The following is a 54922-nucleotide window of genomic DNA, read 5'->3' as shown; positions in this document are numbered from 1 at the left end:
TTACAAAACGACGCCGAGCGTTACGGCTTAGTGATGGACCAAAACCGCAACCACATCCTGCAAGCCCAGCTGTTTTGGCAGCGTGAAGAACGCCAGAGTGCGCTCGATCATCTGCACAAGGCGCTGACCTTGGCCAGCAGTACCGGCGCCGTGGGCAGTTTCTTGCGTACCGGCAAGCCGCTGATTGTGATGCTCAAGGCCGTACAGCACGAGCGCACGCTGGAAGACTTGGAAAACCAACGCGCCGAGAGGCTGATTCAGCTGGCTCAGCAGCAGCGCGACTTCAGCCGGGCGATTCGCATTACCCTCGATGAAGCAGTGATCCAAGACATCATCAACCGCCCCGATGTGCCGGAGCTGATCCGTCATTCACCGCTCACACGGCGCGAATGGCAGGTGCTGAGCTTGATTCACGCCGGTATCTCTAACGAGCAGATTGCCGAGCAGCTCAACGTGGCGCCCACCACCATCAAGACGCATATCCGCAGCCTGTATCAAAAACTCAACATCACCCACCGTAGCGAAGCGGTGCAGTTGGCGAAAAATCTGCTGAGTAAAATTCAGGGCGATTGATAGACAGGGCACCAAAACGCCGTGCTTACCGCCGCTAACCGGGGCGTAAGCACGGCGTTTTTACATTTATGCGACAAGCCAAGGGTAGGGCGTACTACGCCTAATTTGTACGCCCAGCAAAAGGGCGTAGGGGATGAGGTTGGCGTAGGCAGGCCCCCGTAAAGTGGCCAACGTGTAAACAGAACAACAAGGAACTTGCGCACATGCCTGCCCCTCGTAATGACTGGTGGCGCGGAGGCGTCATCTATCAGGTTTATCCGCGCAGCTTTTTCGATAGCAATGGCGACGGCGTCGGCGATTTGCCTGGCGTGCTGGCCAAGCTCGATTACATTGCCAGCCTCAACGTCGACGCTATTTGGTTGTCGCCGTTTTTCACCTCGCCGATGAAAGACTTCGGCTATGACGTGGCCGATTACCGCGATGTCGACCCGCTGTTCGGCACGCTGGCCGATTTCGAAGCCTTGATTGCCGCTGCCCATGAGCGCGGCCTGAAAATCATCATCGACCAAGTGCTCAATCACTCGTCCGACCAACACCCGTGGTTTGCCGAAAGTCGCGCCAGTCGGCATAACGACAAGGCCGATTGGTACGTGTGGGCTGATCCTAAGGCCGACGGCAGCGTGCCGAATAACTGGCTGTCGGTGTTCGGTGGCCCCGCGTGGACGTGGGATAGCCGCCGCAAGCAGTACTACTTGCACAATTTTTTAAGCAGCCAGCCGGATTTGAACTTCCACTGCGAAGCGGTGCAGCAACAACTGCTCGATGACATGGAGTTCTGGCTTAAGCGCGGCGTGGATGGTTTCCGTTTAGATGCGGCGAACTTCTACTTTCACGATGCCAAGCTGCGCGATAACCCGCCGAATCTGGATATCAAAGAAGGCGGCATCGGCGTGCGTGCCGATAACCCTTACGCCTATCAGCGCCATGTGTACGACAAAACCCAGCCGGAAAACCTCGCGTTTCTGCGCAAGGTGCGCGGGCTGCTCAACCGTTACCCGGGCAGCACCACCGTGGCGGAAATTGGCTGCGATAACAGCCTGCGCACCATGGCGGCTTATACCGCGGGCGGCAATACGCTGCACATGGCGTACTCCTTCGACCTGCTTACCGAGCAGTGCAGCCCGGAATTTATTCATCACACGGTGCAGAGCATCGAAGGTGAACTGGCTGATGGTTGGCCGTGCTGGTCGGTGGGTAACCACGACGTGGTGCGCGTGCTCAGTCGCTGGAAACAAGCCGGCAAGCCAGTGCCGGACGCCGAGCGCGGTCGCCTGCTGATGGCCTTGTTGCTTTCGCTGCGGGGCAGCGTGTGTCTGTATCAAGGTGAAGAGCTGGGCCTGCCGGAAGCGCAAGTAGCGTTTGAAGATTTAGTCGACCCCTACGGCATCGCCTTCTGGCCGGAATTTAAAGGCCGCGACGGTTGCCGCACGCCCATGCCGTGGCAGCACGATATCGAACAAGCCGGTTTTAGCAGCAGCAAACCCTGGCTGCCGGTATCGCCCGCCCAGCAAGCGCTGGCGGTGGATGTGCAAGAAGCCGACGAGCATTCGCTGCTCAATACCTATCGCGCCTTCTTGGCCTGGCGTCGCACACAGCCGGTGCTCATCGACGGCAGCATTCGCCTCTGGCATGCCGATGACAGCCTGCTGGTGTTTGAGCGCCGCGTGGGTGATGAGGGTTGGTTGTGCCTGTTCAACATGGGCAGCGACGATAAGTTTTACAGCCTGCCGGTGATGGTTGAGCCGCTGGAAGGCGTACCCGCCGCCCGTGCGGACTTCCAAGGTGGCCGCGTACACTTGGCGGCCAACAGTTTTGGTTACGCCCGCCTGTTGGGTTGAGTGAAGGAGTAGTCCATGGCTAGCGTTACCCTGCGCAATATTTGTAAGAGTTACGACGGCACGCCGATCACCCGCAGCATTAACTTGGATATCGAAGACGGCGAGTTCGTCGTCTTCGTCGGCCCATCCGGCTGCGGTAAATCCACCTTGCTGCGCTTGATTGCTGGGCTTGAGGACATCACCTCCGGCGATCTGTACATCGGCAACCAGCGCGTTAACGACCTGCCGCCGATGGAGCGCTCGGTCGGCATGGTGTTCCAAAGCTATGCCCTCTACCCGCACATGAGCGTGGCGGAAAACATGGGTTTTGGCCTGAAGCTGGCCAAAGAGAAAAAGCCAGAAATCGCCCGCCGAGTGGACGAAGCCGCGCGCATCTTGCAGCTCGATCAGCTGCTGGAGCGTAAGCCCAAAGACCTCTCCGGTGGTCAGCGTCAGCGTGTGGCCATCGGCCGCACTATGGTGCGCGAGCCTAAGGTGTTCCTCTTCGACGAGCCGCTGTCCAACCTCGATGCCTTCTTGCGCGTGCAAATGCGTATCGAGATTTCCCGTCTGCACCAGCGTTTGCAGTCGACGATGATTTACGTCACCCACGACCAAGTGGAAGCCATGACCATGGCTGACAAGATTGTCGTGCTTAACGCTGGGCAAATTGCCCAAGTTGGTCAGCCGCTGGAGCTGTATCACTATCCGCAAAACAAGTTTGTCGCCGGTTTTATTGGTTCACCGCAAATGAACTTCTTAGCGGTGCGCGCGGTAGAGGCCAGCAGCGATCACGTCACGGTCGAACTGCCTAACGGTTTCAAGCTCAGCGTGAATGTCGATGGCACTGGCGTGCAAGCCGGTGAGCCGCTGACGTTGGGAGTGCGTCCCGAGCACTTTGCCGATCCTGAGCAAGCCGATTTTATCTTCAACGGTGAAATCACCGTTGCCGAGCGTTTGGGCGATCAGAACTTGCTGTACCTGACCGTCGAAGGCGTGCCAGACATCATCACCCTACGCTGCGATGGCAACCGCAAGGTGGCGGTAGGGCAGACTTTTGCCGCTGGCCTTGATGTGAACAAGTGCCATCTGTTCCGCGCCGACGGCCAAGCTTGCGCACGGCATTACCGCGAGCCGGCGATTTACGGTTGAGTCAGTGAAAATGCGCGAGGCTAGGCATAGATTTTCGCGCATAAGCTCTGGTTGAGCTCCTCATCCAGCCAGAGCTGGCCCTGTGTGGTGGTGCACGGGGCAATGTGATTCTGGCGCGGCATCGCCAGAGTCAGTGCCTGCGTTGTGTGGTGCAACGCAGGTGGCAAATACGCTGCGGGGCTGAATAGAGTAGGCAACATCACTCTAGGTTGGGGAAATAAGGGTCTTCAACTCAGCCCCGTAGCGCGGCTGCCATTGGTCGCCGGTGCGCCCACTCGCCTGCAAATCAACTAGCCTGCGTGCATGCGGCGGAGCAAGCGCGTATCATGCGCGACCGCTTAAAACGCAGTGGCGCGGTGCCGCTGCTAGTCACGCCGGGAGGTGCCCAGATGAGCGAAGAATTTACCCACGACCAATACGACGATCAGCCCGAAGACCTAACCCCACCCAGCGGCGAGAAGCTGCAAAAGGTGCTGGCGCGCGCAGGCCTAGCTTCGCGTCGCGAAATTGAAGGCTGGATCAGTGCTGGTCGTGTGCGTGTGGATGGCGAAGTCGCCAACCTTGGCGCACGTATCGAAGGCCACGAGAAAATCGAACTCGACGGCCGCCCGCTGCGGCAAGAAACTCTGCCGCAAGTGCAGCGCCGCGTGCTGATCTACAACAAGCGCGAAGGCGAAGTGTGCACCCGCGACGACCCCGAAGGCCGCCCCACCATTTTTGATCGCCTGCCGCGTGTACGTGGCGGCCGCTGGATCAATATCGGCCGTTTGGACATCAACACCACCGGCTTGTTGATGTTCACCACCGATGGCGAGTTGGCCAACCGCTTAATGCACCCGTCTTACGAGATGGACCGCGAATACGCCGTGCGCGTGCGTGGTGAAGTCACCGACGAGATGATCGACCAGCTTAAAGCTGGCGTGATGCTCGAAGACGGCCCGGCGAAATTTACCGACTTGAAAAAAGCCCCCGGCGGCGATGGTTTTAACCATTGGTTCCACTGCGTGGTGATGGAAGGCCGTAACCGCGAAGTACGCCGCCTGTGGGAAGCCGTTGGCTGCGTGGTGAGCCGCTTGAAGCGCGTGCGCTTTGGCCCGGTGTTCTTAACCGCCGACATGAGCGTAGGCCGCTGGCGCGAAATGGCCCAGCAAGAAGTGGATATCTTAAGCGCTGAAGTGGGCTTAGCGCCGATTCCCATGGTGGAAGAGAAGGCCAAGTTCCGCGAGCGAATCGAGCGCCTGCAGCGCAAATCGGCCACCCCCAGCGCACCGCGTCGTGGGCCGAAGAACAAGCGCAGCGATGCCGGTCGTCACGAAGAAGCCGCGCGCCGTCGTGAGCGTGGTGCCGATATCGCCGAGCGCCCGAGCGATTTCGATAATCGTGGCAAGCCCGCTGGCCCGCGCCGCCCGCGTACCGGTGGCAGCGGTAGCCGCCCAGGCTTCAAGCGCTAAGCGTTAACGACCGTAGTGAAAATAAACCCCGCATGGCTCGCCCTGCGGGGTTTATTTTTGCCAGTGCATAGCGATCAGCGATTTGTGCTGCTGATAACGCGTGAGGCGCTCTTGTAAATCTGCCGGCAAGTCTTGGCAGGGAAGAAAGCCGCAGCGTTGGTACAGGGCGCTAAGTTCTGGCGCGCAAAATAACCACAATGGCTGCTCGGCCTGTGTTTGCACGCGGCTAATTAGCTCGCGGCTGAAACCTTTGCCACGCAACGTCGGCGGCACAAACACACCACCGAGAAAGGCGCCAGCAGAGCAGGGCGCTAAATTCAGCACGGCTAACCAGTGCTCGTTCGCCATCAGCACCCAGGCCTGGCTGTGCTTATTGGCGCGCAGCTTGGTGTGGTGGGTTTTATAAAATTTGTTTAACAGTGGCCAGCGCTGCTCATCAAGGCAACGCAGCTGATAGTCGCTCGACATACTGGGCAGGCAAGTCTGTGATGGTTAACAGTTTTTTACACTTAAGCGGCCGTTAAAGGGCAGTCTAAGGGCGGGTGTGCGTGGCGATTGGGGGGCTAGCTGACTATACTTGCCGCCACTTATGCCGTGTACGCATCATCTCATGGAGGAATAATTCCTATGCGCCGTGTTCACCTCACTCTTTCTGCGCTGCTGCTGAGCTTATCAGCCGGCGTGCTTTCTGTTGGCGCCCATGCTGACGAGCATGTTGATCCATGGGAGAGCTTTAACCGTCCGGTTTTCACCTTTAACGACACCTTAGATACTTACGCTTTGCGCCCCATCGCCAAGGGTTACAACTATGTCACCCCGCAGATTCTCGACGATGGCATCAGCAATGTCTTTGATAACGTGGGCGAGGTGAATAACCTGGCTAACAACCTGCTGCAAGGCAAGCTGCACAACGCCGGTGTAGACACCGCCCGTTTGCTGATTAACACCACCGTTGGCTTGCTGGGTTTCTTTGACGTAGCCACGCATGCCGGCTTAACTCGCAGCAATGAAGACTTTGGCCAAACCTTGGCCGTTTGGGGCTTAGGTAGTGGCCCATACGTAATGGTGCCGTTCTTAGGCCCCAGCACCCCGCGTGACTTCACCGGCACACTGGCCGACACCACGCGCATCATGGTCGGCAATATTGGTCACGTGCCAACCCGTAACAGCATTACCGCTACCAACGTAATCGACACGCGTGCCGATCTGCTGGAGTCGGAAAAACTCATCACCGGCGACAAGTACACCTTCATTCGTAATGCCTACCTGCAGCGCCGTGATTACCTGATCAACGACGGCGTGGTCGAAGACGATTTCTAAGGTTTCTTCACGCAGCTGTTAGCCACAAAAATAGGTACAAAAAAGGCGGCTCCGAAAGGTAGCCGCCTTTTTTATGGCTGTTGAGTGCCTACGCGTGTCAGCGCATGGCAGTGATATGGATGCCGATCAGGCTATTGCCATTGTCTAACTCTTCCACGCGTTTGATTTCCCCCGTGACTTCCAAGCCGCGTAATGAAGGGTGGTCTGACTCAATCGCGACTTCCACATGCTCACCCACGCTGGGTACGCAAGCGGCCTCAAGCTGCATGCCTGTGCTGGATAGGTCTCGGCAAGTGGCACTCACGCTTTGCCCCGCATATTTCAGGGTGGCGGCTGCTTCGACCTGCATGCGGATGAAATCGCGTTTTTCGCTGTAAGCTCGATCCGTCATACTCATGGACGCTGTCCTCGTTGTTGTGCTCCTACTTTCAATTAAACCCCATATATGGTGGCTGTAAAGGTTAGAGCCGACGACTGGCCATGCAGCCGTCATGAAGATCGGCTATGTCACACCCTCACAGCGACTATGATTGCCTTGAACCATGCTTGGCATGGGAGTAGTGTCGCAACGCGATAGCCACTGGACAGGGTAGGGCTGGATTTGCCGATAACCGAAGCACCGCACGCACGCTTGCTGTTGGTGGACGATGAAGAGGTGGTACGCCACAGTTTGGCGGCCTACCTCGAAGACTCCGGCCATCAGGTTGCACAAGCTGCCGATGGCCTCCAAGCCTTGGCCGTGCTCAAGCAGCAAACGTTTGATTTGCTCTTGTGCGACTTGCGAATGCCCAAGATGGATGGCCTAAGCCTGATTCGACAGGTCAAGGAGCATTACCCACAGTTGCCGGTCATTGTCATCTCTGGCGCCGGTGTGATGGGCGACGTTGTGCAGGCGCTTCGCTTAGGTGCCAGCGACTACCTGATCAAACCGGTACATGATTTGAGCATGCTCGAGCACGCGGTAAATAAAGCGTTAGAGCATGCACGGCTAGAGGCTGAAAATGCCCGCTACCGGCATGAGCTAGAAGCTGCCAATCGCGAATTGAAAGCCAGCTTGCGTGTTTTGGAAGACGATCAGGCCGCAGGCCGTCAGCTGCAGATGAACATTCTGCCGCCCACCCCTTGGCAGGCCAGCGGCTTTACCTTCAGTCACCAGATCACCCCGTCGTTGTATTTGTCTGGCGATTTTATTGACTACTTTCAGGTCAATGATCACTTGCTGGCGTTTTATCTGGCCGATGTCTCTGGGCACGGTGCCTCATCGGCGTTCGCGACGGTGCTGCTGAAGTTTATGACCACGCGTTTGCTGTATGAGTTTCGCCGTAACGATCGCGAAACCTTTGCGCCTTCCGAGGTGCTCGATAGCATCAACCGCGGCCTGATCAACTGCAAATTGGGCAAGCACGTGACTATGCTCGGCGGGGTTATCGATTTGCGTAGCAATACGCTGCACTACAGCGTTGGTGGTCATTTGCCGCTGCCCGTGCTGTTGCAGCAGGGCAAGGCCGAATTTTTGCCGGGTCGTGGCTTGCCGGTTGGCTTGTTCGCCAAGGCCAAATACGACGATCACAGCGTTAGCTTGCCGGCGGAATTCGCCTTGGTGATGATGTCTGACGGCATTCTTGAGCTGATTCCCGGCGATACCTTAAAAGCCAAAGAGGCCAGTCTGCCGGGCTTGATTGAACGTTCTGGGGGCACATTGGATGGCCTGCGCAGTGAATTGGGGCTGGCCAAATTGAAAGATATCCCAGATGATATTGCCTTGCTGGTGTTGAGCAGGAACCTGCAATGAGTACCGGGCAAATCCAGTTTGCCGAGCAGGACGGCATGTTCGTCCTCAAGTTTCTAGGTGATGTGCGCCTGACGCTGTGCGCGACGCTGGATTACACCATCGAGAAGATTTTCTCGGCGTTGAAATTTCGCGCCATCATTATCGATCTCACCGAAACGTCGTGCATCGACAGTACCTCGCTGGGCCTATTGGCCAAGCTGTCTATTTTGTCGCGCGAGAAAATTGGCTTGCTGCCAACCATCGTCAGCGACAGTGAAGATATCAGCCGCTTGTTGTTGTCGATGGGCTTTGATCAAGTGTTTAACCTGATCAATGGCCCGGCGCCTTGTATCGATTGTGCCGACTTGCCTGAGCAAGACGTGTCTGAAGCCGAGGTCAAAGCCAAAGTACTGGAAGCACACAAGATTTTGATGGGCCTGAATGCCAACAACCGCGCCGCCTTTAGTGATTTAGTGCACGCGCTAGAGCATTAAGCGCAGCCAACACGCTGCAAAAAGCCCGCTATCAACAGACTGTGTGAAAACTACTGCGCTTGGCTATGCGGCGTTAAAAACAGGCTCAAAATGCTCATTTACCACACGTAAACTGCGCTTTTTCGCCTGTTTTTGCCTTGCCTAGCCTACGCTCGCGACGTTTTGACACAGCCTGATCAAGCGGGCTTTTTTATGCCGGTTATCAGGCCAGCAGCGCCTCTAGTTTTAGCTGGTCGGCGGCGAATAAGCGAATGCCTTCGGCAAGCTTCTCGGTAGCCATGGCATCTTCATTCAGTGCCCAGCGGAAGGCGTTTTCATCCAGCACTTGGCGCGCCTCGCCAGCTTGCCCGGCCTGCAGTTGCTGAGTCAGCGAGCCTTGATCAGCAGCCAAAGACTCTAACAATGCTGGGCTAATGGTCAGGCGGTCGCAACCGGCTAGCGCCTCGATCTGCCCGGTGTTACGGAAGCTCGCGCCCATCACCACGGTGTTGTAGCCGTTTTGCTTGTAGTAGCGATAAATACGGCTGACCGACTGCACACCGGGGTCTTCACTGCCTTGATAGTCAATGCCGGTTTGCTGTTTATACCAATCGTAAATGCGCCCCACGAACGGTGAAATTAACGTCACCCCGGCATCGGCACAGGCGCTGGCTTGGGCAAAGGCAAACAGCAGGGTGAGGTTGCACTGCACGCCGGCTTTTTCTAAGCGCTCGGCGGCTTTGATGCCTTCCCACGTGGAGGCGATCTTGATCAGTAGGCGCTCGGTACCAATGCCGCGCTGGTTATACAGCTCAACCAAGTTCATCGCTTTGGCGTAGGTTGCTTCGCTAGCAAACGACAGGCGCGCATCCACTTCGGTCGATACGCGGCCGGGAATCAGACGCAGAATCTCTTCACCCACGCGCACCGCAAATAGATCGCACGCTTTGGCGACATCGCCGCCAGCTTGGCTGCGTGCCTCGGCTAAGGCTTGCGCATAGCGCGGCAGCTGCGCGGCCTTGAGCAATAACGACGGATTGGTGGTGGCATCGACAGGGGTGAGTTTGGCAATGGCGTCGAGGTCGCCGGTATCGGCCACAACCGTGGTCATGGCACGTAATTGGTCGAGCTTGCTGGTCATACAACGGCCTTGTTGTTGGTCTTTGCTCGACCATAACGGATGCGCCATGAACAAGACAATCGTGACGCAGAAAAACCTGATAAATCGTGGTGTTAGCGCCGCTTTTTAGGCCAGATTCAGGGTTTAGCGGCCTTCCAGCAAGGCACAGGCTTGATCGAACAGGCCCAGTGGGTCGGCAGCTTTATGCACGTTTGTCGACAACAGTTGGCGGAATTGCCGCGCACCGGGAAAACCTTGCGCCAGCCCAAGCACATGCCGCGTGACGTGGTGCAGCGCGCCACCTTCGGCCAAATGCTGCTCAAGATACGGGCGCAGGGCGCGCAAGGCTTGCTCGCGCGTCGGCGCAGGGTGCTGGGCGTCAAACAGTGCGGCGTCCACTTCGGCCAGCAGGTAGGCGTTATGGTAGGCCTCGCGGCCGAGCATCACCCCGTCGCAGTGCTGCAGGTGCGCTTGGCACTCGGCGAGGGTTTTAATGCCGCCATTAATGATGATCTCAAGGGCCGGGAAATCGCGCTTGAGTTGATACACCAAGTCGTATTTCAGCGGCGGAATTTCGCGGTTCTCTTTTGGCGATAGGCCCTCAAGAATGGCGATGCGGGCATGGGCGATAAAGGTTTCGCAGCCGGCGTCAGCAATGCTGCCGACAAAATCGCACAGCTCGGCATAGCTCTCGCGGCCATTGATGCCAATGCGGTGCTTAACTGTGACCGGCGTTTGCACCGCATCGCGCATGGCTTTCACACAGTCGGCAACCAGCTGCGGGTGTGCCATCAAGCATGCGCCGATCATGTTGTTCTGCACCCGATCGCTAGGGCAGCCGACGTTTAAGTTCACTTCGGCATAACCGGCAGCCTCAGCCAGCTTGGCACAGGCGGCTAAGTCAGCAGGGTTGCTACCGCCCAGCTGAATGGCTAGCGGGTGCTCATCGGCGTGATAACGCAGAAAACGCTCGGTATCGCCATGCAACAAGGCCCCGGTGGTGACCATCTCGGTATACAGCAAGGCATGCTGCGAGAGCTGGCGCAAAAAATAGCGGCAATGACGGTCGGTCAAATCCATCATCGGCGCCACGCAGAAGCGGCGCGATAGTGTGGGGGTGGTGGCGGTGTTTTCTAACGACATGCAGACGATCTTTGTGCGGTGCGGGTTAAGCAGGGCGGCCAGTTTATCAGCAAGTGTCGAGCGCTGGGCTGCAAAGCGATTAGCGCGGGGTGGCGGAGGCGGGTATCAGTTTCCGCACATCAAGATGATAGAAGCGGCGCTGGCTGGCGTAGTCGAGCCACAGGCTCGGTGAGCTCTGCTTGTGCTTGCGTGGGCGCGGGGTGCGTTAGGCGGCCGCGTTGTGGGTTTAGGTAGCCGGGGATGAATGCGCCTTCGCGGTATTGGAAGTCGTGGATTTTGCCGCTGGGGATGTCCGGGGTGCGCGGGTTGTAGCTGAGTTCCCAAACTTCATTGATGGCGCTGATCAGCACCACAAAACTTGTACGGTTGCTGAAGTGCCAATGGCCATTTATGTAGCGTGTGCTTTGGCTGGCGTCGCGGTTTTGCAGTGGGTGTTCGCGGGTTGTTTGTCCATCGCAGAGCACTAAGTAGCCGGGTTTACTTTGTAGGTACACGGCGCCGGCGTGCTCTAACACGGGCAGGGCGGGATTGGGGCAGGCGGCGCTAGCACTCGTTGCGGCCAGCAGCAGGACGGCGCCGAGCAGCGCGGCCCTGTGCTGGCTTAGCTTAGTGCGAGGTGCCTTCGGCATAGTTGATTTTGTTGAACACGTTGTACTTGCCGGAGGGTTTGTTCATCGGCAGGCGTTTGATTTCTTCCAGCGTGTCGGCGTTGTAGATGATCAGCGCGCCGTCTTTGTCCCACACACTCAGCAGCACGTGTTTGCCGTAGCGGTCGAACTCGACGTGCGCGGCGTTTTTGCCCGGCATGGGGCGCAGGGTTTTCGCCACGCTTAGGTTGGCTTTGTCGATCACCTGCACCACTTCTTGGTTGGGGCCGAAGAAAACATCGGTCCATGCGTAGGGGCTATTGGCGTGACTGCGCAGGAAGAAGCCCGGGCCCTCGGTGGGGATTTCTTTGATGATCTGCCAGTTATCCAACGCGATGACCGACAGCTGGCCTTGCTGGATATTCGGGGTGGCCATCACGGGGCGGCCTTGCCACTGCCACGTGATGCCCGAGCCCAAGTGTGGCATGCCTTTGAGGGGGATCTTTTTGATCACTTTGCCGGCGTCGAGGTCGATCACTTGACCGCCATGGCTGTCGCGCGAGGTGGCCAGCAGATGGCGATAGTCGGGGTCGAACGAGAAGTCGTCTAAGTAATCGCCGGCGCGGATGCGTCGCAGCGGCATATCGGTTTGGTCGTAGGGGATTTCCCAGATTTCTTCGACGTCTTTTAGCGCGGCAATAAAGCTATTGCGCGGCGGGGCGGTGTACACAGCGCTAACCCGCGACGGGGTGCCTTGTTGGTCTTTGACCTCGATGATGCGATTTAGGCTTAAGTCTTCGGCGTTGAGCACCACCAGCGAGTTGGGCAGGTAGTTGGCCACCATCAGGTAGCGGCCATCTTGGCTGCTGGCGATATTGCGGGTGTTAATGCCCGCGCGAATTTGTGCCACGGGTTTTAAGTTCCACAGGTCGTATTGCGTCACCCAGCCATCGCGCGAAGCCCAGAACACAAAGCGCCCATCGGGGGAGAATTTTGGCCCGCCATGCAGGGCGTAGTGAGTGGGGAAGCGGGTGATCACCTCGAAGCGGTCACCATCGAGGATATTGATATGGTGATTACCGCTTTCCACCACCACGAACAGGTTCAGCGGGTCGGCTTTAAACACTGGCTTAGCGGGTAGCTCGGCACGCGGGGTGAAGACGGTATGACTGGCGCGGATGGCGGCTTTGTCCCAGTGCGGCGGCTCGGCGGGCGGTTGATATAAGTAAGCGGCCAGCTGGTCGATTTGCGTGCTGGAAAGCTGCTCGGCAAAGGCCGGCATTTGCGTGGCTGGACGGCCATCGCGAATCACCTGCACGGCAGCTTTTTGCGGTAAGCGCGCGAGGCTTTCTGGCAGCAAGGCAGGGCCTTGCGCACCTAAGCGGCCTGGGGCGTGACAGCTTTGGCAGTGCTGCTGATACAGCGCCTCGGCGTCTACCTTTGGGCTTTCGGCATGGGCTACCAGAGGCAGTAAAACCGCGGCCAGTAGGCTTAAGCGCTGCATGAGCTGGCTCCTACGGCAATAAATTCAGGTTCTGCGGCGCGAATGCGCCCGGGGTGCTGTACGTCGGCCTGTTCAAACAGACCGACCACGGCACCAATCACAATCAAGGTGGGCGGTTTTAACTGCGCATCGGCAGCCAGCTGCGGCAAGGTGTCGAGGGTGGCGCGCAGCACTTGTTGGCGTTCGCTACAGCCGTGGCTGATCAGCGCTGCGGGGGTGGTGGCGCTCAGGCCGTGCTCGACCAGCTGGCGACGAATAATCGGCAGGCTGCCTAAGCCCATATAGAAGACTAAGGTTTGCTCCGGTGCGGCCAGTTGCGCCCAAGGCAGCAGTAGTTCGCCATCGGCTTGAAGATGGCCGGTAATAAATTGGCAGCTGCGCGCCAGTTTGCGATGGGTGAGCGGAATGCCCGCCAATGTGGTGCAACCGCTGGCGGCAGTAACGCCGGGCACCAGCACGCAGGGCACGCCATTGGCCAGCAGGTGTTCGAGCTCTTCGCCCCCGCGACCAAATACAAACGGGTCGCCGCCTTTTAGGCGCACCACACGCTTTTGCTCGTGGGCTAAATCGACCAGCAGTTGATTGATCTCTTCTTGCGGCAGGCTGTGTGCGCCACAGGCTTTGCCTACGTAGCGGCGCACGCAGCGGTTGGGCAGCATGGCCATGATTTCGGCGCTCACCAAGCGGTCATAGACCACCACGTCGGCTTGTTGCATCAGTTGCCAAGCACGCAGGGTGAGTAAGCCGGGGTCGCCGGGGCCGGCGCCAATCAGGGCGACTTCGCCATAGCGCAGCGCATCTTGGGTAAAGCTCGGGGGCACAGCGTTCATCGGGGGCTCCTTGTCGGCGCGTCACGGTGCTGGCTTATGATCCGCATGTCAGCCCGCGCGCGGCCTTGTGTTAAATCAAGTGCGGCTCAGGTGGCGCTTTGCACGGCGGCGATGCGCTTGTCGGTTAAACCGATTTCCGCATCGGTTAAGTAGCAGCCGGGGTCTTCGGCCCACAGCTCGCCACTGGTCGCCCAAGCGCGGGTGCGGGTGTTGCCGCCGCACACCTCCAACCATTGGCAACTGCCGCAACGGCCACCGAGCGGGCGTGGGCGGCGGCGCAGTTCGGTGAGTAGCACGTCGGGCTGGTCGAACCAGATGTCTTTGAACGAGCGCTTGCGCACATTGCCCACGCTGTAGTGCCACCAGTAGGTGTCGGGGTGTACTTCGCCCACGTTGTCGATGTTGGCGATGCTCGAGCCCGTGGCATTGCCGCCCCAGCGGGTGAGCATGGCGTGCAGGCGTTGGTAGTCGTCGGGGCGATGCTGGCTGGCCCAGTCGAGCAGGCGCACGGCGTCGGCGTCGTTATTGCCGGTAACGTATTCGGTATTCAGGCCGTGGCAGATATCCGACCAAGCGCGCTGAATCAGTAAATCCACCGCTTCGCGGGTCATGCGCAGGTGGGCGTCTTGTTTGCGGTGGTGTTTGCCGCGCCCGCTGTAGTTGAGGTGCGAGAGGTAAAACTTCTGCACATCCAGCTCGTGCATTAAATCCAGCACCGCCGGTAGTTCGCTGGCGTTGTGCTGATTGAGCGTGGTGCGCAGGCCTACTTTTATGCCTGCGCTGCGGCACAGGCGCACGGCCTCAAGGCTCTTGTCGTAGGCGGTCGGGTCGCGGCGCATGTAGGTGTGGGTGTCGCGCAGACCATCCAAGCTGATGCCGACATAGTCGAACTGCGCAGCGGCGATGCGCGGCAAGATGGCCTCGTCGATCAGTGTGCCGTTGGTAGACAACGCCACGTAAAAACCCAGTTCGCGGGCGTGATCGGCCAGCTCGAACACATCCGGACGAAGCAGTGGCTCGCCGCCGGATAAAATCAGCACCCGCACGCCGGCCTCGTTGAGCTGGTCGATCACCGCATGGGCTTCGGCGGTCGATAGCTCGCCGGCGAAGTCGGTATCGGTGGAGGTTGAATAACAGTGGCGGCAGGTCAGATTGCAGCGGCGGATGAGGTTCCAGATCACCACGGGGCTGTCGCGGTTAATCAGCGGCGGTTTGCGCGCACTTTGCGGGTTGGGAGCACTGTGCAGCTGGCGCAGGTAATGGCTAAGACGCAGCATGGGAGTCTCCTTCAGATGTGGCGGGACGGCGGGTGCGCAGGCCGGTTTTCTTTAAGATGCGGCTGCTGACCAGCATGTCGCTGCGCTGGCAGGCGGGGCCGAGCAAGGCAGCCAGTTCGGCGCGTTGGTTATCTAGCTCGGCACGGCTTTTGGCGTGCAGCATGGCGAAGAGGTTGTAGGGCCACTGCGGCAGGTGCCGTGGGCGCAAATAGCAGTGACTAACATTAGGCAGCTGGGCCAGTTGCTCGCCCAGCGCATGGGCGTGCTCATCGGCGACATCCCACACCGTCATGCCGTTAAACAGATACCCCAAGCGGTAATGGTTGGGCACCGCCGCCACGCGGCGTAGCGCGCCTTGTTGTTGCATGGCTTGCAGCAGGGCGATGACCTGCTCTTCGCTGACCTTGAGTTGCTCGGCCAGCCACGCCCACGGATTAGCGACCAGTGGCAGACCGCCTTCGCTGAGGGCTACCAGCCGCTCGGCCAGCGCGGCGTCATACGGGCAAGTAGAGCTGGACATGGAACTCTCGCAATTTGGGGAAGTTAAACACCGCAAGGCCGGTGATTTGCTCGATGTGCTTAAGGCTTGGGGCGATCTGCTCGGCGTCGGTGCAGGCCAGCACAAACCACATGTTTAAGGCGTGCTCGCGGCGGTAGTTGTGCGCCACTTCGGGTAGCGTGAGTAGTTGCTGGTGTACCGCTTCGAAGCGCTCTTCGGGCACGGCCATGGCGGCTAAGGTGAAGGCGCCGTCCATGCGTGCCACATCAAACAGGGGGCCAAAGCGGGTGAGGGTGCCATCGGCCAGCCAGTCGGCGACGTGCTGGCGCATGGCCTCGGGTTCCTGCCCTAGCTCGCTAGCCAGCGCGCCCCATGGATCTGCCACCAACGGCAGGCCCAGTTGCAAACGGTTGAGCAAAGCGCGGGCGGCGTTATCCATGGCCGTGGCCTTGTGTCGGTGACGCGGCAAAGTGGCCGCCGCGTTGCTTATAGGCACGGGTGGAGAACAGCCAGTCGTGGCGATAGCTGTGCAGTTGGTGGCGGGCCAGCAAGGCGGCGATTTCGCCTTCGACCTCGTCACGGGCCCGGCCATGAATCATGCAGAACAAGTTATACGGCCAGTCGGGTAAACGGCGCGGGCGGCGGTAGCACAGGGTTACGCGGGGCTCTTCGGCCAGCTGCGTGCCCACGGCGGTCACGGCGTCGTCGGGAATATCCAGCACCAGCATGGCGTTGGCCTTGTAGCCCAGTTGGTGGTGGCGCACCACTAAACCAAAGCGGCGAAACAAGCCTTCGTCTTGCCACTGCTGCACGGCGGCCAACACGCTGTGGCTGTCGCTGTGAATGTGTTCGGCCAGCTGCGCATAGGGCTCGCTGGTTAGCGGCAGGCCCTGTTCGAGCAAGCTGCGCAGGTGCAGTTGCTGTGCGGTACTTAAGGCAGGCATGCGCGTACCTCCGCACGGTGGCTGGGTTGGCTTAAGGCGATGGCAGCGTGGTCGAGGGCAAAGGCGAGGTCGATGTGGAAGGACTCCAGCATCGGTAAATCCAGCGGCGTTTGCCCAGCCAACGTGGCGATATCGGCCAAGGCACTGTCGATGGCCGCGCGGTCGCAGCCGGTGACCACAAACCATAAGTTGTAGCGATGCTCGCGGGCGTAGTTGTGATTGACCGCCGGATGCGCCGAGACCAGCGCGGCAACCTGGTCGAGCTCAGCCGGGGCGATGGCCAACGCGGCTAAGGTGCTGGCGCCGGCGCGGCGGTGCTCAAACACCGGGCCAATACGCGACAGCACGCCGCTGTCGGCAAGCCCAGCTAGGCAGGACAGTACCTCGGCTTCGCTAACGCCTAGTTCGTCGGCCATTGCCGCATAGGGTTTGGCGCACAGCGGCAGGCCTTTCTGGAAGCGATCCAGCAGTTGGCACATCAGGCTATGGCGGTCCATCTCAGAGGCCCAGCTGTTGTGCGCGATGGCTGAAGAAGATGCCGCTGGGGCTGTGTGCCGGCAGGCTGGCAAGCTTTTTCAGGGTGTAGGGGTCCCACACTTGCACTTCGTGCCCGTCGCGCAGCGATAGCCAAACGCGATGGCCGCGTGCGGCAAATTCCATATGCAGCACGGCAGGGCCGGGCTCTAAGGTGGCGATAACTTTTAGGCTTTCGCTGTCGATCACCTGCACCTTGCTGTTATCGGGGTACGCGAAGTTGACCCAGATTTGCCGGTGATCGGGGCGCGTCATAACAAACACCGGCTGACCGAGCACGTCGATGGCGCCTTTTTGCTGCCAGCTTTGGCTGTCCAGCACCAGCACTTGGTGATGGCCCACGGCGGGCACAAAGGTTTTGTCGCCAGCCACCGTCCAGCCTTCTAAGTGCGGCATCTTGTATACCGGCAGCTTTTGCTCGCCGCGCCCGTAGTGATCGAGCACGCGTTCGATACCGCGTTCGGGGTGCCATAAATCCAGCTTGGCCATGCCGTCTTCACCAAACAGGCCGGCGATGTAATAGCGGCCGTCGGGGGTCAGCAGGGCGTCGTAGGGCTGCTTGCCAATGCCGGTAAAACGCTGCAGTTGCGGCTGATAGTCGTTGCTGGCGCTGGCTTGGCTGAAGTCCGCCAGCCAGGTTTCATCCGAGTCAAACAGGCTAAACACAAAGCGTTGGCCGGGGGCATCGACTAAGCCCACGGTGCGCGCATTGCGGTTTTGCCCCGGCAGGGCGGTGGCGGGAATGTCGGCCACCAGCTCTAGGGTGTCGCTGTTAAACACCTTCACGCCGCCGGGCTCGTAGTTGCTTACGGCAATCAGGCGGCCGTCTTGGCTAATCGCGCCGCCGATGCTGTTGCCGCCTTGTATGATGCGTTTGACCAAGCGCTGCTCGATTAAATCAAGCTTGCTTAAACCGCCATCGCGGGCAAACACATAGGCGTAGCGCTGGTCGGGCGAATAGACCAACGAGGCATGCGACAAATCGCCCAAGCCTTCGATACGCGCCAAGCTGCGCATTTGTGCTTGGCTAACCAGCAACACGCTGGAGTGGTCACGCTCAATCACCACACCAAAGTCGCCACTACCGAGCGAGTGCGTCGGCGTTGGCGTGTTGACGCAGGCGGTTAAGCCGATGGCACTGGCTAGGGTAACGAGGCGCAACAGACGCTGAGTAATGCTCGGGGTGTTCATGGTAGGGCTGTTCCTTGCTGCAGTTGCTCGACCAGCCAGGCGGCTTCGTCTTCGCTGAGCAAGCCTTGCCACGGGGGCATGGCGCTGCCGGGACGGCCGTGCAGAATGGTCGCGATAAGCCCTTCGGCAGGCTTATTAGCCAGCGCCTCGGGGGTGAGCGGGGTGCCTAGGCCGCCGGTTAAGCGGGTGCCGTGGCAAGAGCCGCAGTCTTGTTTAAGCAGGTGCTTTAAGTCGGCCTGCCGAGGTGCATCCGGCACCTCGGCGTGGCCGTAACTGCCGATGGTCACCGCCCCGAGCAAGGCGACCATCAACAGTGCGTGGGGATGCCGTTTAACGTGCATGCCCATGCTCCGTTACTGCTGCTGCAGTACCCAGTTGGCGAGGACCTTGGCTTGCTCCTCACTGACATTGTTTGGCGGCATGGGGATCGGGCCCCACTTACCGTTCACGCCGTTTTTAATGCTGGCGGCCAGCACATCGGTGGCATCGGCTTGGCCGGCGTATTTGGCCGCCACTTCTTTAAACGCAGGGCCGACCAGCTTCATTTCGACGTTATGGCAGGCCACACAATTTTTTGCTTTAAACAGCGCGGCGCCGTCTTCGGCTTGTGCCGGCTGGGCAATCAGCACACCGACAGCGATCAGGGGCAGTAGTAGTTTTTTCATCGTTCCATCCTCAAGGCTTGGCTCGGGGGTTAACGCAGCGTGTGCTGCAACATGCCGGTACAGAATGCCGAGGCCGAACTGCGGCTTCCTTGATTGGGGTCAACCGAAAACCATGTCACAGCTAGGGTTATGCGGATAAAAAGCAAGCCGAGGTGCAGGCACGTCGGCTTGAAATGGGAGGGTGTGCTCGTGCACACAACCGAGGGGCTGCGAGGGTGAGCCGCAGCCCCTCAAAGCGCTGCAGGGAGACCACAGCGCTTATTCGGGAGTTAGTTAACCGGCATTACTGCGCTTTGGCGTTGATATCCGCCTCGGCATCAATGCCTAAGGTCAGGCCCAGTGATACATGGTGGTAACGGCCATCGCTGCTGTCGTCGTGGATGGCAAAGCCGAAGTTGTACACCTTGCCTGCCGCAAGGCTGACATCGCCTTCGCCGCCTGCGAACTTACGGGTGAACACCACGCTCCAGTTGCCGTTGTCATTCTTGCCTTCGGCGCCCTGCAGTGCGGTGCCGCCTTCCATCACGCGCTGCTCGGCCACATAGCCGTCGTAGGCTTTGTTTTCGCCGCTGCGCCATTGATTAAGGTCGAAGAACACGCCATCGGCCAACGAGCCGCCTTTCACGTACTTGGTTTTCTGCGCGTCGCCCTCGGGCATAGTGCGCACGCCCATGTGGCAGCTACCCCAGCAGCCGCCTTGCTCGGCCAGCTCAACCTTGTTGCCGTCTTCGAGCATGTAGGCGATTTTGACTGGGTTGGTTTCATCCATCTTGGCGCCGCCAGAGGCTGCTGGCTGCTGCCAAGTAAAGCGCAGGTAAAGGTTCTCGCCATCGTGGGTGGCTTGTACCTTGGCGTTAATCGCTGGCGCTTTGCCGGCCGGCGGATTGGGTTCGTTTTTCTCACCGCTGACAATCAGCTGGCCAATATCGGCGGCTTCTTCGCTGTGACAATCGGCGCAGCGTTCGCCTTTTTTCAACGCGCGGGCACCACCGTGCTCGACGCCTTTAGTGACCCATTCCACCGGCGATACGCCAGGGTAGAACAAGGTGACGTCCATCGCGCTGATTTGGCTCCAATCAGCAGGGGCGGCCGCCAGACAGGCGCCGGAGCTTACACTCAGGGCGGCGCCAATGGCGGTAGCAATTAGGCTTTTGTTCATCGTGCTAATCCTCATGCTGGGTTAAACGCTCACTAAGCGTTATTCCTCGTCTTCTTCGGTCATGCCTTCGGGTTTGTGGTGAGCAATCCCCTTGTGGCAATCGATACAGGTCATGCCGTCTTCGCGGGCCATTTCGTGTTGCTTGCGCGCGCGTTGTTTTTGCTTGGCGGTGTCCATGTAGGCCAAGCCGTGGCAGTTGCGGCATTCGCGTGAGTCGGCGGCTTTCATGCGCGCCCATTCGCGGCGGGCCAGTTCTAGGCGCTTGGCTTCGAATTTTTCCGGGGTGTCGATGCTGCCGGTGATCTTGCCCCACAGCTCACGCGAGGCTTGCACCTTGCGGATCATCTTGTAGGTCCAGTCACGCGGTACGTGGCAGTCGGCACACACAGCACGCACGCCGGTGCGGTTGTTGTAGTGGATGGTTTCCTTGTATTCGGGATACACGTTGTCGCGCATCTCGTGACAAGACAGGCAGAACTGTTCGGTGTTGGTCATTTCGACCACCGTATTGAAACCGCCCCAAAAGATGATCCCGATGGCGATACCGATGGTCAGCAAGCTGCCCAGCGAGTAGCGCGCGGAGGGTTTCTTTAACAGGGCCCAGAGGCGTTGCAGTTTCATCGTTGCGTCCTTAGCCGTGGGTAACGGCTATTGCAGGCTAGAAGGGAGGCGGGCCGGTTAGGCCCGCCGCCTGGGCATCAGTAGATGTCCTGCATGGTGTTGAACACGTTGAACTTGCCAGTGGGGGTCACGATCGCTGGATCAGTGATCACCTTCTTCAGCTTCAGGGTCTTGTCGTCGTAGATCACGATGGCCGACTGATCGGTCTTGCCGCCCCACAGGGAGATCCACACTTCGTCACCGGCTTCGTTGTATTCCGGGTGAGTAGCGCGACGGATCGCCTTGCTTTCTGGCAGGCCCGAGTCTTTGGCAACGTCGAGGCGACGCGGCTCTTTGCTCAAGTCATTGAGGTCGTAGACATAGACAGATTCAGCGATTTCCCGCTCGGGGTTCATCGGCGCATCGGCCCAGAGGTTTTTCGACTTCGGATGGGTCTTCACAAACAGGTTGCCGGCGCCGGGCATTTTCAGCTCTTGCACGACTTTCCAGTTGTGTTCCTTGTGCTTGGCGTACTTGGCTTCATCCGAGGCTGTGGAGATCAACGACACCACGGCATCGCCCAAGTGACCGGTGGTCCACACGGGGCCAAACTGCGGGTGAATGAAGTTGGCGCCGCGCCCTGGGTGGGGGATCTTCGCGGTGTCAATCAAGGCCGCTAACTTGCCGTCTTTGGTATCCACCGCGGCCACTTTGTTGGAGGCGTTCGCCGCCACCATGAAGTAGCGCTTGGAGTAATCCCAGCCGCCGTCATGGAGGAACTTGGCCGACTCAATGGTGGTGGTCTTGAGGTTCTTCAGGTCGGTGTAGTCCACCAGAATGATCTGTCCGGTTTCCTTCACGTTAACCACCCACTCGGGCTTGATGTGCGAGGCCACAATCGAGGCTACGCGCGGCTCTGGGTGGTAGTCGCCATCCACGGTTTGCCCGCGTGTGGACACCACTTTGATCGGCTCAAGGGTTTCGCCGTCCATGATCGAGTACTGTGGCGGCCAGTAGGTGCCACCGATCAGGTACTTGTCTTCGTAACCTTTGAACTTGGAGGTATCCACTGAACGGGCGTCGGAGCCCAAGCGCACGGTCGCGACGGTTTTGGGCTCTTCAAACCACAGGTCGATGATGGTGGTTAAACCATCGCGGCCCACGGTGTACACGTAGCGGCCCGAAGCCGACAGACGCGAGATATGTACCGCATAGCCGGTGTCGAGAATCTTCCAGATCTTGTGGTTGTCGCCGTCGACCAAGGCCAGTTTGCCGGCGTCACGCAGGGTGATGGCGAAGACGTTCTTCAGGTTGACCTTGTTCAGCTGCTTCTTCGGCCGCTGATCTTTAGGCACCAGCAGTTTCCAGCTGTCTTTCATGTCATTCAGCGAGAACTCTGGCGGAATCGCCGGGGTTTGCTGGATGTAGCGCGCCATCAGGTTGATTTCATCCTTGGTGAGGATGTCGTCGTAGTTCACCATGCCGCCTTCGGTACCGTAGGCGATGATGCTTTCTAGGCGCTTAGTGCCCAGCTTTAAGGTACCGCCTTCGGTGACCTTGCCGTCGGCATCGGTTTTCTTCCAATGCGGCTCAAGGTTTTTACCGGTGGCACCTTTACGCAGCACACCGTGGCAACCGGCGCAGCGTTCGAAGTAGATTTTTTTACCTTGCTCGAACTCGGCCTCGGTTATCGCCGGGGCAGTGTTGGCCATGGCAATGCCGCTGGCGGCCGACAGGGCGGCAGCGACAGACCATGCCAAGGTCTTGAGTTGAAGGGCTTTCATGTAATGCGCTCCTTAGCGGGTCAGGCGGCCCGGCTGTTGTGTGCAAATCACCAACGGCGTCGCTCGAGGGCGGGAGCGTCCTTTGCTGGCGTCCTTGCCAACCAGGCGGTGCAACAAGCACTCCCTGACACCTTTGCGATGGCTGAGCGGGGGAAACATTCAGCAACATCTGCAATGGCTCACACCCTAAACCGCCAGCCCCTCAAGCGCGTTTGATCTGAATCAAGCCCTTGTTAGATCGGGGTTTCACCGTCTACAGCAGTGCCTTAGCCTCTGCTCTACGCCCCGTGCAGAGAGAGGATTTGCTAATGAATGCGCACGCAAAAACACCCAGCGAGCTGCCGTTTTATGCCAGCCAAGCCAACGAAGTGGCGCTGTTTGAACAGGCTTGGCAGCACGGCTTGCCGGTGTTGATCAAAGGCCCGACAGGCTGCGGCAAGACGCGCTTTATTCAGCACATGGCGGCGCGCTTAAACCTGCCGCTGTTTACCGTGGCCTGTCACGACGACTTAACCGCCGCTGATTTAGTCGGCCGTCATTTGGTCGGCAGTGAAGGCACCTGGTGGCAAGACGGCCCGCTAACCCGCGCGGTGCGCGAAGGCGGTATTTGCTATCTGGATGAGGTGGTCGAAGCGCGCAAAGACACCACCGTGGTATTGCACCCGCTGGCCGATGATCGCCGCGAATTACCGCTCGAGCGCACCGGCGAACTGCTTAAGGCGCCGCCGGGTTTTATGTTGGTGGTGTCGTACAACCCCGGCTATCAAAACCTGCTCAAGGGCATGAAACCCAGCACCCGCCAGCGCTTTGTGGCGCTGCGTTTTGATTACCCCAACAGCGCCGTAGAACAGCAGATTATTCAGGCTGAAACTGGCGCCGACCCACGCTTGGCCGCCAAGCTGGTGCAACTGGCCACGGCGCTGAGGCGTTTGGAGCAACACGACTTAGAAGAGGTGGCCTCTACGCGTTTGCTGATTTACTGCGCGCGCTTGATTCAAGCCGGTTTGCCTGCGCGCGAAGCCGCCTTGGCGTGTTTGGGTGAGGCGCTGTCGGATGACCTGCAAACCGTTGCCGCGTTGATGGATGTGGTGGATGTTCACCTCGCCGATTAACCCTGCCAACACCACCCAGGCCCAGCGCCTGCCCGGTGATGTGGCGCTGTGGTTTTTTGTGCTGGCCGAGCTTTCGGTGTTTGCCTTGCTGATCGCCGGCTTTGCCGTGGCGCGCTTTCTTGATCCGGCAGGTTTTAGTGCCGGGCCAGAGGCGTTGGGGCTAACCGATGGGGTGACGCTAACACTGTGCTTGCTCGGTGCTGGCAGTTGCGTAGCGGCCGCCGTGGAGCAAGTCAGAGGTAAGCGGCCGAGTAGGGCAGCGCTGTGGTTGCTGGCCGCGCAAGGCCTCGGTTGGGGCTATATCGTGCTTAAAGCGCAGGAATACCAGCACTTGGCCAGCCAAGGTTTAAGCATCGACAGTGGCGGTTTTTTTACCCAGTACTGGCTGATCAGCGGCTTTCACTTTGTGCATGTGCTGCTGGGCTTGCTGGTGTTGTTGCTGTTAAGCGTGCACTTGGCATGGCGCAAACCCTTAGCCCTGAGCACGCTAGAAAGCGCCGGCATCTACTGGCACATGCTCGATCTGGTGTGGGTAATGCTGTTCGCGCTGTTTTATCTGCTGCTGTAGGCCCGTCATGCCTTCGCGTGCGCTGTGTGTAGCGACCCTGTGTTTAGTGCTGCTGAGTGTGCTGGTGCTGCCGGCCTCGGGGTTGGGCGCGGTTGGCTGGGCGGCTTGGGTGTTGCTCATGGTGCTGGGTAAAAGCTGGCTGATCAGCGAGCAGTTTATGGAGCTGCGCCACGCGCCTAAGCTGTGGCGTATGGCCCTGCTGCTGTGGCCGCTGCTGTTGGGGCTTTTACTCGTGGGCTTATGGAGCGCCGCACAATGACGCTAACCGATACCGAACAAACCCTCGCCAAGCAGGCGTGGGCCGCCTACTTAGTGAATTTATTACTGCTGCCAGGGGCTGGTTTTTTTGCCTTGCTGTGGCTGTATTGGCGCGCGCCCGAACACGGCGCGCCGTATGCGCTAAGCCACCTAAGCGTGGCAATTAAGCTCAGTTTGGCCGCCGGTTTGGGCTTGCTGCTGGTGCCGGCGCTGCTGTGGCTCAGCCTGCGCGATGCACAAAGCGCCGTGGTGGTGATTCTGCTCTGGTGGGTTAGCTGTCACGCCGGCTTGGTGCTGTTCGGCGCGCTGAATTTATCGCGCAGCATGAGTGAGCGTTGGCCGTTATGGCGCTAAAGGTAATACCAAGGTAAAGGTGGTGAGCCCGTCTTGAGAGTGGCAGCGAATGCTACCGCCGTGGGCTCGCAGGATGGACTGAGTGATGGCTAACCCTAAGCCAGCGTTTAACGTGCTGCCTTCGCGGCGCGCAGGGTCGGCGCGGTAAAAGCGATCAAACAGCTTGTTGATGTGCTCGGGGTTGATGGTTGGGCCCTGATTACTAATGCTGAGCTGAATCTCGGTGGCACGCTGCGAGATCTCGACATTAATGCACTGCTGGGCGGTGGAATAGCGCACCGCGTTGGTCAGCACGTTAGCAATGGCACGCTCGAGCATTAACTGGTCGCCGTAAGTCGTGCCGCTGCCATTGAGCTTGAGTTGAATGTTGCGTTCTTCGGCAATCAGAGAGAAGTATTCAAAGAGCTTGCGCACGGTCTTATCCAACGCGACCGGTTTGTGTTCAGGAGTGATCAGCCCGTTATCGGCTTTAGCGAGAAATAGCATGTCGTCGATAATGCGCGACATGCGTTTTAAATCTTCAAGATTACTGAGCAAGTTGTCTTGGTAGGTGGCATTGTCACGCGGCTTGCTGAGGGTAACTTCTGTTTGGGTTAATAAGTTATTGATTGGTGTTCTTAATTCATGGGCAATATCGGAAGAAAAATTCGAAAGACGGCCAAAGGCGTCTTCTAAGCGTTCTAGCATCGCATTGAAGGCTAAGGCTAAACGCTGTAATTCAAACGGGATGGGTTCTAATGGGATGCGCTCTTGCAGCGAGCTAACGGAGATAGTTGTCGCCGTGATGGCGATTTGGCGCAGTGGCAGTAAGCCGCGATGCGCAACCCACCAGCCGATGGCGGCGCTGAGCAACGCGCAGATAATTAAACCTACCCATAACCAGCGCTGTAAGGTGGCAAAAAAATCGCTGTGGTGGGTGATGTCTAAGGTCAACTGTACCGTGAGCGATTGTTGCGTGGGCGTGTTTATCAGGCTCGCTAGGGTGCGATAGCTTTTGTTGTTGTGCTGCCAATCAAACAGTAACGATGGGGCGTTGTTGTTAGCGGTGCGGGGTGGCTCAAGTGCATGGGCGGCGGAAAAGATTATTTCACCGTGTTGGTTGCGAATAATGGCGGCTAAATCTTGGTGGCCACCCAGCAGTGCGGTTAAGCGCAGGCGTAACGTATCAATGTGTTGTGACGTGCTGGGGTGGTTAAGCATGTTTTCAATGGCGTCGAGTTTCTCATTGAGTGTTTGTTGGTCGAGCTGCTTGAAATGATGCTGGCTTAATACGCTGAAACTGAGCCCCGCGAGCAGCAAAACGACCAACACCGCGCTGGTAAACATCAGCGTCATGCGGGTGGTGAGCGATACACGTTTGCCGCTCATTCCGGGGCGTCCATGACATAGCCCATGCCCCGTGCGGTATGGATGAGCTTGAGTTCGAAGTCGTCATCAATTTTGGCGCGCAAGCGGCGCACGGCCACCTCAATCACATTGGTATCGCTGTCGAAGTTCATGTCCCATACCTGCGAGGCAATCAGCGACTTGGGCAAAATTTCGCCGCGCCGGCGCAGTAGTAACTCAAGCAGGGAAAATTCCTTAGCGGTTAAGTCAATGCGCTTATTGCCCCGCTTGGCGCGGCGTTTTAGCAGGTCGACTTCTAAGTCAGCCAAGGTCATTAGCGGTGAGCTGGGGGCTGTATTGGTGCGGCGTAATAGGGTGCGCACGCGAGCCAGTAGTTCGGAGAAGGCGAAGGGCTTGATGAGGTAGTCATCGGCGCCTAGCTCAAGGCCTTTGACGCGGTCGTCGACACCGTCGCGAGCGGTGAGAAACAACACGGGGATTGGGTTGTGCGCGGTGCGTAGCACGCGCAGCACTTCCCAGCCGTCTAGCCCCGGCATCATCACGTCCAAAATCAGCAAGTCATATCTGTCGTCGAGCGCCAGTTGCAGTGCCTCGGTGCCTGTGCTGGCCCAATCAACGGTAAAGCCTGCCTCGCTTAAACCTTGCTGGAGATACGCGCCCGTTTTAGGTTCGTCTTCGGCGACCAGTAGTTTCATCGTTCGCGTGACCTATTGAATTCATTGGCTGAGCTGAATGCTGACGAGTGTGCCGAGAACAACAGGGTGAGGCCAGCACCTGACATAAATGTAATGTTCGCTTCAGCTCGCCAACAGGGTGTGCAGCTTAAGGTGAAGCTGCAAGTACGAGATGGGCATGGCCTTCATAACGAAGGCGGCCTGAGATGACCTGATGGAGATTATCGCTATGAAATCGCTACAAACGCTGGTGCTGATGGGTTCGCTACTGCTGTCTTCATTAACCTGGGCAGAGGGCGGTAGTGATCGCGCCTTGGAGCGTATCGAAAAGTTGCGTGATAAGGCCGAGAGCGTGTTGCTGCAAGCCGAGAAAGCGCCAGCCGCTGAACGCCATGTGCACATGCGTGAACACATGCAAATGCTCGAAGGCATCATGCAAGAACTACACAGTGAACATCCGCCAGCGGATATGACCCCTGAAGAACACTTGGCGTGGATGGAAAAGCATGACCGCCTCGTGGATGACGTGTTGGGGCAGATGCTGCGTGAGCACAAGTTGATGATGCAGGCGAACGAGTGCCATCACTGACGGGTGATGTGCGCAGGGTAACGTCGGCGGTTACCCATCCCCACTAGAGACCAGCGTTGGTTGCTCCTTGAGTCTCACGGCGCCTGTTGGCGCCGTCATTTTTTGCAGGGTGCGCGATAAGGCATTGCTACAGGTCAAGCGCTAACCGTCGCCCCTGACTAGGCTGAAAGGTAGCAGCAGAGGAGAACATCGTTATGCGTGACAGCAAGCCCGAAGAGCAATCCAGCGCCGTGGGCTGGCGTAGTAAAAAAGCCATTGCGCTGGGTATGTTGGTGCTTATCGCGCTGTTTTATGTGTGGCGCGAACACTATGAACATCTGGCGCAAATCTGGCCGTATGCGCTGTTGTTGCTGTGCCCGCTGATGCACCTCTTTGGCCATCAGCATGGTGGTCATGGTCACGCTCATCGCCATGAAGAGCGAGCCCCGAAAGACGACCAAGGAGCGTAGCGCGATGCCCCATTCCTCTTGTCACCATCACCACGACGGCGCTGCGCAGAAAGCCTCAACACAGCAGCATGACCCTGTGTGCGGCATGCCGGTGAAAGACGATAGCCCGCATAGCGCAGACTATGTTGGGGTGCATTACCGCTTTTGCAGTGCAAGGTGCTTAACCAAGTTTCAGGCCGCGCCGCTGCAGTATGTTGCGGCGTCTGAACCGTCTCGCTCGGCAGCGCCTGCTGAGGCGCCGCTGGGCGCGCTGTATACCTGCCCCATGCACCCAGAAATTCGCCAAGCCAGCCCAGGCAATTGCCCTATCTGCGGTATGTCATTGGAGCCTGTGCTGCCGGAGCTGGAAGAGGAAGACAACCCCGAGTTAATCGACTTATCACGCCGGTTTTGGTGGACCTTGCCGCTCACCGTGGTGGTTACGGTACTAGCCATGGCGGGGCATGCCATGCCGCTGTTACATGGCAGCACGCAAAACTGGGTTGAGTTGGTGCTGGCTACACCTGTGACTATCTGGGGCGGTTGGGTGTTTTTTGTCCGTGGCGTTCAGTCAATACGCCATCGTAGCCCCAATATGTGGACGCTAATCGGCTTAGGCACTGCCGCCGCTTATCTGTATAGCGTTGCCGCCACTTTAGTGCCGCAGTGGTTTCCTGCTGCCTTTATTCAAGATGGCCGGATTGGGGTGTATTTCGAGGCCGCGGCGGTGATTATTTCCCTGACCTTGTTGGGGCAAATGTTAGAGCTTAAAGCGCGCTCGCAAACCTCGGCGGCGATTAAGGCCTTGCTTGGGCTTGCCCCAAAAACAGCGCGGCGCATTGGCGCTGATGGCCAAGAAGAAGACATTCCGCTAACTCACGTGCATGTGGGTGATCGTCTGCGCGTACGCCCTGGTGAGAAAGTGCCGGTTGACGGCGTGGTGCTCGAAGGCGAGAGCGCGGTAGATGAATCGATGCTGACCGGCGAGCCGGTGCCCGTCACCAAGCGCGCTGAAGATGCCTTGATTGGCGCAACCATGAACACGCACGGTAGCTTAGTGATGGAGGCGCGCAAAATTGGCGGCGAAACCATGCTCGCGCAGATCGTGCAAATGGTGGCCAATGCGCAGCGTTCTAAAGCACCGATGCAGCGGATGGCGGATGCCGTGGCGGGGTATTTCGTCATCGGCGTGATTGGCATCGCGCTGCTGACCTTCTTCGGCTGGGGGCTATTGGGGCCAGAAGCTGGCTGGGTGTTTGGCCTGATCAATGCGGTAGCGGTGCTTATTATTGCCTGCCCCTGTGCGCTGGGCTTGGCGACACCCATGTCGGTGATGGTGTCCACGGGTAAAGCGGCTGGGGTAGGGGTGTTGTTTCGCGATGCCAGCGCGATTGAAAACCTGTGCAAGATCAACACCTTGATTGTGGATAAAACCGGCACCTTAACCGAAGGCCGACCGGCTTTTCATAGCGCGGTGGGTGCCGGTGACTTTGCCGATAGCGCGGTGTTACGCCTTGCCGCAAGCCTTGATCAAGGCAGTGAGCACCCGCTGGCGCATGCCATTGTTGCCGAGGCGCGTCAGCAAGGGCTGTCATTGGTGGCCCCGCAAACCTTTGAATCGGGCTCTGGTATTGGCGTGCGTGGCCTAGTTGACGGGCGACAACTGCAGCTTGGCAATACTGCCCTGATGGATGAGGTGGGGGTGGATATCAGCCCGCTTCGCGAGCGCGCAGAGCAACTGCGCGAGCAGGGGATTAGCATCATGTATTTGGCGGTCGATGGGCAGCTAGGCGGCTTGTTGGCCGTGGCGGACCCCATTAAAGGCAGTGCGCAACAGGCAGTTGCCTTGCTGCAACAGCAAGGCGTGAGCGTCATTATGGCAACCGGCGACGGTCTGACCACGGCAAAAGCCGTGGCTAAACAGTTGGGTATTGCCGCAGTACATGGCGAAGTTAAACCCCAAGATAAAGCACAACTGGTGGCCGCCCAGCAGCAGCTAGGGCGGCGGGTGGCCATGGCTGGGGATGGTATTAACGACGCTCCCGCGTTGGCCAGTGCCGATGTCGGTATTGCCATGGGCACCGGCACCGATGTGGCAATGAACAGCGCTCAAGTGACCTTAGTGAAGGGCGACTTGATGGGCATCCTGCGCGCCCGGACCTTGTCGTTGGCAACCGTGCAAAACATGCGGCAAAACTTAACCTTTGCCTTTTTGTACAACGCCATGGGTATCCCGTTGGCTGCAGGGCTGTTGTATCCGCTCACCGGGCATTTGCTGTCCCCCATGATTGCGGCGCTCGCCATGAGCGTCAGTTCGGCATCGGTGGTCTTTAATGCGCTGCGCTTACGCAGGCAGCGTATTGATTAGCGTCACACGGGTTGTTTTCAGCGCGGCTTGACCTTGCCTTAAGGTCAAGCCTGAGCCTTGTGCTACGGCAATGTTGCCGCTTTGGCTACGAGGTGACTTATGGTCGTTCTGACAGTTTCTGGCATGGGCTGCGGTAGTTGCGAGAGCAAAATCAAACAGGCTATTGCGCAGCTAGACCCGCAGGCCAAGGTGCTTGTTGATCGGCCCAACGGGGTTGTGACGGTGGACTCACAGCAGCCCGCCGAGACGCTTTTAGCCTTAGTGCAACGCTTGGGTTTTGTGGCGGCGATAGCGGCTTAAGCGCCTGTCCTGCCAGTGAGTTTTACTCTTTGAGTGTCATTGCGGCAGGCGGCATCGCCTGTCGCCTGCTGCGCCAGCCAAGCTGACAGAAATGTAATCACGCGGGCTTGGCGGATGTGCCATTGTTGATCTGGGACAAGTTTCGCCTAGCGGCCTTTAAAAGTACGCCGGTTGGCAATTAAGCATGTGGTAGCAGTCTGCACAGCGGCATGCGCAGGCAAACGACGGGATAGTTCACTATGCACAGTAAGAGCACGAGAAGAACCTTCGTCAAAGGTTTAGCGGCTACCGGTATTTTCGGTGGCTTAGGTTTGTGGCGCACACCGGTCTGGGCTGTGACAAGCCCAGGGCAAGCCAATGTTCTCAGTGGGTCGGTGTTTGATTTATCCATCGATCAGTTGCCGGTTAACTTCACGGGCGCAGCGCGCATGGCAATGGCGATTAATGGTTCTATTCCGGGGCCTACGCTGCGTTGGCGCGAGGGCGATACGGTGACTTTGCGCGTGCGTAATCGCTTGGACGAAGACACTTCAATTCATTGGCACGGCATTATTTTGCCCGCCAACATGGATGGTGTGCCGGGGTTGAGCTTTCACGGCATTGCCCCCGACGGCCTGTACGAATACCGCTTTAAAGTTAATCAGAACGGCACGTATTGGTATCACAGCCATTCTGGCGCGCAGGAGCAGTTAGGCGTTTATGGCGCGTTGGTGGTCGATGCCAAAGAGCCTGAGCCCTTCGCCTATGATCGCGATTATGTGGTGCTGCTGAGCGACTGGACCGATGAAAATCCGCAGCGCGTCTTAGCCAAGCTGAAGAAGCAATCGGACTACTACAACTTTAATAAGCGCACCGTTGGCGACTTTATTAATGACGTCAGCGAGATGGGCTGGGCGGCCGCAATGGCCGATCGCAAGATGTGGGCAGAAATGAAAATGAGCCCCACCGATCTGGCCGATGTGAGTGGTCACACCTACACCTACTTGATGAATGGCCAAGCGCCCGATGGCAATTGGACGGCGCTGTTTAAGCGCGGCGAGAAAATTCGTCTGCGCTTTATTAACGCCTCCGCCATGTCGTATTTCGACGTGCGCATTCCCGGCTTAAAAATGACCGTGGTGGCCGCTGATGGTTTGCATGTTGCGCCGGTGAGCGTCGATGAGTTTCGTATTGCCGTCGCGGAAACCTACGACGTGATCGTCGAGCCCGAGCAGGCCGAGGCTTACACCCTGTTTGCGCAATCCATGGATCGCACCGGCTATGCGCGCGGCACTTTGGCCGTGCGTGAAGGATTAAGCGCACCCGTGCCGAGTGTTGATCCGCGTCCGCTGATTAGCATGGCGGACATGGGCATGGACCACAGCAGTATGGCTGGTATGGACCACAGCCAGATGCAGGGTATGGATCACAGTCAAATGGCCGGCATGGCGGGTATGGACCACAGCCAGATGCAAGGCATGGATCATAGCCAAATGGCTGGCATGGCGGGTATGGATCATAGCCAGATGCAAGGGATGAGCAGTATGCAGACGCATCCTGCTTCAGAGATGAACAATCCACTGGTGGATATGCAGACGATGCAACCCACCAGCAAGCTCGCTGACCCCGGTATTGGTTTGCGTGACAACGGCCGCCGCGTACTGACCTATGCCGATTTGCGCAGCACCTTCGCCGACCCCGATGGCCGCTTGCCCAGTCGTACGATTGAGCTGCACCTCACTGGGCATATGGAAAAGTTTGCTTGGTCTTTTAATGGCATCAAGTTTTCTGATGCCGAGCCACTGCGCCTTAAGTACGGCGAGCGGGTGCGCATCACGCTGGTCAACGACACCATGATGACGCACCCCATTCACCTGCACGGTATGTGGAGCGACTTAGAAGATGAGCAGGGTAATTTCATGGTGCGTAAGCACACCATCGATATGCCGCCGGGCTCCAAGCGTAGCTATCGGGTGACGGCGGATGCTTTGGGCCGTTGGGCGTACCACTGCCACCTGTTGTTCCATATGGAAACAGGCATGTTCCGCGAAGTACGTGTGGACGAATAAAGGAGAACAGCATGACCTTATTTTGCCAACGTAATGCGTGCGCGCTTGCGGTGACGCTGGCTTTAACAAGCCACCCAGCATGGGCTACTCATCACAACGTGGAAGCAGATCAGCAGCTAGTCGCCGATGACATGGCCGGCATGGACCACTCCAAAATGAACCATGCCGCTATGCAAGGCGACATGGCCGGTATGGACCATAGCCAAATGGGCCATGGCGAGGCGCCGCGCACCACCAGCCGAACGCCGATTCCAGTATTGACCGATGCCGACCGTGAAGCTGCATTCCCCCCGCTGCCGGGGCATCAAGTGCATGACAGTGCGCTCAACGGTTTCTTCTTGCTCGATCAACTGGAGTATCAAGATGCCGACGAAGGTAGTGCGCTGGCATGGGATGCGTCCGGCTGGATCGGTGGCGATATCCAGCGGCTGTGGTTACGCAGCGAAGGCGAGCGTGTGAATGGACTGACTGAAGAGGCAGAAATACAGCTGCTTTATGGTCATGCGATAGGGCCGTGGTGGGATGTCGTGGCTGGCGTACGCCAAGACTTTAAACCGGGCTCGCCGCAAACCTGGGGCGCCTTCGGTATTCAAGGCATGGCGCTGTATGACTTCGAAGTGGAAGCCACCGCCTTTATTGGGGAGCAGGGGCAAACAGCCCTGCGCTTGGCAGGCGAATACGACATTCTGCTGACCAATCGCTTGATTCTGCAGCCCACCGCCGAGCTTAACTTGTATGGCAAAAACGACCCGCACCGAGGGGTTGGTTCAGGCCTTGCCGATACCGAGCTGGGGCTGCGGTTGCGCTATGAAGTGGTGCGTCAGTTTGCACCCTACATCGGTGTGACATGGGCGCGCAGCTACGGCAATACCGCTGACTATGCGCGTGAAGAAGGGGGCGATGCGGACGAGGCACGCTTTGTCGCTGGTATTCGGATGTGGTTTTGAGAGCTTGATATGAAAAAGACCGTTTTAACCCTAGTGTTGGCTGGCGCGGTAGGCGCAGGTGCCGTGTTGGCTGGCGCTTACTCAGGCTTAGTCAACGTGGCAGCGGATGATCCGCATTCGCCCGCTGTACTGGCTTTTTTAACCATGGCGCGTGAGCGCTCTATTGCAGTGCGCGCCCGTGATATAGCCGTGCCAGACCTGAGCGATCAAGCGTTAGTGACTACAGGGGCGGGTAACTATAACGCGATGTGTATAGGCTGCCATTTGGCGCCGGGGCTGGCGCAAACAGAGATGAGCCAAGCCTTGTATCCCGCGCCACCGAATTTGGCCAAGGTGGGCGTTAATGGCAGCCCAGCTGAGGCTTTTTGGGTGATTAAACACGGCATTAAAGCCACAGGCATGCCAGCCTGGGGCAAAAGCATGGGCGATGAATACATTTGGGGCATGGTGGCTTTCTTGCAGCAGTTGCCGCAGCTAGATGCTCAGCAGTATCAAGCGTTAGTAGCGGCCAGCAGTGGTCACCAGCATGGTGGCGGTGAAAGCCATATGCACAACCACGAAGGACAGCACGGCAGCAATACGCCGGCACATCACGACCAAGCGGCGGAGCCCAGCACACCGCATGAGCCGATGATGGATCATGCGGCCATGGCAAAGCAGGGTGAGCAGGCAATGCAGGGCGCGGCTAAAACGGTGCATGTGCACAGTGACGGTAGCGAACACGAGCATACCAACGTCGCCCCCAAAGCACCGACGAACACCCATCTGCACAGTGATGGCCAAGAACATATGCACTGAGCCGGCGCTGCTGCCGTAGCAATACACGCTTAAATGCCATGCAAGCCCTGCCTTTATGGTGGGGCTTTTTCTTTTATTTCAATAAGTTATCGGTTGCTTTGGGTATCTCGGCCTTTCTTGATTCGTATCAAACGGTTTCAGGTGCCTCCCTTCTTAGAATCATTTTGCAAAACATTCATAGGGAGGGTCTCTCCATGGCCGAAACCTTTACTAAAGGGATGGCCAGGAACATCTACTACGGGGGCAGCATGTTCTTTGTGCTCTTGTTCTTAGGGTTAGCCTGGCATACCGAAAAAGTGGTTCCAGAACGTAGTAATGACGCAGAAATGACCGAGGCCGTGGTGCGCGGCAAGCTGGTGTGGGAGCAGAACAACTGCATCGGCTGCCACACCTTACTCGGTGAAGGTGCGTACTTTGCTCCGGAGCTGGGTAACGTGTTTGTTCGTCGTGGTGGTGAAGATGGCTTTAAACCCTTCTTCAAAGGTTGGATGGCCGCACAGCCACTGAACATCCCCGGTCGCCGGGCGATGCCGCAGTTCAACCTGAGCGAAACCGAAGTGGACGATCTGGCCGAGTTCCTCAAGTGGACCTCGAAGATCGATACCAACGACTGGCCACCAAATAAGGAGGGCTAAGCCATGAACGTACATCTGAAGTTTGCCTCGCAAGCCGTGGCCAAGCCGTACTTCATCTTCGCCCTGATGCTGTTTGCTGGGCAGATTCTGTTCGGTTTAGTGCTGGGCCTGCAGTATGTGGTTGGGGACTTCCTGTTCCCAGCTATCCCGTTCAACGTGGCGCGGATGGTGCACACCAACCTGCTGATTGTTTGGCTGTTATTCGGCTTTATGGGCGCAGCGTATTACCTGATCCCAGAAGAAGCCGATACCGAGCTGTATAGCCCGAAGCTGGCGCTCATCCTGTTCTGGGTGTTTGCCGCAGCGGGTACGCTGACTGTGCTGGGCTACCTGTTGGTGCCGTATGCCGGTTTGGCAAAAATGACCGGCAACGAGCTATGGCCCACCATGGGGCGGGAGTTCTTAGAACAACCCTTCGTGACTAAGGTCGGCATTGTCGTGGTGGCCCTGGGCTTCTTGTTCAACTTAGGCATGACCGTGCTTAAGGGCCGCAAGACCGTGGTCAACATGGTGATGATGACTGGCTTAGTGGGCTTGGCGGTGATGTTCCTGTTCAGCTTCGTTAACCCAGAAAACCTGGTGCGCGACAAGTTCTACTGGTGGTGGGTTGTACACCTGTGGGTAGAAGGCGTGTGGGAACTGATCATGGGCGCGATCTTGGCCTTTGTGCTGATCAAAGTGACAGGCGTCGACCGTGAGGTGATCGAGAAGTGGCTGTACGTGATCATCGCCATGGCGCTGATTACCGGCATCATCGGTACTGGTCACCACTACTTCTGGATCGGTACTCCGGGCTACTGGCTGTGGTTGGGTTCGGTGTTCTCGGCACTGGAGCCGCTGCCGTTCTTCGCCATGGTGTTGTTCGCCTTCAACATGATTAACCGTCGTCGGCGTCAGCACCCCAATAAAGCCGTGGCTTTGTGGGCGATGGGCACTGCGGTGATGGCCTTCTTGGGTGCTGGCGTGTGGGGCTTTATGCACACTCTGGCGCCGGTGAACTACCTCACCCACGGGACTCAGATCACTGCGGCGCACGGCCACATGGCCTTCTACGGTGCCTACGCGATGATCGTGATGACCATCATCAGCTACGCCATGCCACGTCTGCGCGGCATTGGTGAAGCGCCGAGCAACAAGAGCCAAGTGCTGGAAATGTGGGGCTTCTGGCTGATGACCATCGCGATGGTGTTCATCACCCTGTTCCTCACTGCGGCGGGCATTCTGCAGGTATGGCTGCAGCGTATGCCTGAAGACGGTGCTGCCTTGTCGTTCATGGCCACTCAAGACCAAATCGCTATCTTCTACTGGATGCGGTTCTTCTCTGGGGTGATGTTCTTGATCGGTCTGGTGGTGTACTTCATCAGCTTCGCTTACCAGCGTAGCGGTGCTCCGGAAGCCATTCCGGCCAGCGAGATGAACAACGCCTAAACCCGACACCTGCCGGTGCTTTGTCACCGGCAGGTTACTGAGGTAAGTCCAGCAAGGGTTGGATTTACCTCAGTAACCTTAAGGCTTTCGGCAAGGTCAGGAAGACCCTGCCGAAAGCTACCGAGCAAGGTGGCTTACATGGCTTTTACCGTAGAGCTAGAAGAGTGGGTTGGCGAACGCTGGCACCACTTTATTACCCGCCGCAGCCACACCGGCTTTGCCGATGCCGCCGTGCCGTTGAGCAGCGTGCAGCGCCGCGTTGGCGTGTTGTTTCGCGCCTTGGGCGGTGCGCCGGGTATGCGGATCGAGGCCGCCTCGCCACGTCAGATGCAACTGCGCCGCAGTTTGCTGCAAAAGGTCGCGGGCACCTGCCAGCACTTGCCGGTGGCGTGGCGCGAAGAAAACAGCCTGCGCTTGCCCGAGCAGCTGGATGTGTTTGCCGAGCCCGCGCTGAATACCGAGCTGTACTTGTGGCTGGCCATGCTTGCCGCGCACACCCCGCAACAGCTGCGCCATTGGGGGCGCGATAACCAGCAAGCGGTGGCTGACTTGCTGTTGGCGTACCCTGCCTTGCAAAGGCGCTACGCCGCTTTAGTAAAAGAGCTGTTGCCGCTGCGCCCCAATCCTGAGCAGTTACCGCCGGCTGAGGCCGCGCTAGAGCGTGCCATTGTGCAGGCGCTGATTGCGCCGGGTTCGGTGCGCGAGTTTCCCGCCAGCAACAAAGCGCCGCAGCCGGTGTGGCTATGGTTGTACCCCGGCGAAGCCTTGGACGCGCCGCAAAACTTAGAAGAGCTTGATGAAAGTGACGAAGGTGGCAGCGCACCGAGCAAAAAAGCGCAGATCAGCCGCCGCCGTGGCGAGCGAGTGCACGAGCCCGATGGCAAAGATGGCCTGTTGCTGTTTCGCCTTGAAAGCCTGTTTAGTTGGTCGGAGTACGTCAAGCTCGACCGCACCGCCGACGATGCCGATGACGTGGACGCCGCGCGTGTGGCTGAAGATCTCGACCAGCTATCGCTGTCACGCCAACGCACGCGCAAAACCGGCGGCCTGCGCCTCGACTTAGACTTGCCCGCGCCCAGCGAAGACGACCTGCCACTCGGCCCCGGCATTCACTTGCCCGAGTGGGATTTTCGCCGCAGTCAGTTGCTCGATGAGCATGTGTGTTTAACCCCCATGCTGCCGCGCGATGCCACGCCAAAACCTTTGCCGCTGCGCTTAAACCGCCAAGCGAAAAAACTGCGCCGCCAGTTTGAACAGCTCAGCGCACGGCGCACTTGGCTGCGCCAGCAACCGCAAGGTGAAGAGTTAGACATGGCTGCGTGGCTGGATTTTCATGTAGAAAGCCGTCACGGGGCCTGTGTCGAGCGCGGCTTGTACCGTCAGCTGGTGCGTCGTGAGCGCGACTTGGCCTGCTTGTTGCTCGCGGATTTATCCATGTCAACAGAGGCGCATTTAGACGATGAGCGCCGCGTAATCGACGGCATTGCCGATAGCTTGCTGTTGCTGGGTGAGGCGCTGGCCAATTTGGGCGATCACTTTGCTATGTACGGCTTCTCGTCGCTGCGCCGCCAGCATGTGCGCTTCTATCAACTAAAAGCCTTTGCTGAGCATTACGGCGACAACGTGCGTGGTCGTATTCAGGCGCTAAAGCCGGGCTATTACACCCGCATGGGCGCGGCGATCCGCCAAGGCACCGCACACCTGACAGCGCAGGGGCAGAGCCAAAAACTGCTGTTGCTGCTGTCTGATGGCAAGCCCAATGACTTGGATGTTTACGAAGGCCGCTACGGCATTGAAGACACCCGCGAGGCCGTGCTGGCCGCGCGTCGCCAAGGTATCGAGCCGTTCTGCATCACCATCGACCGCGAAGCCGACAGCTACTTGCCGTATATGTTTGGCGCCAACGGCTACACCCTGATCAAAGACGCCCTGCAATTGCCCGAGCGTTTGCCGCAGTTGTATCGCCAACTGACGGAGCGTTAAGCCCTTAACGTGGCAGGGCAAAGAACATCACAAAGCAGAACACCACCAAGGCCAGCCAGAACAGCACAAACCAGCGTTGCTTACGGTTAACGCTGCTGGCTTCACTTTCTGGCAGGGCCATGCCGCAGCGCTCGCACTCGGCGGCGCTGTCGGCGTGGCTGTGATTGCAATACAGGCAGCGTTTCATCGCTTACTCGTAGTCTTCTAAGGCGGCACGGTCGAGCACGCGAATATGCCGGCCTTCCAGCTCAATAATGCCGTCGGCCTGCATGCGGTGAATCACTCGCGAAAAGGTTTCGGGTTGAATCGCCAAATGGCCGGCCACCAGTTGCTTGCTCATGGCTAAGTCAAACTCGGGCTGCGCGGCTTCCAGCTTACGAATTTGGCCTAAGAAGTAGCGCACCACACGGTGGGTGGCGTTTTTTAGCGACAGCGTTTCCAGCTCGTTTAAGCGCATGTGTAAACGCATCGACAGCCGTGCCAGCAGGGCTTTGGCCAAGTCGGGGTTTTGCATGATCAGCTGCAAATAGTCGTGGTTCGACAGCTGCATCAACGTCGTCGATTCCACCGCCTCGGCGTTGGCCACGTAGTGCTTGGTGTCCATAAACATCATGGCTTCGGCAAAGGTGTTGCCGCGGCCAGTGGCCTCGAAGACCTTTTCTTGGCCATCGGGGGTAATGCGGAAAATCTTCACGCAGCCATCGATCACAAAATAGAAGTGCTCGGCCAAGTCGCCTTGGCGAAACACCGGCTGGCCTTTGTCCAAGTTGATGATCTTGGCTTGCTCCAGCAGTTGGCTCATTTGCGGCGCTGGTAGTGGCTCAAACAGGTGGTGTTGCTGCAATAGCTGGGCGTGCACGCGTAGCGGGCTCATGGGCTTACCTCATGTGGGGGCACGGCTCGGGACCGTATGCCCGCACAGTGAACCAGCAAATCGGTAACAAAATGTTGCTTTGCATCAAGCCCGCACCGAATCCGCGTGCGGGTTGACGACGGTCAAGGCCGTGCGCCTTGGGCTAGCGCACAGTCGCCGCATTACCGTTACAGGATGCAGGTTATGCAACTGGTTTGTCCGGCTGGCAGCTTGCCGGCCTTAAAAGCGGCCGTGCGCCAAGGCGCCGATGCGGTGTATGTGGGCTTTCGCGATGACACCAATGCCCGCCACTTTGCCGGCCTTAATCTGGATGAAAAGCAGCTTCAGCAAGGCCTAGAGCTGATCCGCAAAGAAGGCCGTCACTTGTATGTGGCGGTTAACACCTACGCGCAGCCTGATGGCTGGGCGCGTTGGCAACGCGCGGTGGATCATGCCGCTGCCTTAGGGGTGGATGCGCTGATTGCCGCCGACCCCGGTGTGCTGGCCTATGCGGCGCAGCACCATCCCGATCTTAATCTGCACTTGTCGGTGCAAGGCTCGGCCACCAATGCGCAGTCGCTGGCGTTTTATCAAAGCCGCTACAACATCAAGCGCGCCGTGTTGCCACGGGTGTTGTCGCTCACTCAGGTCAAGCAAGTAGCAGCCACCAGCCCCGTGCCGGTCGAGGTATTTGCCTTCGGCAGCTTGTGCATCATGGCTGAGGGGCGCTGTCATTTGTCGTCTTACTTAACCGGCGAGTCGCCCAATTTGTGCGGCGTGTGTTCGCCAGCCAAAGCGGTGCGCTGGGAAGAAACCCCTGAAGGCTTAACCTCGCGCTTAAACGGCGTGCTGATCGACCGCTATCAGGCCGATGAGCCGGCCGGCTACCCGACGCTGTGCAAGGGGCGCTTCTTGGTCAACGGCCAACGCTTTCATGCCCTCGAAGAACCCACCAGCCTGAATACCTTGGACTTAATACCGCAGCTCAGCGCCATTGGCGTCACGGCGGTAAAAATCGAAGGCCGCCAGCGCAGCCCAGCGTATGTCGAACAAGTGGTGCGCGTGTGGCGCGCCGCGCTCGACAGCTACCAGCGGGCGCCGCAGCAGTACTGCGTTGAACCGCAGTGGAACAGCGTGCTGGCGGGGCTTTCCGAAGGCAGCCAAACCACCTTGGGCGCCTACCATCGCGCTTGGCAGTGAGGACACCATGCAACTATCTCTAGGCCCTGTGCTGTTCTTCTGGAGCCGCGACAAATACCTGAACTTTTACAGCGAGATGATCGAGCAGCCGCTGGACGTCATCTATCTGGGTGAAACCGTGTGCAGCAAACGCCGCGCCCTGAGCTTGGACGACTGGCTGGGGCTGGCGCGTGAACTTAAGCAGCAATCTAACGCCGAGCTGGTGCTCAGCGGGCTGACCTTAGTGGAAGCGGCTAGCGAGCTGTCGAGCTTGAAGCGCCTGTGCGACAACGGCGAATTGCTGGTCGAGGCCAACGACACTGGCGCGGTGCAACTGCTCAGTGAACGCAAGCTGCCGTTTGTGGCGGGCCCTGCGCTAAACATCTACAACGGCCACGCGCTGCGCGAATACCTGGCCGCCGGCTTACAACGCTGGGTGCCGCCGGTGGAATGCTCGGCGCAGTTGGTCGAGGCCAGTTTGCGGCAGCTGGATGAACTGGGCGTGGCCCGCCCAGAGCTGGAGATCTTCGCCTACGGCCATTTGCCGCTGGCTTACTCGGCGCGCTGCTTTACCGCCCGCGCCGAGAATCGCCCCAAAGACGACTGCCAATTTTGCTGCAACGGTTACCCCGAAGGCATTGGCTTAGACAGCCAAGAAGGCCAGCGTCTGTTCACCATTAACGGGATTCAGACCATGTCTGGCGAGGTGTGCAACTTAATCGCCGACTACCCACGCCTAGCCGCACTGGGTGCCGACTACCTGCGCCTAAGCCCACGGGCCGAAGGCATGGCTGAGGTAGTGCAGAGTTTTCATCATGTTTTGCACGGCGCAGCAGCGCCCTTGGCCGTGAGCGGTTGCAACGGTTACTGGCACGGCGTGCCGGGCATGTTACGCGCGGAGGATGCCGGTCTATGTTGAGCCAAATCCGTTTCGCTCAAGCGAAAAACACCATCGCGCGCTGGCTGCTCAGCGTGGGCGATCACGCCTTGCCAGTGGTGGCCCGCGTGCCGCAAGCGCTGCAGCGTTTGCCGCTACAACCTCTGCTGAACAAGGTCTTCGCCAGCGCCCTGCGGGATGGCGTATTCGATGTGTTGGAAGGCCGCTGGATTCGCCTAAACCTGCGCGATTTAAACCTGTCATGGTGCATGACCATGCGCCGTGGCCAGCTAGAGCTGGCGCAAAATGCGCCCTTCGAGGCCAGCATCAGCGGCAACTGGCGTGAGTTCTTATTACTCGCCAGCCGTCAGGAAGACCCAGACACCTTGTTTTTCCGCCGCCGCTTGAGCATCGAGGGCGATACCGAGTTTGGTCTGGAGGTAAAAAACCTCATCGACAGCCTCGACCCCGACGAACTGCCGCCACGGCTGTGGCAGGCGTTGGTGTGGTTAGGGGAGGGAGCTGCTTTGGATACTCGGGGATTGGTGGCTAAGCCATCTGCCTGAACGTGCGACTGCCACAGCACAAGTGGTGCGGTTGGAATGGAGCTTATTAGCCAAGCTAATTACTGAGTTTGTTGAAGCATCTTGTTTCGCCCTTCCCGGGCGAGTCACTTTTGGCAGTCGCCCCAAAAGTAACCAAAAGCGCTTGCCCCTGCTATCCGGTCCAGCTTCGCTGGATACCTTCGCTCCGGCAGTCTTCCGTGGGGCCACGGCGAAGGGCTATCCCTAGCCCATCGCCGCTTGCGCCGCATCCCTGCGGCTTACCCCACTACAGCCAGCCTGCACTCAGCCGGATAAAAGGGGCGGTGGGAGTTAGCTAAACCAATGGCGCTTTAGCCAGAGCTTTTCGTAGCTCTGACATTGATTTGAAAAACGCCAAACCATCGACCTGCACCAACGCCCCCTTCAGCAGGCTGAGTGGAAGGTTTCTGGAAGAGGTTAAGCGGCATGGATGCCGCAAAGCCCGATGGATCATGGATGGTGGGCCTCTGGACGACTGCATGGATGCAGGAGGTAGTCTGCCCCCCTTATTTCGTTGCTCTTTATTTTTTACTGTTTTGAATGTGCTGCGGAGTGAAATGCTAGTATTTAAGTTAGTTGCTTTGGCCGTGGACTAAATTGATTGCGTCGTTCAAGATTATGAGGCAGTTAAACATTGCGCTGTGTATGGTGTGGGTGTTTTTTTGATTCTCTTCGTAGAACTGATGCCCTTCGTTCTTTATTTGGTAGAAATCAAAAATTGTTTTGGATTTATCGGTAATTAGAGCGCTTTCTTCTAGGGTTGATATTAAATCATATATTTCCTTGGAAGAGTAATTGCTGTAATTTCTTCCAATGTGCTCCGACTCCATGAGTCCAGCGCATTGGGCAAATGTGGCGAAAGAGTTGGTGCCATCTTGTGCAAAGGTTGGGGTAATGACTAATAGTGCAGATGCAATAACTAGCGGCTTCATGGTTGGGCTCTGTTGTGTTGCTTATAGCTAGATAATAAAAGCGTTATGATGTTCTGCATTATAAGTGCTGTGCAAAATTCAGCCGCTGCCTAAACCCTTGTTTCACCAAGAGGACTTCAAGCAACCACAGCACCACAAACAAGAACACGACACCTATAACAGGCCCGCCACCAGCACAAAGCTTGCCACTAAAACGACCCGCCAAAACAGTATCTATCCTTGATCATCCTGTCCACGTCAGCTTTTCCCCTCTCGTTCATCATCACTCGCCACCGCCCCACGAAACCCCTTAATCGCGCTACCCACGTCACTGCCAAGGGTTTTCAGGCGTTTGCTGCCAAACAGCAAGATCACAATCAATAACACAATGGCCAGTTGCCAAAAGCTGATGCCCATAGTGAGTTCCTCAGTGTTGTGCGTGGTCGTTATGCGCCGGCATGTCGTGCTCGGGCATTGCGTGGTTCGGCATGCTGTGCGCTGCGGGGGCAGGGCCGGCGCCGTGGCTGCTGTGGGCGCTGTGGCCGTGCATGCTGTGGCTGCTGAGGCTGGCCAGTTGTTGCAGGCGCTGGTGGTTAAAGTCGCCTATGCGCAGCACTTCGCCGTGTTCTTTGTTGGCCAGTATTTGTGCTTGTTCGGCGTCGGCAAAGCTGGCCAAGGTCACGCCCATGGCGCCGGGTAGGCTGGGGGCGACGACAAAGTAGGCGTCTTGTGCGTTGATCAGGTGGCGGTCGTCGGGGTGGTGCCAGTCGCTGCGGCCCATGTCGTGCACGAACAGCGCGGTTTTTTGTGTTTGGTTTTCCGGCTGTAAGTACCAGCCGATCAGCTCGGCGGTGGAGCAAAACTTTTTCGCTTGGCCTTGGCCGAGCACGGCTTGGCCTTTGGGGCCGGGAAAGTCGGTGATGGCCATGCCGCACACGTGGCATTCGTCACCTTGGTGAAAGGCCACCGGCTCGGCTTTCAACGCCTCAGTGGTTTGTTGTTCGCAGCCGACTAGGCCCACGGTGGCTGCCAGCAGAAGGGAGAGCATTGCGGCACGCATGGTTACACCTCACGTCGATGAAATAGGTAAAAGGCTAGGCTCAGGCTGATGGCGCTCCACGCCAATAGGCAGGCCCAGAGCAGGCCGCTGCCGTGGGGCAGGTCGCTGCCCAGTTGCATGAGGCCGCTGACGCTGCCGGCGGCTTCGAAGCCGGCCACGTTGAGTAGGCGGAAGATGTCGGTGGGGTTGGCCAGTAGCAGCCACGGCAGCAGGTCGCCGCTGAGCTGTCCTTGGCTGACCACTAAGATGGCCAACAGGCCCAGGTCGAACACCAGCACAAAGGCAAACCACAGGCCGAGTGCTAGACCGGCGGCGCTGGATTTCTCCCGCGCTAGGCTGCTGAGCGCGTAGGCCAAGGCGATAAATACCAAGCCCAATAAGATGCTGGAGGCCATAAAGCGGCCAAAGGCCCACAGCAGCAGGCTGAGCTGTATATCCGGCACCAGCGCGGCAATCGCCAGTGCGGCGCTACCAAAACCCAGCACGGTGGCTAAGGCCAGAATGCCGCCGTGGCCAATAAATTTGCCCAGCAACATTTGCCAGCGCGCTAAGGGGTAGGTGAGTAGCAGCAGTAGGGTGCCGCCTTCGTCTTCACCGACGATGCTGTCGTAGGCCAACAGCAGGGCAATCAGCGGCATTAAGAAGGTGGCTAAACTAGCCAAGCTGGCGATGGTCGAGGGAATCGAGGTAAAGCCCACTTGCCCAGCGGCGGCGGCGCCTAACCAAGCAATGCCGACCGCGAGCACGGCAAACAGCAGGCTGATGGCCAGCAACCAGCGGTTACGCAGGCCGTCGGCAAATTCTTTGCGGGCGATGCTCAGTACGGCGTTCATTGGTTGCCTCCGGCTTGCTGCATAAAGTGGCAGTAGAGGTCTTCCAGCGAAGGTTGATGCAGCTCCACATCGCTCACCGCGCTTTCGGCCAGCAGTTGGCGTAGCACGCCGAGCTTGCCCTCTTGCCCAGTGCTGACTTCAAACCAATGCCCGCCATTGATCGCGCTGGCCGCTAAGCCTTGGGCTTGCCAGTGTTGCGTGCCGCGCGCTTGGCTGTCGTGCAGGCGAATGCGAATTGGCAGACCCGCTTGGGCGCGCAGGCTGGGTAAATCGCCCAAGGCTTGCAGACGGCCACCGGCGAGAATCGCCGCGCGGTCGATATGCCGCTCCACGCCCGGCAATACGTGCGAGCAGAGGATGATGCTGGTGCCGTGTTGGCGCAGTTGGTCGATCAGTTGATAGAGGCTTTGCGTAGCGATGGGGTCTAGGCCCACAGTGGGCTCATCGAGCAGCAATAAGCGCGGCGTGCCGAGCAGGGCTTGGGCGAGGCCCAAGCGCTGCCGCATACCCTTGGAGTAGGTTTTTACCCGCCGCATGGCGGCGTCTGTCAGGCCTACTTGTTCGAGCAGTTCGTCGCACTGGCTAAGCGCTGCGCCTTTAAGGCGCGCGAAGTGCTGCAAGGTTTCGCGGCCAGTGAGCTGAGCGTAGAAGCTGACGTTCTCTGGCAGATAGCCCAGCAGGCGGCGCACATCGGCGTGTGCGGGGCTTTGTCCGAGCACGCGCACGTCGCCACGGCTGGCTTTGAGCAGGCCCAAAATCAGTTTGATGGTGGTGGTTTTGCCCGCGCCGTTATGGCCAAACAGGCCCAGCACTTCGCCTTCGGCAAGGGTTAAGTTGAGCTCGTGCAGTACTTGGCTGGCGCCGTAATGCTGGTCTACACCGGCGATGTCTACGGCATTCATGGCTGGTCCTCCACGGCGCGCACTGTTGGCGGCGCCAATAATGGGTGGCTGTCGCGCACCCCCGGCGATTTGGTCACGGGGAAGGCTTCTTGCGCCCAGCGCAGCAGCTCGATGCCGGGGCTATTGAGCAGCAAACGCACTTGCGGGTAGAGCCACAGCAGGCGGTCGACGTTGTCGTTAGGTTCGTAGGCCACATCGCCGAGGCCGTCGCCGTTGCGGTCCCAGCCTAGGTAGTCGCTCCAGAAGTTGCCGCGCCCGTCTTGCGACCATTCTTGGGTGCGCGTAGCAACGTATTTGACCTGCTGGCGGTTGTTGATAAAGGCATTGCCGCTGATCTTGTTGTCTTCGGAGCCGGCGGTTAAGTGAATGCCTAAGGCGCTGTCGCTGAAGTGGTTGTTTTCGATCCGATTAAACTGCGAGTTGTAGATAAACACGGCTTTGCCTTCGCCGCCGGGGATCATCCCGTCGTAGCCGGCGTTGCCGTCTTGCACACGACTGATGTGGTTATCGCGTAGGGTTGAATAGGTGATGTAGTTCATCAGGATGCCGTAGTTCTGGTCATCCTCTGAGCGGTTGCCGATCACCGTGAGCTGACGGCTTTGCATCAGCGCGTAGCCGGTGCGGGTGCGGCGGGTTTGGTTATAGAGCACCTTGTTGTTGTGCGAGAACATGTAGTGAATGCCGTAGCGCACGTCCTCCAGCACGTTGCCTTCCAGGTGGTTGCCGTTGGAGGTGTCGATATAAATACCGTCGCGGGCAAACTGCACGCGGTTATTGCGCGCCTTGGCGCCGCTCACGGCATATAAATGAATGGCGTTGCCGCGATCTTGCGAGCGCACGTCTTTCGGGCCAATGATCTGGTTGCCTTCGATCAGCACGCCTTGCGTGGCATCGACCCACACGCCAAAGGCGGGGGCCAGTAAACGGTTGTTGCGGATCACCGTGGCGCTGGCTTGGCGCTGAATAAACACGGCGGAATCCAGCGTGGTGAGGTTATTGCCACTGTTTTGCAGCTGGCAGCCTTCGACCACCACGTTGGCGGCACGAATATCCAGCACATGGCCGTGGCCGTTGCCATCTAAGATGGCGTCCTCGGCGCAGCGCAGGGTCATCGGCGTGTCGATAACGACATTGCCAACATAAGTGCCGGAGCCGAGTAACCAGCTGCCATCGGCTTGCGCTTGGAGCGGCAAGGCGGGCAGCGGGTTAACCGGGGTAGCGCTAACCGTGGCCGCAGCGGCCAGCGGGCTGAGCACGAGGCTCAACCCGAACAACAGGCGTGCGGCCAAGGTCATTAGGCGGGCTCCACAATCAAGCGGCCGACCATTTCCATGTGCAGCGCGTGGCAGAACCAGTTGCAGTAGTACCAATGCACGCCGGGCTTGTCGGCGGTAAAGGTGACGGATGAGGTCTGCTGCGGGCTGATCTCCATGCTCACACCGTGGTTGACCAAGCAGAAGCCGTGGGTCACGTCTTCGATCATGTCGAGGTTGGTGATGGTCACGGTGACTTCGCTGCCTTGCTTAACGCGAATTTCCTGCACGCCGAAGGACGGTGCCAACGAGGTCATGTACACGCGCACTTTGTTGCCGTCGCGGATGATCTTGTTGTCTTCCTCCAGCTTGATGCCGTCTTTCTTGGCGATGGCCACGGTGTCGGCAAAGTAGGGGTCGTCGCGCTTCCAGATCTTGATCGGCTTGATCTGGCTGCGGTGGGCCAAAATACAGTCGTGCGGTTCGGCGTAGGTGGGGCCGTCGTGCACCAGCTTCATTTCATCGCCGGAGATGTCGATCAGCTGATCGTTCTCGGCGTGCAGCGGGCCGGTGAGCAGGAAGCGGTCTTTAGAGAACTTACACAGCACCACCAACCACTTGCCGTCGGCATCGCGCGATTCGGTCAGCGAGGCATGGTTGTGGCCCGGCTGATACTGCACATCGAGCTTCTGCTTGATGTAGTTGACCTTCTCGCCGTTGTAGGCGCGGATGGCGGCGTCGATGTCCCACTTCACCACTTGGCTGTCGAGGAACAGGGTGGTGTAACCAAAACCACGGCCATCGAAGGTGGTGTGCAGTGGCCCTAAGCCCAGCTCCGGCTCGGCCACGATCACGCCGCGCGGGTCTTTGATCTTGTCGGCAAACAGGTCGTCGAGCTTGTCGATAGCAATCACCGACACCGTGGGCGACAGCTTGCCGTTGGCGATGAAGTACTTGCCATCGGGCGAAGTGTTCAGGCCATGCGGGTTCTTCGGCACCGGAATGTAGCGGGTGAACTCGCTGTCTTTGCCGCCTTTCTTACGGCCATCGACCACCGGCACTTTGGAGTCGCCAATGGTGGTGAACTTGCCGGCTTTAATCGCTGCTTCGATGCGTGGGATGTTAAACACCACGGCCCAGTCGCGCTCTGCGCGCATCATGCCGCCCAAATCCACCGCGCCTTCGGAGTTGTAGCAGGTGGCGCAGGCGTATTTGCCGGTGTAGTCGGCGTCGGTGTTGTCGAGGTTGCCGTCGACAATCACTTGGAAGGCCATCTCCATCTTCTCGGCGTCGATGGCGTTGAACATGGTGAAACGCTCGCCGGACATGACGTCGAGGTTGGTGCCGTCGTTGGGCTGCGGAATGATGAACTCGCCGTTAGCGAACACATACTTGGTGTACGGCACCTTTTGCAGGCGCAAGCCGTGAATGGCCTGCACGTTGGGCACGGTGATCATCTTGTCGCACTTCATGATGTCCAAACGAATACGCGCCACACGGGTGTTGGCTTTGTCGTTAATGAACAGGTACTTGCCGTCGTAGCGGCCGTCGGTCATGGAGATGTGCGGGTGGTGACTGTCGCCGTTCTTGAACTTGGCGCTCTCGCCCATGATGCGCTTACTTTCATCGGTGATGCCCCAACCAGAGGCCGAGTCGGTGTTAAACACCGGAATCCGCATCAGCTCGCGCATGGAGGGAATGCCCAGCACGCGTACTTCGCCGCTGTGGCCGCCACTCCAGAAGCCGTAATACTCATCCAGCTCGCCGGGGGCGACGTGGGCGTTGTTGCGCGCTTCGTTAACGGCAGCGGCCCAGCTTTCGCGGCTCATTACCGCCGAGCCTAAGCCTGCCGCGCCGGCTAAACCGGCCGCGCCAGTGATCGCGGTAGCACCTAAAAAGCCACGGCGGCTAAGGCTGGGTAGGGCGCTTTCAGAGGGTGGGGTTTTGTTCTTGTCGCTCATGGCAGTTCTCCTAGATAGGGACGCAGTTACAGCGGTATTAGGTATCGAGAGTGGTGGCAGGGATCAGCTCGGGGTTAGCGCCTTCCGCAGCCGCGCGCTTCCTGCGCTTGTGCTTCAAAATCAACGGCGGGCACTTGTTTTCGTTGTGATAGGTCATCTGGCAATCGAGGCAGTAGTGGCACTCGTTGGCATTGATCTGGCCATTGGGGTGAATGGCCTGAATCTCACATTCTTTGGCGCACAGCTGGCACGGGCTGCCGCATTCGCTGCGGCGCTTGAGCCAGTCGAACAGGCGGAATTTGCTGGGGATGGCCAGCGCCGCGCCCAGCGGGCACACGTAGCGGCAGTAGACCTTGCGGGTGAAGATGTTGATCACCAGCAGGAACACGGCGTAGAGCACAAACCACCATTCACGCTGGAAGAACAAAGTGATGGAGGTTTTAAACGGCTCGACTTCGGCAAAGCGTTCGGCGGTGGCGAGGGAGTCCAGCGACAGGCCAAACAGGCCCAGCAAGATGATGTACTTCACCGCCCACAGGCGCTCGTGCACGGCAAAGGGCAGCTCGAACTGGCGAATCTTCAGCTTGCGCGCGGCTTCGTTGATCAGCTCTTGCAGGGCGCCAAAGGGGCACAGCCAGCCGCAAAACACGCCACGGCCCCAAAGCAAAATGCTCGCGGCGGTGAAGGTCCAGAGGATGAAAATCATCGGGTCGGAGAGGAACAGCTCCCAGCGGAACTCTTGCATCACCGCGTGGGTGAAGGTCAGCACGTTGACCACCGATAGCTGGCCCAAGGCGTACCAACCGATAAACACCACGGTAAAGGTCAGGTAGCCACGGCGCAGCCAATGCAAGAAGTTGGGGTAGGCGGTGAACTTGTCCTGCCAGAACATGATGACGGTCAACAGGCCTAAGGCGAAGGCGAGCACACCGATCTGGAAGCTGCGCTGATACCAGATATTCAGCCACATAGGCCGCGCGGCTTCTTCGGCAGCGGCCAGCTCAGCAGCGGTGGGCAGCGGGCGGTCGATATAGTTTTCGGGAATCTGATAACCCAGCTCGAAACTGACGAACTCGCCGCTGGTGGGGCCAGTTTGGCGGCGTACCAGCAGCTCGAGGCTCCACGGTGCGCCGGGGTCGAAATGGTGCTTGTCGCGGACGATAAAGATCGCCATTTCTTCCAACGCTGGCGCACCTTGCGCGGTGATGTCGTACAGGCGCTGGTAGTCCAAATCGCGAAAACTAATGGTCTCGCTGTGCTGGCGCAGCTGAATGCGGTCGAAGATGCCGCCGCGCACATAGCCCGAGCCTTTAAACGAATAGCCGTTACCCAGCACAGCAATGGCGTGCTCGCCGTCTTGCAGCTCGCCCATCAAGGCGCGGTAGCCGATATCGCCCAGCAAGTTGCGGCCAATGCTGGGCGCGTTTAAGTGCGCAGCGTAGAGATCAATAAAGCTGTCGCCACGCTGATCGGGTGCGCTTTTGTCGATGTCTTCGGCAGGGCTACCGGCAAACGCATCATCCACTTGGCCACGGGTGAGCAACAGGCGACGCACCGCGCCATTGCCGGTGAGGGTGGCCCAGTCACTGGCTTCATACAGGTCGGTTTTAATGCTCGCCGGGCGGCTGGTTTGGCTGGCTATTGCGCTAACCAGCTCAAGGCTTACGGCAACTTTATGCGCTGCGCGCATGACGGTTTCATTCAGCACCATCACCGTGACGGTGGCGCCAGTAACGGCATCGATGGTCACCGCGTTCGGGTCGCTAGAACGACCCACTACCACGCGCTGATTAACATGAATGCCGGCAAACTTGGCCGAGAAATCGTGCAGCTTGGACTCTGGAATGCCGGTGAGCAGAATCGGCTCGTGGTGCTCTAGCACATAGGCATCTTGGATCACGCCTTGCGTATCAAGCAGCACTAGCATGTTAATCGGCTTGCCAGAATAGGCCGGCAAATCCAGCACGTTGCGGCTTTCAAAGGCAAAACCCAGCAGGGTGTCGCCTTGCAGAATGCGCTGCACGGCAAACTCGCCCTCAGCAGCGCTGAGCTGGGTGTACGCGGGGAAGGTGGCTTTAATGCGCTGGCTGATCAGAGCCTGTTGGTCGGCCTGTGCTGCACTACAAAGCAGCAACCACAGCAGGCCCAACACAGCCAAAAGCTGCTTGCCGAATGTCCTTGGCTGAACGCCCCGCATGACGGCGCCCCTAAGTCAGTGAATGTGCCGCCATGGTTTCACGCCTTCAGGCTGCGACAATTTGACTCAGGTCAAGTAAGAATTATTTCTGGATATGACGGGGGTGGGTATTTGGTGAGGAAATATATATGTAGTGCTTGTTTGTGCTGTTATTAAACTCGATCCATACTGTCAAAACCTTCCGATGCTTACCGCAAATAACCCGCCGGCGAACCTACAAGCGGCGCCGCGGAGATTGAGCTAAACGCCAAAGCTAACGACAAAACCGCGCACTGAAAAGCGGCGTGTGGTGTCGTAGTGGCGGTGTGGTTTCCGATCATTATTTGAAGCGCCCTAACGATTAAGCTAACGGACGTCCAAAAGCGCAGCTTTTGGACGTCCAGCTCACGAAGTGAGCGGCGTTGAGCGCATTGTTAGAACCCAACACCTTGGTTTTTGTATGCGTACTGCTGAGTAAGGCTATACCACTTTTTGTAAGCAGAAGCCTTGGGGCTTAACCAGACGCATGATAAAGCCAGACGTACTTTAGATGAACGTCTAGCGGGTGCCTCTAGTGCTTCAGCCGCATCGCATCCAACCCTTGTAAGTAGATCCTCTAAAGGCCCTGAAGCGACATAAGCTATTTCTGTGTCGTTTGTAGCTGCTTCAATTAGAGCCAAGCAAAGAGATACACCATGCTCTAGATTGTGCATTGCGCTATCGACGGCATCCCACGCCCAAGCGAGCGCGTCATCCTTGCTTCGGTAGTGAATGAGATATGCAGAGGCTAATTCAGGCGGCGCATTCATTGCTTTGGGTTCTAACGTTTGGTTAAGGGGCGGACAAAAGCGCAGCTTTTGGACGTCCCAGTGAGCGAAGCGAACGACTTGAACCACTTGTTAGGGTTGCTCTCCAAATGTAATTTCATAAAGGCCTTGATTCCAAGCATTTGCGAGTGGGCTGGATTTTGATATGGCTTTAGAAAAACCATATTTTTCCGAAGCTGAAGCAAATGCAATTGGTTCTCCGTTTCTGAGTAGTGCTACGGCGTTACCGTCAGGTGACCATTTAAAAGAAAATTCAGCCTCTGACGGATTTGTAATAACTGTCGCCGCACTTGCAATATCTTTTTACAATAACGGAGTATCTCCCGTCTGTTCGATTTTTTCCCAATCGACTTTCTTCAGAGCTGGAGGCTTGCGAGAATATGCAACAGCATCTTTGATGGGGCGCTGTGTTCCGGCTTCTGTTAGATAAAGAAAAGCAATACTCTCATTGTCTTCTAGTATGGCGAGTCGATTAGAAACGGGGTTGAGAGAATGAATAAATATTTTATTTGCATTTGAGTGCATAGAGACACCAATAAATATTGCAAAAGCGATGGCTTTGATCATGTTTCCCTAACGTTTGGTTAAGGGGCGTCCAAAAGCGCAGCTTTTGGACGCCCCAGTGAGCGAAGCGAACGGCTTGAATCACTTGTTAGGCGTTTATCAAAGTTGAGAGAGAATAAATTGAGCTTCGTTCTTCATTCCGATTTGGGCTAAATACTTGGCAAAAATATGCCACGGTGGAATGTTGCTCATATATTCACCGGGGCCTGTGTACATGCCACCGCCTGGGCCGGTATAAAGTCCACCACCAGGCCCTGTGTATAAACCTCCACCGGGGCCAGTATATGCGCCGCCGCCCGGGCCGGTATAAAGTCCACCGCCTGGGCCCGTGTATAAGCCTCCTCCTGGCCCTGTATACATTCCGCCTCCAGGGCCAGAGTACATTCCGCCGCCAGGACCAGTGTATGCGCCACCACCAGGGCCGGTGTACATTCCACCGCCCGGGCCGGTGTATAAGCCGCCACCAGGTCCGGTATATAAGTTACGTGGCCACATATTGTCCTCCTAGATGTTTATCTTCGCCTAACGATTAAGCTAACGGGCGGCCAAAAGCGCAGCTTTTGGACGTCCAGCGAACGAAGTGAGCGGCGTTGAGCGCATTGTTAGGTGCCAACTCCACCGCCAAATGTGGAAAATGGATAGCAAACGCAAAGGGTGGCTTTTGGGAATACTATGCCAAGGAAAACTCCAGCGATGACTGAACAAAGCGCCCACCAACCGATGGTACTAAGCGATACAGGCATTGGGCCTAGCAATAGCCTACCAAGCACGCCAATCCAAAAGCAGCCGAAGCCACCTACGACGGCGCCTAGAGTTCTATCTTTTCGGGTTATAGGAGCATGCCACCACTCGATTAAGTTATGACGTTTTCGTTGTAGATAGCCGAGAACCATAATTGGCACCTAACGTTTGGTTAAGGGGCGGCTAAAAGCGCAGCTTTTAGACGTCCCAGTGAGCGAAGCGAACGACTTGAACCATTTGTTAGGCCGCTGTCCGGTATGCGAAGGTCATTTTCTCTTTTTGCTTCTCTGCAGTGCATCTAACGCTTTTGCAAATGATGGCGATAGTTTCTCGCTCTCAGGGCCAGAGTCTCTTAGTGAGTACGCGATTGCATCTATGGCTCTTATTTGAGTCTCGATTTCAGTCAGCAGACTTGCTGCCTCAATTCGGACTGCAAGAGACTCAATCCATGTAGGGTCATGATGTATGACTTCAGGGGATGTGGCAGCAAATTTACGAACTTCTTCTGCGCTGCTTTTAAGTAGTTGCGAGTAGTTCGTCATGACTTTAGGCCTAACGTTTGGTTAAGGGGCGGCCAAAAGCGCAGCTTTTGGACGTCCCAGTGAGCGAAGCGAACGACTTGAACCACTAGTTAGAGCTGTTCGCGGAAAATTTCTGTTTGGCAAGGCGGATTAATAACTTTAGAACTCTTGTTGTTAAAATGGAAATGACCGCCAATGCTGATATATAAAATGCTAGCGCGGAAATTGTTATTGGCCAAGATACGGCGCTAGCACCTTCTTTATAGCACTCCCCCAAGATTCTTGGGCAGCCTATATACAGGTAATAAAGGCCAGCACAAAATCGCACTGACAGCGCTAGAAACGATGTAATAAGCCACGGCTTCAGGTTTTTCGGATGCATGTATGGCTCTAACGATTAAGCTAACGGGCAGACAAAAGCGTAGCTTTTGGCTGTCCAGCGAACGAAGTGAGCGGCGTTGAGCGCATTGTTAGGTGCATAACCTCTTGGCTAATTTGGTGATTTGTTCTTCACACTCTTTTCTTGTTGCCATAAAGCCTTCGGGATACCCATATTCCGTAGCGCACTCATCATGCCAGACTGCATTTTTGCATATTTCTTTAAGTATTTCTGGTGCTGATTTGTAGTTGGATATTAAGCCTACTTTGTAGCCAAAAGCATCGACACTGAGATCTCCAGCTAAGAAGCTTTTTGCGTAGTATTTTGCAGCTTCAATGCTGTGACTTTCTCGAGTTTTTTCGTGTAACCCTAGCTCTTTAAGGCAGGCTTCAAACAATGGCCCGACAGTTGACATTATTTTTTCTGTCTCAAATGCTAGTGAGGTCAAGCACTCGGATTCTACTCCATTAAGAAGCGCTTGCATCGCAACATCAGTCAGCTCTTCGTTTGTGATCAGCTGGAAATAATAAAGTGCTGATGCTTGCTCGATATTCATGATTGCTAGCACCTAACGATTAAGCTAACGGGCGGCCAAAAGCGTAGCTTTTGGACGTCCAGCGAACGAAGTGAGCGGCGTTGAGCGCATTGTTATATGCCTTACTCAAGATATCCATCAATAGGGTTAACTGTAAGTTGGTTATCGAAATTATGTGGCTTCAGTAAGCCTAGATTTTTTGTTTGCAGGAAAATCACAAAAGTTTCTATTTCGCCGGCGCTTGCGTATTTATAAAGAGTTGTGCCGGCGGGCAGTGTGCCTGTTGTGTCTGGAGATGCTTGTAATTTTAGAGGCTTTGTTAGCTTGAAGACGCCAGACTCAAGTAATTGCCACTTTTGCCAGAATGCTCCTGCAAAAAAGAAAGCGATAAATCCTAGGGCGGTGAATATGATTTTCAGTTTCTGCTTCATTGTCGATACAGGCATATAATGAGGGAGCTAAGCGGCACCGAGGCTCTGCCGAGGGAACGGCAAAAGCATGCTTTTGCCGTGTCCGCTTGAGCGACTTGTTAGGT

58 protein-coding genes (1 of these 58 cut by a window edge) are annotated in these 54922 nt (G+C 57.7%); 24 read left to right on the top strand and 34 right to left on the bottom strand.

The features are described from left to right. The 4 genes from malT to rluB all read left to right on the top strand — a co-directional run. On the top strand, positions 1–573 hold the end of the coding sequence (gene malT, locus BMX80_RS07100) for an HTH-type transcriptional regulator MalT (protein WP_074866814.1). Its footprint begins 2172 nt before the window's first position; 573 of the gene's 2745 nt are visible here — the last part of the coding sequence; its start codon lies beyond the left edge, outside the window; its stop codon occupies positions 571–573. A 203-nt stretch (positions 574–776) separates the two neighbouring features. Further along, on the top strand, positions 777–2411 hold the full coding sequence (locus BMX80_RS07095) for an alpha-amylase family glycosyl hydrolase (RefSeq protein ID WP_074866811.1): 1635 nt from the start codon (positions 777–779) through the stop codon (positions 2409–2411). Between the two features lie 15 nt (positions 2412–2426). Further along, positions 2427–3542 carry a maltose/maltodextrin ABC transporter ATP-binding protein MalK gene (gene malK, locus BMX80_RS07090; protein ID WP_074866808.1) on the top strand — a complete coding sequence of 372 codons (1116 nt, stop codon included), beginning with the start codon at positions 2427–2429 and terminating at the stop codon, positions 3540–3542. 389 nt (positions 3543–3931) lie between these two features. After that, positions 3932–4993: a 23S rRNA pseudouridine(2605) synthase RluB gene (rluB, locus tag BMX80_RS07085; protein WP_074867039.1), complete on the top strand. Its 1062-nt coding sequence runs from the start codon at positions 3932–3934 to the stop codon at positions 4991–4993. A 51-nt stretch (positions 4994–5044) separates the two neighbouring features. Here rluB and BMX80_RS07080 read toward each other — a convergent pair whose 3' ends face one another. Then, complete coding sequence (locus tag BMX80_RS07080; protein ID WP_074866805.1) at positions 5045–5461, bottom strand: GNAT family N-acetyltransferase; 417 nt, start codon at positions 5459–5461, stop codon at positions 5045–5047. Between the two features lie 159 nt (positions 5462–5620). Between BMX80_RS07080 and BMX80_RS07075 the strand changes: the two genes are divergently transcribed. Then, entirely contained in the window at positions 5621–6313 is a 693-nt protein-coding gene (locus tag BMX80_RS07075; protein WP_074866802.1) for an MlaA family lipoprotein, read from the top strand. A 97-nt stretch (positions 6314–6410) separates the two neighbouring features. Here the strand turns inward: BMX80_RS07075 and BMX80_RS07070 are convergent, their stop codons facing one another. Beyond that, entirely contained in the window at positions 6411–6710 is a 300-nt protein-coding gene (locus BMX80_RS07070) for a PilZ domain-containing protein (protein WP_074866798.1), read from the bottom strand. 210 nt (positions 6711–6920) lie between these two features. Here BMX80_RS07070 and BMX80_RS07065 point away from each other — a divergent pair, with 210 nt between their 5' ends. Together BMX80_RS07065 and rssC are read left to right on the top strand one after the other, a co-directional pair. Then, a complete protein-coding gene (locus BMX80_RS07065; RefSeq protein ID WP_071870722.1) occupies positions 6921–8105 on the top strand; it encodes a SpoIIE family protein phosphatase in 1185 nt (394 codons plus the stop codon). Beyond that, complete coding sequence (gene rssC, locus BMX80_RS07060) at positions 8102–8578, top strand: anti-sigma factor antagonist RssC (protein WP_071870308.1); 477 nt, start codon at positions 8102–8104, stop codon at positions 8576–8578. The genes BMX80_RS07065 and rssC overlap by 4 nt, the downstream gene beginning before the upstream one ends. Positions 8579–8780: 202 nt before the next feature. Here the strand turns inward: rssC and tal are convergent, their stop codons facing one another. From tal to BMX80_RS06980, 16 genes are all read right to left on the bottom strand, one after another. Beyond that, the gene (gene tal / locus BMX80_RS07055; protein ID WP_074866796.1) at positions 8781–9698 is read right to left on the bottom strand and encodes a transaldolase; all 918 of its coding nucleotides are present in this window, start codon (positions 9696–9698) and stop codon (positions 8781–8783) included. A gap of 123 nt (positions 9699–9821) precedes the next feature. After that, positions 9822–10820 (bottom strand): tRNA dihydrouridine(20/20a) synthase DusA, encoded by a 999-nt coding sequence (gene dusA, locus BMX80_RS07050; protein ID WP_074866792.1) that lies wholly within the window; start codon positions 10818–10820, stop codon positions 9822–9824. Positions 10821–10939: 119 nt separating this feature from the next. Beyond that, positions 10940–11449, bottom strand: a complete 510-nt coding sequence (locus BMX80_RS07045) for a hypothetical protein (RefSeq protein ID WP_074866789.1) — start codon at positions 11447–11449, stop codon at positions 10940–10942. Beyond that, positions 11427–12911: a cytochrome D1 domain-containing protein gene (locus tag BMX80_RS07040; protein WP_074866786.1), complete on the bottom strand. Its 1485-nt coding sequence runs from the start codon at positions 12909–12911 to the stop codon at positions 11427–11429. The genes BMX80_RS07045 and BMX80_RS07040 overlap by 23 nt, the downstream gene beginning before the upstream one ends. Then, the gene (gene cobA / locus BMX80_RS07035; RefSeq protein ID WP_074866783.1) at positions 12899–13741 is read right to left on the bottom strand and encodes a uroporphyrinogen-III C-methyltransferase; all 843 of its coding nucleotides are present in this window, start codon (positions 13739–13741) and stop codon (positions 12899–12901) included. The genes BMX80_RS07040 and cobA overlap by 13 nt, the downstream gene beginning before the upstream one ends. A gap of 86 nt (positions 13742–13827) precedes the next feature. Further along, positions 13828–15018 carry a heme d1 biosynthesis radical SAM protein NirJ gene (gene nirJ, locus BMX80_RS07030; protein ID WP_074866779.1) on the bottom strand — a complete coding sequence of 397 codons (1191 nt, stop codon included), beginning with the start codon at positions 15016–15018 and terminating at the stop codon, positions 13828–13830. After that, positions 15005–15538: a siroheme decarboxylase subunit beta gene (gene ahbB / locus BMX80_RS07025; protein WP_074866776.1), complete on the bottom strand. Its 534-nt coding sequence runs from the start codon at positions 15536–15538 to the stop codon at positions 15005–15007. The genes nirJ and ahbB (BMX80_RS07025) overlap by 14 nt, the downstream gene beginning before the upstream one ends. Further along, positions 15513–15956, bottom strand: a complete 444-nt coding sequence (locus BMX80_RS07020) for an Lrp/AsnC family transcriptional regulator (RefSeq protein WP_074866774.1) — start codon at positions 15954–15956, stop codon at positions 15513–15515. Before BMX80_RS07020 ends, ahbB (BMX80_RS07025) begins: the two co-directional genes overlap by 26 nt. Next, positions 15949–16461, bottom strand: a complete 513-nt coding sequence (ahbB, locus tag BMX80_RS07015) for a siroheme decarboxylase subunit beta (protein ID WP_074866772.1) — start codon at positions 16459–16461, stop codon at positions 15949–15951. Before ahbB (BMX80_RS07015) ends, BMX80_RS07020 begins: the two co-directional genes overlap by 8 nt. Next, a complete protein-coding gene (locus BMX80_RS07010; RefSeq protein ID WP_074866769.1) occupies positions 16449–16958 on the bottom strand; it encodes an Lrp/AsnC family transcriptional regulator in 510 nt (169 codons plus the stop codon). Before BMX80_RS07010 ends, ahbB (BMX80_RS07015) begins: the two co-directional genes overlap by 13 nt. Before the next feature lies 1 nt (position 16959). Continuing rightward, positions 16960–18159, bottom strand: coding sequence for a cytochrome D1 domain-containing protein (locus tag BMX80_RS07005; protein WP_074867037.1), 1200 nt, complete (start codon positions 18157–18159; stop codon positions 16960–16962). A gap of 23 nt (positions 18160–18182) precedes the next feature. Further along, positions 18183–18527, bottom strand: a complete 345-nt coding sequence (locus tag BMX80_RS07000; protein WP_139214037.1) for a c-type cytochrome — start codon at positions 18525–18527, stop codon at positions 18183–18185. A 12-nt stretch (positions 18528–18539) separates the two neighbouring features. Then, entirely contained in the window at positions 18540–18851 is a 312-nt protein-coding gene (locus BMX80_RS06995; RefSeq protein ID WP_074866766.1) for a c-type cytochrome, read from the bottom strand. Positions 18852–19134: 283 nt separating this feature from the next. Continuing rightward, positions 19135–20010, bottom strand: coding sequence for an ethylbenzene dehydrogenase-related protein (locus BMX80_RS06990; RefSeq protein WP_074866763.1), 876 nt, complete (start codon positions 20008–20010; stop codon positions 19135–19137). Positions 20011–20049: 39 nt separating this feature from the next. Next, positions 20050–20631 carry a NapC/NirT family cytochrome c gene (locus tag BMX80_RS06985; RefSeq protein WP_074866760.1) on the bottom strand — a complete coding sequence of 194 codons (582 nt, stop codon included), beginning with the start codon at positions 20629–20631 and terminating at the stop codon, positions 20050–20052. A gap of 77 nt (positions 20632–20708) precedes the next feature. After that, a complete protein-coding gene (locus BMX80_RS06980; protein WP_407922783.1) occupies positions 20709–22322 on the bottom strand; it encodes a cytochrome D1 domain-containing protein in 1614 nt (537 codons plus the stop codon). 380 nt (positions 22323–22702) lie between these two features. Between BMX80_RS06980 and BMX80_RS06975 the strand changes: the two genes are divergently transcribed. Genes BMX80_RS06975 through BMX80_RS06960 form a run of 4 tightly spaced genes read left to right on the top strand, consistent with a single transcriptional unit; the run spans position 22703 to position 24686 of the window. Continuing rightward, positions 22703–23506, top strand: coding sequence for a CbbQ/NirQ/NorQ/GpvN family protein (locus BMX80_RS06975; protein ID WP_074866754.1), 804 nt, complete (start codon positions 22703–22705; stop codon positions 23504–23506). Further along, positions 23487–24074, top strand: a complete 588-nt coding sequence (locus tag BMX80_RS06970; protein ID WP_074866752.1) for a cytochrome c oxidase subunit 3 — start codon at positions 23487–23489, stop codon at positions 24072–24074. The genes BMX80_RS06975 and BMX80_RS06970 overlap by 20 nt, the downstream gene beginning before the upstream one ends. 7 nt (positions 24075–24081) lie before the next feature. Next, the gene (locus BMX80_RS06965; RefSeq protein WP_074866749.1) at positions 24082–24333 is read left to right on the top strand and encodes a cytochrome C oxidase subunit IV family protein; all 252 of its coding nucleotides are present in this window, start codon (positions 24082–24084) and stop codon (positions 24331–24333) included. After that, complete coding sequence (locus BMX80_RS06960) at positions 24330–24686, top strand: hypothetical protein (protein WP_074866746.1); 357 nt, start codon at positions 24330–24332, stop codon at positions 24684–24686. The genes BMX80_RS06965 and BMX80_RS06960 overlap by 4 nt, the downstream gene beginning before the upstream one ends. On the opposite strand, the gene BMX80_RS06955 is transcribed toward BMX80_RS06960, so the two are convergent. Together BMX80_RS06955 and BMX80_RS06950 are read right to left on the bottom strand one after the other, a co-directional pair. Next, positions 24675–26054 carry a heavy metal sensor histidine kinase gene (locus BMX80_RS06955; protein ID WP_074866744.1) on the bottom strand — a complete coding sequence of 460 codons (1380 nt, stop codon included), beginning with the start codon at positions 26052–26054 and terminating at the stop codon, positions 24675–24677. The genes BMX80_RS06960 and BMX80_RS06955 overlap by 12 nt on opposite strands. Further along, positions 26051–26728: a heavy metal response regulator transcription factor gene (locus BMX80_RS06950; RefSeq protein ID WP_074866741.1), complete on the bottom strand. Its 678-nt coding sequence runs from the start codon at positions 26726–26728 to the stop codon at positions 26051–26053. Before BMX80_RS06950 ends, BMX80_RS06955 begins: the two co-directional genes overlap by 4 nt. A gap of 208 nt (positions 26729–26936) precedes the next feature. On the opposite strand from BMX80_RS06950, the gene BMX80_RS06945 reads away from it, so the two are divergent. The 10 genes from BMX80_RS06945 to BMX80_RS06900 all read left to right on the top strand — a co-directional run bounded on the left by BMX80_RS06945 (position 26937) and on the right by BMX80_RS06900 (position 38231). Then, positions 26937–27296: a co-regulatory protein PtrA N-terminal domain-containing protein gene (locus BMX80_RS06945; RefSeq protein ID WP_074867033.1), complete on the top strand. Its 360-nt coding sequence runs from the start codon at positions 26937–26939 to the stop codon at positions 27294–27296. 194 nt (positions 27297–27490) lie between these two features. Continuing rightward, a complete protein-coding gene (locus tag BMX80_RS06940; RefSeq protein ID WP_074866739.1) occupies positions 27491–27745 on the top strand; it encodes a DUF2933 domain-containing protein in 255 nt (84 codons plus the stop codon). 4 nt (positions 27746–27749) lie between these two features. Then, positions 27750–30092, top strand: a complete 2343-nt coding sequence (locus tag BMX80_RS06935) for a heavy metal translocating P-type ATPase (protein ID WP_074866735.1) — start codon at positions 27750–27752, stop codon at positions 30090–30092. Positions 30093–30191: 99 nt separating this feature from the next. Beyond that, positions 30192–30392, top strand: a complete 201-nt coding sequence (locus tag BMX80_RS06930; protein ID WP_074866731.1) for a heavy-metal-associated domain-containing protein — start codon at positions 30192–30194, stop codon at positions 30390–30392. 239 nt (positions 30393–30631) lie between these two features. Further along, positions 30632–32440: a copper resistance system multicopper oxidase gene (locus BMX80_RS06925; protein ID WP_074866730.1), complete on the top strand. Its 1809-nt coding sequence runs from the start codon at positions 30632–30634 to the stop codon at positions 32438–32440. 11 nt (positions 32441–32451) lie between these two features. Beyond that, complete coding sequence (locus BMX80_RS06920) at positions 32452–33387, top strand: copper resistance protein B (protein ID WP_074866726.1); 936 nt, start codon at positions 32452–32454, stop codon at positions 33385–33387. Between the two features lie 9 nt (positions 33388–33396). Then, complete coding sequence (locus tag BMX80_RS06915) at positions 33397–34185, top strand: c-type cytochrome (RefSeq protein WP_074866723.1); 789 nt, start codon at positions 33397–33399, stop codon at positions 34183–34185. Between the two features lie 194 nt (positions 34186–34379). Continuing rightward, entirely contained in the window at positions 34380–34820 is a 441-nt protein-coding gene (locus BMX80_RS06910) for a c-type cytochrome (protein ID WP_071870288.1), read from the top strand. Between the two features lie 3 nt (positions 34821–34823). After that, positions 34824–36248, top strand: a complete 1425-nt coding sequence (locus BMX80_RS06905; RefSeq protein WP_074866721.1) for a cbb3-type cytochrome c oxidase subunit I — start codon at positions 34824–34826, stop codon at positions 36246–36248. A 138-nt stretch (positions 36249–36386) separates the two neighbouring features. After that, positions 36387–38231, top strand: coding sequence for a nitric oxide reductase activation protein NorD (locus BMX80_RS06900; protein WP_074866719.1), 1845 nt, complete (start codon positions 36387–36389; stop codon positions 38229–38231). 4 nt (positions 38232–38235) lie between these two features. Here the strand turns inward: BMX80_RS06900 and BMX80_RS06895 are convergent, their stop codons facing one another. After that, positions 38236–38418, bottom strand: coding sequence for a hypothetical protein (locus BMX80_RS06895; protein ID WP_074866716.1), 183 nt, complete (start codon positions 38416–38418; stop codon positions 38236–38238). 3 nt (positions 38419–38421) lie between these two features. After that, a complete protein-coding gene (locus BMX80_RS06890) occupies positions 38422–39105 on the bottom strand; it encodes a Crp/Fnr family transcriptional regulator (RefSeq protein WP_074866714.1) in 684 nt (227 codons plus the stop codon). A 183-nt stretch (positions 39106–39288) separates the two neighbouring features. Here BMX80_RS06890 and ubiU point away from each other — a divergent pair, with 183 nt between their 5' ends. From ubiU to ubiT, 3 genes are read left to right on the top strand one after another with little or no spacing between them, the layout of a single operon-like run. Then, positions 39289–40284 (top strand): ubiquinone anaerobic biosynthesis protein UbiU, encoded by a 996-nt coding sequence (ubiU, locus tag BMX80_RS06885; protein ID WP_074866712.1) that lies wholly within the window; start codon positions 39289–39291, stop codon positions 40282–40284. A 7-nt stretch (positions 40285–40291) separates the two neighbouring features. Next, the gene (locus BMX80_RS06880) at positions 40292–41182 is read left to right on the top strand and encodes a U32 family peptidase (protein WP_074866708.1); all 891 of its coding nucleotides are present in this window, start codon (positions 40292–40294) and stop codon (positions 41180–41182) included. Next, positions 41176–41706, top strand: coding sequence for a ubiquinone anaerobic biosynthesis accessory factor UbiT (ubiT, locus tag BMX80_RS06875; RefSeq protein ID WP_074866705.1), 531 nt, complete (start codon positions 41176–41178; stop codon positions 41704–41706). The genes BMX80_RS06880 and ubiT overlap by 7 nt, the downstream gene beginning before the upstream one ends. 590 nt (positions 41707–42296) lie before the next feature. Here the strand turns inward: ubiT and BMX80_RS06870 are convergent. The 12 genes from BMX80_RS06870 to BMX80_RS06815 form a co-directional block, all read right to left on the bottom strand. After that, the gene (locus BMX80_RS06870; protein ID WP_074866703.1) at positions 42297–42656 is read right to left on the bottom strand and encodes a hypothetical protein; all 360 of its coding nucleotides are present in this window, start codon (positions 42654–42656) and stop codon (positions 42297–42299) included. A 237-nt stretch (positions 42657–42893) separates the two neighbouring features. Beyond that, positions 42894–43052, bottom strand: a complete 159-nt coding sequence (gene tatA / locus BMX80_RS06865) for a twin-arginine translocase TatA/TatE family subunit (RefSeq protein WP_083394265.1) — start codon at positions 43050–43052, stop codon at positions 42894–42896. A gap of 10 nt (positions 43053–43062) precedes the next feature. Continuing rightward, entirely contained in the window at positions 43063–43695 is a 633-nt protein-coding gene (locus tag BMX80_RS06860) for a nitrous oxide reductase accessory protein NosL (protein ID WP_074866700.1), read from the bottom strand. 2 nt (positions 43696–43697) lie between these two features. Next, entirely contained in the window at positions 43698–44528 is an 831-nt protein-coding gene (locus BMX80_RS06855) for an ABC transporter permease (RefSeq protein WP_074866697.1), read from the bottom strand. Further along, positions 44525–45430, bottom strand: coding sequence for an ABC transporter ATP-binding protein (locus BMX80_RS06850; RefSeq protein ID WP_074866694.1), 906 nt, complete (start codon positions 45428–45430; stop codon positions 44525–44527). The genes BMX80_RS06855 and BMX80_RS06850 overlap by 4 nt, the downstream gene beginning before the upstream one ends. Beyond that, positions 45427–46725, bottom strand: a complete 1299-nt coding sequence (locus tag BMX80_RS06845) for a nitrous oxide reductase family maturation protein NosD (RefSeq protein ID WP_074866691.1) — start codon at positions 46723–46725, stop codon at positions 45427–45429. Before BMX80_RS06845 ends, BMX80_RS06850 begins: the two co-directional genes overlap by 4 nt. After that, complete coding sequence (nosZ, locus tag BMX80_RS06840) at positions 46725–48644, bottom strand: TAT-dependent nitrous-oxide reductase (RefSeq protein ID WP_074866688.1); 1920 nt, start codon at positions 48642–48644, stop codon at positions 46725–46727. The genes BMX80_RS06845 and nosZ overlap by 1 nt, the downstream gene beginning before the upstream one ends. Positions 48645–48681: 37 nt before the next feature. Next, the gene (gene nosR, locus BMX80_RS06835; RefSeq protein WP_074866685.1) at positions 48682–50841 is read right to left on the bottom strand and encodes a transcriptional regulator NosR; all 2160 of its coding nucleotides are present in this window, start codon (positions 50839–50841) and stop codon (positions 48682–48684) included. A gap of 413 nt (positions 50842–51254) precedes the next feature. Continuing rightward, positions 51255–51629: a DUF6869 domain-containing protein gene (locus tag BMX80_RS18080; protein WP_407922780.1), complete on the bottom strand. Its 375-nt coding sequence runs from the start codon at positions 51627–51629 to the stop codon at positions 51255–51257. Positions 51630–51950: 321 nt separating this feature from the next. Beyond that, positions 51951–52214 carry a hypothetical protein gene (locus BMX80_RS17680; protein ID WP_139214036.1) on the bottom strand — a complete coding sequence of 88 codons (264 nt, stop codon included), beginning with the start codon at positions 52212–52214 and terminating at the stop codon, positions 51951–51953. A 1729-nt stretch (positions 52215–53943) separates the two neighbouring features. After that, positions 53944–54408 (bottom strand): hypothetical protein, encoded by a 465-nt coding sequence (locus tag BMX80_RS06820; RefSeq protein ID WP_074866679.1) that lies wholly within the window; start codon positions 54406–54408, stop codon positions 53944–53946. Between the two features lie 101 nt (positions 54409–54509). After that, positions 54510–54818, bottom strand: a complete 309-nt coding sequence (locus tag BMX80_RS06815) for a hypothetical protein (RefSeq protein ID WP_074866677.1) — start codon at positions 54816–54818, stop codon at positions 54510–54512. Between the last annotated feature and the right edge of the window lie 104 nt (positions 54819–54922).

It is taken from the genome of Atopomonas hussainii (genome assembly GCF_900109735.1).
Lineage (GTDB): Bacteria > Pseudomonadota > Gammaproteobacteria > Pseudomonadales > Pseudomonadaceae > Atopomonas > Atopomonas hussainii.
The sequence above is the reverse complement of the archived record's forward strand: the minus strand, read 5'-3'. Positions and strand labels throughout refer to the sequence as shown.

What these genes read in the sequence shown, in the direction of transcription:
- BMX80_RS07095 (WP_074866811.1), top strand. Translation starts at nt 777, where the DNA reads ATGCCTGCCCCTCGTAATGACTGGTGGCGCGGAGGCGTCATCTATCAG.
- malK (WP_074866808.1), top strand. Translation starts at nt 2,427, where the DNA reads ATGGCTAGCGTTACCCTGCGCAATATTTGTAAGAGTTACGACGGCACG.
- rluB (WP_074867039.1), top strand. Translation starts at nt 3,932, where the DNA reads ATGAGCGAAGAATTTACCCACGACCAATACGACGATCAGCCCGAAGAC.
- BMX80_RS07080 (WP_074866805.1), bottom strand. Translation starts at nt 5,461, where the DNA reads ATGTCGAGCGACTATCAGCTGCGTTGCCTTGATGAGCAGCGCTGGCCA.
- BMX80_RS07075 (WP_074866802.1), top strand. Translation starts at nt 5,621, where the DNA reads ATGCGCCGTGTTCACCTCACTCTTTCTGCGCTGCTGCTGAGCTTATCA.
- BMX80_RS07070 (WP_074866798.1), bottom strand. Translation starts at nt 6,710, where the DNA reads ATGAGTATGACGGATCGAGCTTACAGCGAAAAACGCGATTTCATCCGC.
- rssC (WP_071870308.1), top strand. Translation starts at nt 8,102, where the DNA reads ATGAGTACCGGGCAAATCCAGTTTGCCGAGCAGGACGGCATGTTCGTC.
- tal (WP_074866796.1), bottom strand. Translation starts at nt 9,698, where the DNA reads ATGACCAGCAAGCTCGACCAATTACGTGCCATGACCACGGTTGTGGCC.
- dusA (WP_074866792.1), bottom strand. Translation starts at nt 10,820, where the DNA reads ATGTCGTTAGAAAACACCGCCACCACCCCCACACTATCGCGCCGCTTC.
- BMX80_RS07045 (WP_074866789.1), bottom strand. Translation starts at nt 11,449, where the DNA reads ATGCCGAAGGCACCTCGCACTAAGCTAAGCCAGCACAGGGCCGCGCTG.
- BMX80_RS07040 (WP_074866786.1), bottom strand. Translation starts at nt 12,911, where the DNA reads ATGCAGCGCTTAAGCCTACTGGCCGCGGTTTTACTGCCTCTGGTAGCC.
- cobA (WP_074866783.1), bottom strand. Translation starts at nt 13,741, where the DNA reads ATGAACGCTGTGCCCCCGAGCTTTACCCAAGATGCGCTGCGCTATGGC.
- nirJ (WP_074866779.1), bottom strand. Translation starts at nt 15,018, where the DNA reads ATGCTGCGTCTTAGCCATTACCTGCGCCAGCTGCACAGTGCTCCCAAC.
- ahbB (WP_074866776.1), bottom strand. Translation starts at nt 15,538, where the DNA reads ATGTCCAGCTCTACTTGCCCGTATGACGCCGCGCTGGCCGAGCGGCTG.
- BMX80_RS07020 (WP_074866774.1), bottom strand. Translation starts at nt 15,956, where the DNA reads ATGGATAACGCCGCCCGCGCTTTGCTCAACCGTTTGCAACTGGGCCTG.
- ahbB (WP_074866772.1), bottom strand. Translation starts at nt 16,461, where the DNA reads ATGCCTGCCTTAAGTACCGCACAGCAACTGCACCTGCGCAGCTTGCTC.
- BMX80_RS07010 (WP_074866769.1), bottom strand. Translation starts at nt 16,958, where the DNA reads ATGGACCGCCATAGCCTGATGTGCCAACTGCTGGATCGCTTCCAGAAA.
- BMX80_RS07000 (WP_139214037.1), bottom strand. Translation starts at nt 18,527, where the DNA reads ATGCACGTTAAACGGCATCCCCACGCACTGTTGATGGTCGCCTTGCTC.
- BMX80_RS06995 (WP_074866766.1), bottom strand. Translation starts at nt 18,851, where the DNA reads ATGAAAAAACTACTACTGCCCCTGATCGCTGTCGGTGTGCTGATTGCC.
- BMX80_RS06990 (WP_074866763.1), bottom strand. Translation starts at nt 20,010, where the DNA reads ATGAACAAAAGCCTAATTGCTACCGCCATTGGCGCCGCCCTGAGTGTA.
- BMX80_RS06985 (WP_074866760.1), bottom strand. Translation starts at nt 20,631, where the DNA reads ATGAAACTGCAACGCCTCTGGGCCCTGTTAAAGAAACCCTCCGCGCGC.
- BMX80_RS06980 (WP_407922783.1), bottom strand. Translation starts at nt 22,322, where the DNA reads ATGGCCAACACTGCCCCGGCGATAACCGAGGCCGAGTTCGAGCAAGGT.
- BMX80_RS06975 (WP_074866754.1), top strand. Translation starts at nt 22,703, where the DNA reads ATGAATGCGCACGCAAAAACACCCAGCGAGCTGCCGTTTTATGCCAGC.
- BMX80_RS06970 (WP_074866752.1), top strand. Translation starts at nt 23,487, where the DNA reads ATGTTCACCTCGCCGATTAACCCTGCCAACACCACCCAGGCCCAGCGC.
- BMX80_RS06965 (WP_074866749.1), top strand. Translation starts at nt 24,082, where the DNA reads ATGCCTTCGCGTGCGCTGTGTGTAGCGACCCTGTGTTTAGTGCTGCTG.
- BMX80_RS06960 (WP_074866746.1), top strand. Translation starts at nt 24,330, where the DNA reads ATGACGCTAACCGATACCGAACAAACCCTCGCCAAGCAGGCGTGGGCC.
- BMX80_RS06955 (WP_074866744.1), bottom strand. Translation starts at nt 26,054, where the DNA reads ATGAGCGGCAAACGTGTATCGCTCACCACCCGCATGACGCTGATGTTT.
- BMX80_RS06950 (WP_074866741.1), bottom strand. Translation starts at nt 26,728, where the DNA reads ATGAAACTACTGGTCGCCGAAGACGAACCTAAAACGGGCGCGTATCTC.
- BMX80_RS06945 (WP_074867033.1), top strand. Translation starts at nt 26,937, where the DNA reads ATGAAATCGCTACAAACGCTGGTGCTGATGGGTTCGCTACTGCTGTCT.
- BMX80_RS06940 (WP_074866739.1), top strand. Translation starts at nt 27,491, where the DNA reads ATGCGTGACAGCAAGCCCGAAGAGCAATCCAGCGCCGTGGGCTGGCGT.
- BMX80_RS06935 (WP_074866735.1), top strand. Translation starts at nt 27,750, where the DNA reads ATGCCCCATTCCTCTTGTCACCATCACCACGACGGCGCTGCGCAGAAA.
- BMX80_RS06930 (WP_074866731.1), top strand. Translation starts at nt 30,192, where the DNA reads ATGGTCGTTCTGACAGTTTCTGGCATGGGCTGCGGTAGTTGCGAGAGC.
- BMX80_RS06925 (WP_074866730.1), top strand. Translation starts at nt 30,632, where the DNA reads ATGCACAGTAAGAGCACGAGAAGAACCTTCGTCAAAGGTTTAGCGGCT.
- BMX80_RS06920 (WP_074866726.1), top strand. Translation starts at nt 32,452, where the DNA reads ATGACCTTATTTTGCCAACGTAATGCGTGCGCGCTTGCGGTGACGCTG.
- BMX80_RS06915 (WP_074866723.1), top strand. Translation starts at nt 33,397, where the DNA reads ATGAAAAAGACCGTTTTAACCCTAGTGTTGGCTGGCGCGGTAGGCGCA.
- BMX80_RS06910 (WP_071870288.1), top strand. Translation starts at nt 34,380, where the DNA reads ATGGCCGAAACCTTTACTAAAGGGATGGCCAGGAACATCTACTACGGG.
- BMX80_RS06905 (WP_074866721.1), top strand. Translation starts at nt 34,824, where the DNA reads ATGAACGTACATCTGAAGTTTGCCTCGCAAGCCGTGGCCAAGCCGTAC.
- BMX80_RS06900 (WP_074866719.1), top strand. Translation starts at nt 36,387, where the DNA reads ATGGCTTTTACCGTAGAGCTAGAAGAGTGGGTTGGCGAACGCTGGCAC.
- BMX80_RS06895 (WP_074866716.1), bottom strand. Translation starts at nt 38,418, where the DNA reads ATGAAACGCTGCCTGTATTGCAATCACAGCCACGCCGACAGCGCCGCC.
- BMX80_RS06890 (WP_074866714.1), bottom strand. Translation starts at nt 39,105, where the DNA reads ATGAGCCCGCTACGCGTGCACGCCCAGCTATTGCAGCAACACCACCTG.
- ubiU (WP_074866712.1), top strand. Translation starts at nt 39,289, where the DNA reads ATGCAACTGGTTTGTCCGGCTGGCAGCTTGCCGGCCTTAAAAGCGGCC.
- BMX80_RS06880 (WP_074866708.1), top strand. Translation starts at nt 40,292, where the DNA reads ATGCAACTATCTCTAGGCCCTGTGCTGTTCTTCTGGAGCCGCGACAAA.
- ubiT (WP_074866705.1), top strand. Translation starts at nt 41,176, where the DNA reads ATGTTGAGCCAAATCCGTTTCGCTCAAGCGAAAAACACCATCGCGCGC.
- BMX80_RS06870 (WP_074866703.1), bottom strand. Translation starts at nt 42,656, where the DNA reads ATGAAGCCGCTAGTTATTGCATCTGCACTATTAGTCATTACCCCAACC.
- tatA (WP_083394265.1), bottom strand. Translation starts at nt 43,052, where the DNA reads ATGGGCATCAGCTTTTGGCAACTGGCCATTGTGTTATTGATTGTGATC.
- BMX80_RS06860 (WP_074866700.1), bottom strand. Translation starts at nt 43,695, where the DNA reads ATGCGTGCCGCAATGCTCTCCCTTCTGCTGGCAGCCACCGTGGGCCTA.
- BMX80_RS06855 (WP_074866697.1), bottom strand. Translation starts at nt 44,528, where the DNA reads ATGAACGCCGTACTGAGCATCGCCCGCAAAGAATTTGCCGACGGCCTG.
- BMX80_RS06850 (WP_074866694.1), bottom strand. Translation starts at nt 45,430, where the DNA reads ATGAATGCCGTAGACATCGCCGGTGTAGACCAGCATTACGGCGCCAGC.
- BMX80_RS06845 (WP_074866691.1), bottom strand. Translation starts at nt 46,725, where the DNA reads ATGACCTTGGCCGCACGCCTGTTGTTCGGGTTGAGCCTCGTGCTCAGC.
- nosZ (WP_074866688.1), bottom strand. Translation starts at nt 48,644, where the DNA reads ATGAGCGACAAGAACAAAACCCCACCCTCTGAAAGCGCCCTACCCAGC.
- nosR (WP_074866685.1), bottom strand. Translation starts at nt 50,841, where the DNA reads ATGCGGGGCGTTCAGCCAAGGACATTCGGCAAGCAGCTTTTGGCTGTG.
- BMX80_RS18080 (WP_407922780.1), bottom strand. Translation starts at nt 51,629, where the DNA reads ATGAATGCGCCGCCTGAATTAGCCTCTGCATATCTCATTCACTACCGA.
- BMX80_RS17680 (WP_139214036.1), bottom strand. Translation starts at nt 52,214, where the DNA reads ATGATCAAAGCCATCGCTTTTGCAATATTTATTGGTGTCTCTATGCAC.
- BMX80_RS06820 (WP_074866679.1), bottom strand. Translation starts at nt 54,408, where the DNA reads ATGAATATCGAGCAAGCATCAGCACTTTATTATTTCCAGCTGATCACA.
- BMX80_RS06815 (WP_074866677.1), bottom strand. Translation starts at nt 54,818, where the DNA reads ATGAAGCAGAAACTGAAAATCATATTCACCGCCCTAGGATTTATCGCT.